General features: G+C 74.3%; 45 protein-coding genes and 3 tRNA genes. 26 read left to right on the forward strand and 22 right to left on the reverse strand.

The annotated features are described in order from the left end of the window. The first annotated feature begins 120 nt into the window (after window positions 1–120). Both JT721_RS11640 and JT721_RS11645 read left to right on the forward strand, forming a co-directional pair. A complete protein-coding gene (locus JT721_RS11640; RefSeq protein ID WP_205473311.1) occupies window positions 121–4,029 on the forward strand; it encodes a DNA-directed RNA polymerase subunit beta' in 3,909 nt (1,302 codons plus the stop codon). Window positions 4,030–4,153: 124 nt separating this feature from the next. Next, window positions 4,154–4,498, forward strand: a complete 345-nt coding sequence (locus JT721_RS11645) for a hypothetical protein (RefSeq protein WP_205473312.1) — start codon at window positions 4,154–4,156, stop codon at window positions 4,496–4,498. Window positions 4,499–4,552: 54 nt separating this feature from the next. Here the strand turns inward: JT721_RS11645 and JT721_RS11650 are convergent, their stop codons facing one another. The 5 genes from JT721_RS11650 to JT721_RS11670 all read right to left on the reverse strand — a co-directional run bounded on the left by JT721_RS11650 (window position 4,553) and on the right by JT721_RS11670 (window position 15,633). Continuing rightward, on the reverse strand, window positions 4,553–7,948 hold the full coding sequence (locus JT721_RS11650) for an Ig-like domain-containing protein (protein WP_205473313.1): 3,396 nt from the start codon (window positions 7,946–7,948) through the stop codon (window positions 4,553–4,555). Between the two features lie 26 nt (window positions 7,949–7,974). Continuing rightward, window positions 7,975–11,778 carry an Ig-like domain-containing protein gene (locus tag JT721_RS11655; RefSeq protein WP_205473314.1) on the reverse strand — a complete coding sequence of 1,268 codons (3,804 nt, stop codon included), beginning with the start codon at window positions 11,776–11,778 and terminating at the stop codon, window positions 7,975–7,977. Between the two features lie 339 nt (window positions 11,779–12,117). Further along, entirely contained in the window at window positions 12,118–12,816 is a 699-nt protein-coding gene (locus tag JT721_RS11660; RefSeq protein WP_205473315.1) for a hypothetical protein, read from the reverse strand. Between the two features lie 118 nt (window positions 12,817–12,934). Beyond that, on the reverse strand, window positions 12,935–13,603 hold the full coding sequence (locus tag JT721_RS21745; RefSeq protein ID WP_307828008.1) for a response regulator transcription factor: 669 nt from the start codon (window positions 13,601–13,603) through the stop codon (window positions 12,935–12,937). Further along, window positions 13,600–15,633, reverse strand: a complete 2,034-nt coding sequence (locus JT721_RS11670; protein WP_205473316.1) for an ATP-binding protein — start codon at window positions 15,631–15,633, stop codon at window positions 13,600–13,602. The genes JT721_RS21745 and JT721_RS11670 overlap by 4 nt, the downstream gene beginning before the upstream one ends. 150 nt (window positions 15,634–15,783) lie before the next feature. On the opposite strand from JT721_RS11670, the gene JT721_RS11675 reads away from it, so the two are divergent. From JT721_RS11675 to JT721_RS11705, 7 genes are all read left to right on the forward strand, one after another. Then, the gene (locus JT721_RS11675; protein ID WP_205473317.1) at window positions 15,784–17,025 is read left to right on the forward strand and encodes a geranylgeranyl reductase family protein; all 1,242 of its coding nucleotides are present in this window, start codon (window positions 15,784–15,786) and stop codon (window positions 17,023–17,025) included. A gap of 1,662 nt (window positions 17,026–18,687) precedes the next feature. Beyond that, on the forward strand, window positions 18,688–19,908 hold the full coding sequence (locus JT721_RS11680) for an HNH endonuclease signature motif containing protein (protein WP_205473318.1): 1,221 nt from the start codon (window positions 18,688–18,690) through the stop codon (window positions 19,906–19,908). A 133-nt stretch (window positions 19,909–20,041) separates the two neighbouring features. After that, a complete protein-coding gene (locus tag JT721_RS21750; RefSeq protein ID WP_205473319.1) occupies window positions 20,042–20,947 on the forward strand; it encodes an NUDIX hydrolase in 906 nt (301 codons plus the stop codon). Between the two features lie 160 nt (window positions 20,948–21,107). Beyond that, the gene (locus tag JT721_RS11690; protein ID WP_205473320.1) at window positions 21,108–22,370 is read left to right on the forward strand and encodes a hydroxyacid-oxoacid transhydrogenase; all 1,263 of its coding nucleotides are present in this window, start codon (window positions 21,108–21,110) and stop codon (window positions 22,368–22,370) included. A 1-nt stretch (window position 22,371) separates the two neighbouring features. After that, window positions 22,372–25,191, forward strand: a complete 2,820-nt coding sequence (locus JT721_RS11695) for an FAD-binding and (Fe-S)-binding domain-containing protein (RefSeq protein WP_205473321.1) — start codon at window positions 22,372–22,374, stop codon at window positions 25,189–25,191. A gap of 79 nt (window positions 25,192–25,270) precedes the next feature. Further along, window positions 25,271–26,479, forward strand: a complete 1,209-nt coding sequence (locus JT721_RS11700; protein WP_307828009.1) for an SAM-dependent methyltransferase — start codon at window positions 25,271–25,273, stop codon at window positions 26,477–26,479. After that, window positions 26,479–27,450, forward strand: coding sequence for a hypothetical protein (locus tag JT721_RS11705; RefSeq protein ID WP_205473322.1), 972 nt, complete (start codon window positions 26,479–26,481; stop codon window positions 27,448–27,450). The genes JT721_RS11700 and JT721_RS11705 overlap by 1 nt, the downstream gene beginning before the upstream one ends. A gap of 126 nt (window positions 27,451–27,576) precedes the next feature. Here the strand turns inward: JT721_RS11705 and JT721_RS11710 are convergent, their stop codons facing one another. Continuing rightward, on the reverse strand, window positions 27,577–29,397 hold the full coding sequence (locus JT721_RS11710) for a cell wall metabolism sensor histidine kinase WalK (protein ID WP_205473323.1): 1,821 nt from the start codon (window positions 29,395–29,397) through the stop codon (window positions 27,577–27,579). Window positions 29,398–29,496: 99 nt separating this feature from the next. On the opposite strand from JT721_RS11710, the gene purF reads away from it, so the two are divergent. The 3 genes from purF to JT721_RS11725 all read left to right on the forward strand — a co-directional run bounded on the left by purF (window position 29,497) and on the right by JT721_RS11725 (window position 32,492). Then, window positions 29,497–31,050, forward strand: a complete 1,554-nt coding sequence (purF, locus tag JT721_RS11715; RefSeq protein ID WP_307828010.1) for an amidophosphoribosyltransferase — start codon at window positions 29,497–29,499, stop codon at window positions 31,048–31,050. A 26-nt stretch (window positions 31,051–31,076) separates the two neighbouring features. After that, window positions 31,077–32,156, forward strand: coding sequence for a phosphoribosylformylglycinamidine cyclo-ligase (gene purM, locus JT721_RS11720; protein WP_205473325.1), 1,080 nt, complete (start codon window positions 31,077–31,079; stop codon window positions 32,154–32,156). 162 nt (window positions 32,157–32,318) lie between these two features. Next, a complete protein-coding gene (locus JT721_RS11725; RefSeq protein WP_205473326.1) occupies window positions 32,319–32,492 on the forward strand; it encodes a DUF3073 domain-containing protein in 174 nt (57 codons plus the stop codon). Window positions 32,493–32,526: 34 nt separating this feature from the next. Here the strand turns inward: JT721_RS11725 and JT721_RS11730 are convergent, their stop codons facing one another. Further along, window positions 32,527–33,501, reverse strand: a complete 975-nt coding sequence (locus JT721_RS11730; protein ID WP_205473327.1) for a serine/threonine-protein kinase — start codon at window positions 33,499–33,501, stop codon at window positions 32,527–32,529. An 18-nt stretch (window positions 33,502–33,519) separates the two neighbouring features. Here JT721_RS11730 and JT721_RS11735 point away from each other — a divergent pair, with 18 nt between their 5' ends. Further along, window positions 33,520–34,071, forward strand: a complete 552-nt coding sequence (locus tag JT721_RS11735) for an RNA polymerase sigma factor (RefSeq protein WP_307828011.1) — start codon at window positions 33,520–33,522, stop codon at window positions 34,069–34,071. A 1-nt stretch (window position 34,072) separates the two neighbouring features. On the opposite strand, the gene JT721_RS20905 is transcribed toward JT721_RS11735, so the two are convergent. Beyond that, window positions 34,073–34,807, reverse strand: coding sequence for a hypothetical protein (locus tag JT721_RS20905; protein WP_240340610.1), 735 nt, complete (start codon window positions 34,805–34,807; stop codon window positions 34,073–34,075). Between JT721_RS20905 and JT721_RS20910 the strand changes: the two genes are divergently transcribed. Further along, on the forward strand, window positions 34,796–35,020 hold the full coding sequence (locus tag JT721_RS20910) for a hypothetical protein (protein ID WP_240340611.1): 225 nt from the start codon (window positions 34,796–34,798) through the stop codon (window positions 35,018–35,020). The genes JT721_RS20905 and JT721_RS20910 overlap by 12 nt on opposite strands. A gap of 501 nt (window positions 35,021–35,521) precedes the next feature. On the opposite strand, the gene JT721_RS11745 is transcribed toward JT721_RS20910, so the two are convergent. Then, complete coding sequence (locus tag JT721_RS11745) at window positions 35,522–37,942, reverse strand: SCO7613 C-terminal domain-containing membrane protein (RefSeq protein ID WP_205473329.1); 2,421 nt, start codon at window positions 37,940–37,942, stop codon at window positions 35,522–35,524. 149 nt (window positions 37,943–38,091) lie between these two features. Between JT721_RS11745 and JT721_RS11750 the strand changes: the two genes are divergently transcribed. After that, window positions 38,092–39,663, forward strand: coding sequence for an LVIVD repeat-containing protein (locus JT721_RS11750; protein ID WP_205473330.1), 1,572 nt, complete (start codon window positions 38,092–38,094; stop codon window positions 39,661–39,663). A 105-nt stretch (window positions 39,664–39,768) separates the two neighbouring features. Then, window positions 39,769–40,161 (forward strand): hypothetical protein, encoded by a 393-nt coding sequence (locus JT721_RS11755; protein WP_205473331.1) that lies wholly within the window; start codon window positions 39,769–39,771, stop codon window positions 40,159–40,161. Window positions 40,162–40,173: 12 nt separating this feature from the next. Here the strand turns inward: JT721_RS11755 and JT721_RS11760 are convergent, their stop codons facing one another. The 3 genes from JT721_RS11760 to JT721_RS11765 form a co-directional block, all read right to left on the reverse strand. Next, window positions 40,174–40,395 carry a hypothetical protein gene (locus JT721_RS11760; RefSeq protein WP_205473332.1) on the reverse strand — a complete coding sequence of 74 codons (222 nt, stop codon included), beginning with the start codon at window positions 40,393–40,395 and terminating at the stop codon, window positions 40,174–40,176. A gap of 92 nt (window positions 40,396–40,487) precedes the next feature. Further along, complete coding sequence (locus tag JT721_RS21410) at window positions 40,488–40,619, reverse strand: hypothetical protein (RefSeq protein WP_275898825.1); 132 nt, start codon at window positions 40,617–40,619, stop codon at window positions 40,488–40,490. Between the two features lie 89 nt (window positions 40,620–40,708). Continuing rightward, entirely contained in the window at window positions 40,709–40,891 is a 183-nt protein-coding gene (locus JT721_RS11765) for a hypothetical protein (RefSeq protein WP_205473333.1), read from the reverse strand. A 59-nt stretch (window positions 40,892–40,950) separates the two neighbouring features. Here JT721_RS11765 and JT721_RS11770 point away from each other — a divergent pair, with 59 nt between their 5' ends. Next, complete coding sequence (locus JT721_RS11770; RefSeq protein ID WP_307828012.1) at window positions 40,951–42,816, forward strand: Na+/H+ antiporter; 1,866 nt, start codon at window positions 40,951–40,953, stop codon at window positions 42,814–42,816. A 26-nt stretch (window positions 42,817–42,842) separates the two neighbouring features. On the opposite strand, the gene JT721_RS20915 is transcribed toward JT721_RS11770, so the two are convergent. Together JT721_RS20915 and JT721_RS11780 are read right to left on the reverse strand one after the other, a co-directional pair. Next, complete coding sequence (locus JT721_RS20915; RefSeq protein ID WP_205473335.1) at window positions 42,843–43,760, reverse strand: glycoside hydrolase family 16 protein; 918 nt, start codon at window positions 43,758–43,760, stop codon at window positions 42,843–42,845. Between the two features lie 205 nt (window positions 43,761–43,965). Next, on the reverse strand, window positions 43,966–45,615 hold the full coding sequence (locus JT721_RS11780; protein WP_205473336.1) for a bifunctional 3'-5' exonuclease/DNA polymerase: 1,650 nt from the start codon (window positions 45,613–45,615) through the stop codon (window positions 43,966–43,968). A gap of 148 nt (window positions 45,616–45,763) precedes the next feature. Between JT721_RS11780 and JT721_RS11785 the strand changes: the two genes are divergently transcribed. From JT721_RS11785 to JT721_RS11805, 5 genes are all read left to right on the forward strand, one after another. Then, entirely contained in the window at window positions 45,764–46,672 is a 909-nt protein-coding gene (locus JT721_RS11785) for a CPBP family intramembrane glutamic endopeptidase (RefSeq protein WP_205473337.1), read from the forward strand. A 4-nt stretch (window positions 46,673–46,676) separates the two neighbouring features. Beyond that, window positions 46,677–47,909: a sensor histidine kinase gene (locus tag JT721_RS21755; protein WP_205473338.1), complete on the forward strand. Its 1,233-nt coding sequence runs from the start codon at window positions 46,677–46,679 to the stop codon at window positions 47,907–47,909. Beyond that, window positions 47,906–48,571 carry a response regulator transcription factor gene (locus JT721_RS11795; protein WP_205473339.1) on the forward strand — a complete coding sequence of 222 codons (666 nt, stop codon included), beginning with the start codon at window positions 47,906–47,908 and terminating at the stop codon, window positions 48,569–48,571. The genes JT721_RS21755 and JT721_RS11795 overlap by 4 nt, the downstream gene beginning before the upstream one ends. Before the next feature lie 85 nt (window positions 48,572–48,656). After that, on the forward strand, window positions 48,657–49,415 hold the full coding sequence (locus JT721_RS11800) for an ABC transporter ATP-binding protein (RefSeq protein ID WP_205473340.1): 759 nt from the start codon (window positions 48,657–48,659) through the stop codon (window positions 49,413–49,415). Continuing rightward, window positions 49,412–51,304: an FtsX-like permease family protein gene (locus JT721_RS11805; RefSeq protein ID WP_205473341.1), complete on the forward strand. Its 1,893-nt coding sequence runs from the start codon at window positions 49,412–49,414 to the stop codon at window positions 51,302–51,304. Before JT721_RS11800 ends, JT721_RS11805 begins: the two co-directional genes overlap by 4 nt. A 5-nt stretch (window positions 51,305–51,309) precedes the next feature. On the opposite strand, the gene JT721_RS11810 is transcribed toward JT721_RS11805, so the two are convergent. Both JT721_RS11810 and JT721_RS11815 read right to left on the reverse strand, forming a co-directional pair. Further along, entirely contained in the window at window positions 51,310–51,939 is a 630-nt protein-coding gene (locus JT721_RS11810; RefSeq protein ID WP_205473342.1) for an NADPH-dependent F420 reductase, read from the reverse strand. 51 nt (window positions 51,940–51,990) lie between these two features. Beyond that, window positions 51,991–52,662 (reverse strand): class I SAM-dependent methyltransferase, encoded by a 672-nt coding sequence (locus JT721_RS11815; protein WP_205473343.1) that lies wholly within the window; start codon window positions 52,660–52,662, stop codon window positions 51,991–51,993. Between the two features lie 89 nt (window positions 52,663–52,751). Here JT721_RS11815 and JT721_RS11820 point away from each other — a divergent pair, with 89 nt between their 5' ends. Next, complete coding sequence (locus tag JT721_RS11820; protein WP_205473344.1) at window positions 52,752–53,378, forward strand: helix-turn-helix domain-containing protein; 627 nt, start codon at window positions 52,752–52,754, stop codon at window positions 53,376–53,378. Window positions 53,379–53,383: 5 nt separating this feature from the next. Here JT721_RS11820 and JT721_RS11825 read toward each other — a convergent pair whose 3' ends face one another. From JT721_RS11825 to JT721_RS11835, 3 genes are all read right to left on the reverse strand, one after another. After that, a complete protein-coding gene (locus JT721_RS11825) occupies window positions 53,384–54,022 on the reverse strand; it encodes an MSMEG_6728 family protein (protein WP_307828013.1) in 639 nt (212 codons plus the stop codon). Next, window positions 54,019–54,807, reverse strand: coding sequence for an Fpg/Nei family DNA glycosylase (locus tag JT721_RS11830; protein ID WP_205473345.1), 789 nt, complete (start codon window positions 54,805–54,807; stop codon window positions 54,019–54,021). Before JT721_RS11830 ends, JT721_RS11825 begins: the two co-directional genes overlap by 4 nt. Window positions 54,808–54,936: 129 nt before the next feature. Further along, a tRNA-Phe gene (locus JT721_RS11835) sits at window positions 54,937–55,010 on the reverse strand. 116 nt (window positions 55,011–55,126) lie between these two features. On the opposite strand from JT721_RS11835, the gene JT721_RS11840 reads away from it, so the two are divergent. From JT721_RS11840 to JT721_RS11850, 3 genes are all read left to right on the forward strand, one after another. Next, window positions 55,127–55,199, forward strand: a tRNA-Glu gene (locus tag JT721_RS11840). 105 nt (window positions 55,200–55,304) lie between these two features. Continuing rightward, window positions 55,305–55,378: transfer RNA gene (locus JT721_RS11845), tRNA-Asp, on the forward strand. 87 nt (window positions 55,379–55,465) lie between these two features. Then, the gene (locus JT721_RS11850; protein WP_205473346.1) at window positions 55,466–55,822 is read left to right on the forward strand and encodes a metallopeptidase family protein; all 357 of its coding nucleotides are present in this window, start codon (window positions 55,466–55,468) and stop codon (window positions 55,820–55,822) included. A gap of 1 nt (window position 55,823) precedes the next feature. Here the strand turns inward: JT721_RS11850 and JT721_RS11855 are convergent, their stop codons facing one another. From JT721_RS11855 to JT721_RS11865, 3 genes are read right to left on the reverse strand one after another with little or no spacing between them, the layout of a single operon-like run. Continuing rightward, on the reverse strand, window positions 55,824–56,153 hold the full coding sequence (locus JT721_RS11855) for a CrcB family protein (RefSeq protein WP_205473347.1): 330 nt from the start codon (window positions 56,151–56,153) through the stop codon (window positions 55,824–55,826). Continuing rightward, complete coding sequence (locus tag JT721_RS11860; RefSeq protein WP_205473348.1) at window positions 56,150–56,536, reverse strand: CrcB family protein; 387 nt, start codon at window positions 56,534–56,536, stop codon at window positions 56,150–56,152. Before JT721_RS11860 ends, JT721_RS11855 begins: the two co-directional genes overlap by 4 nt. Further along, on the reverse strand, window positions 56,533–57,480 hold the full coding sequence (locus tag JT721_RS11865; RefSeq protein WP_205473349.1) for an ATP-binding protein: 948 nt from the start codon (window positions 57,478–57,480) through the stop codon (window positions 56,533–56,535). The genes JT721_RS11860 and JT721_RS11865 overlap by 4 nt, the downstream gene beginning before the upstream one ends. Between the last annotated feature and the right edge of the window lie 191 nt (window positions 57,481–57,671).

Genomic DNA, 57,671 nt, shown 5'->3' on the forward strand with positions numbered 1-57,671 from the left:
TGGCCCGCGGCGCGCCCTGCTGGGTCGCGGGGGTGGGGGGGGGGGGCCGGGGGCTGCCGCGCGGGCCCGCCTCCGACCCCCACCACCTTCTCCACCAACACTTTCGAGGGAAGCAGCCAAGTGCTCGACGTCAACTTCTTCGACCAGCTTCAGATCGGCCTGGCCACCGCGGACGACATCCGCACGTGGAGCCACGGTGAGGTCAAGAAGCCGGAGACCATCAACTACCGCACGCTCAAGCCCGAGCGTGACGGCCTCTTCTGCGAGAAGATCTTCGGTCCCACCCGGGACTGGGAGTGCTACTGCGGCAAGTACAAGCGCGTGCGCTTCAAGGGGATCATCTGCGAGCGCTGCGGCGTCGAGGTCACCCGCTCCAAGGTCCGCCGCGAGCGGATGGGCCACATCGAGCTCGCCGCACCGGTGACCCACATCTGGTACTTCAAGGGTGTGCCCAGCCGGCTCGGCTACCTGCTCGACCTGGCGCCGAAGGACCTCGAGAAGGTCATCTACTTCGCCGCCTACATGATCACCGCCGTCGACGAGGACGCCCGTCACCGCGACCTGACCTCGCTCGAGAACAAGGTGCAGCTCGAGCGCGACCGCCTCGAGCGGCGCCTCGAGGAGACCCTCGCCGAGCGCTCGCGCAAGGAGGAGGAGGACCTCGCCGCCCTGGAGGCGGAGGGGGCCAAGGCCGACGCCAAGCGCAAGGTGCGCGACGGCGCCGCCCGCGAGCAGGCCGCCATCCGCCGCAAGGTGGAGGGCGAGATCGCCCGCCTCGACGAGGTGTGGAACACCTTCAAGAGCCTCAAGGTCCAGGACCTGATGGGCGACGAGCTGCTCTACCGGCAGATGAAGGAGTGGTTCGGCAAGTACTTCGAGGGCCACATGGGCGCCACGGCGATCCAGAAGCGCCTCGAGTCCTTCGACATCGCCGCCGAGGTCGAGTCGCTGCGCGAGACCATCGCGACCGGCAAGGGCCAGAAGAAGGTCCGCGCCCTCAAGCGCCTCAAGGTGGTCGACGCGTTCCGCAAGACCGACAACAAGCCGCAGGGCATGGTCCTCGACGCCGTGCCGGTCATCCCGCCGGACCTGCGCCCCATGGTCCAGCTCGACGGTGGCCGGTTCGCGACGTCCGACCTCAACGACCTCTACCGCCGCGTGATCAACCGCAACAACCGCCTCAAGCGGCTGCTCGACCTCGGCGCGCCCGAGATCATCGTGAACAACGAGAAGCGGATGCTCCAGGAGGCCGTCGACTCGCTGTTCGACAACGGCCGCCGCGGTCGTCCCGTCACCGGGCCGGGCAACCGGCCGCTGAAGTCGCTGTCCGACATGCTCAAGGGCAAGCAGGGCCGGTTCCGCCAGAACCTGCTCGGCAAGCGCGTCGACTACTCGGGCCGCTCGGTCATCGTCTCGGGCCCGCAGCTCAAGCTGCACCAGTGTGGTCTGCCCAAGCAGATGGCGCTCGAGCTGTTCAAGCCGTTCGTGATGAAGCGCCTCGTCGACCTGTCGCACGCGCAGAACATCAAGTCCGCCAAGCGGATGGTCGAGCGCGCGACGTCCGGCCTGAGCCGCTACGCGATGGTCTGGGACGTGCTCGAGGAGGTCATCATGGAGCACCCGGTGCTGCTCAACCGCGCACCGACCCTCCACCGCCTCGGCATCCAGGCCTTCGAGCCGCAGCTGATCGAGGGCAAGGCCATCCAGATCCACCCGCTCGTGTGCGGCGCGTTCAACGCCGACTTCGACGGTGACCAGATGGCGGTGCACCTGCCGCTGTCGGCCGAGGCCCAGGCCGAGGCGCGGATCCTGATGCTCTCGACCAACAACATCCTCAAGCCGTCGGACGGCCGTCCGGTGACCATGCCCTCGCAGGACATGATCATCGGCCTGTTCTGGCTGACGACCGACCGCGAGGGCGAGCCCGGCGAGGGGCGCTACTTCGCCTCCCAGGCCGAGGCGATCATGGCCTTCGACCGCCGGGAGATCACGCTGCAGAGCAAGGTCCGCATCCGGCACGCCGACACGGTGCCGCCGCTGGACTTCGACGCTCCCGAGGACTGGGAGCAGGGCCAGACCCTGACCCTGGAGACCACCCTGGGTCGCTCGCTGTTCAACGACACCCTGCCCGCCGACTACCCCTTCGTGAACTACGAGGTGGGCAAGAAGGCGCTCGGCGCGATCGTCAACGACCTGGCCGAGCGCTACACCAAGGTCGAGGTCGCCGCGTCGCTGGACGCCCTCAAGGACGCCGGCTTCCACTGGGCGACCCGCTCGGGCGTCACGGTGTCGATCGACGACGTCGTCACCCCGCAGGACAAGATCGGCATCCTCGCGGAGTTCGAGGCCAAGGCCGCGAAGATCCAGGGCCAGTTCGAGCGCGGTCTGGTGACCGACGACGAGCGGCGCCAGGAGCTCATCGAGATCTGGACCGAGGCGTCGAACGTCGTCGGCCGGGCGATGGAGGAGAACCTCGAGCAGAACAACCGGAGCAACCCCATCTACATGATGGTCAACTCCGGTGCCTCGGGTAACTTCAACCAGATCCGCCAGGTCGCTGCGATGCGAGGCCTCGTGGCCAACCCGAAGGGCGAGATCATCCCGCGCCCGATCAAGTCCAACTTCCGTGAGGGCCTCACGGTGCTGGAGTACTTCATCGCCACCCACGGTGCCCGCAAGGGTCTGGCCGACACCGCGCTGCGGACGGCCGACTCGGGCTACCTGACCCGTCGTCTGGTCGACGTGTCGCAGGACGTCATCATCCGTGAGGACGACTGCGGCACCGAGCGCGGCCTGACCAAGCGGATCGGCGAGCGCAACGGCGAGGGCACGGTCGTCAAGGCCGAGAACGTCGAGACCGCGGCGTACGCCCGCACGGCGGCCGTCGAGATCACCCACCCCGAGTCCGGCGAGGTGCTGGCCGGTGCGGGTGACGACCTCGGCGACGTCAAGATCGGCGAGCTCATCGCGGCCGGCATCGAGGAGGTCAAGGTCCGCTCGGTGCTGACCTGCGACGCCCGCACCGGCACCTGCGCGAAGTGCTACGGCCGCTCGCTGGCCACCGGCAAGCTCGTCGACATCGGTGAGGCGGTCGGCATCATCGCCGCCCAGTCGATCGGTGAGCCCGGCACCCAGCTGACCATGCGCACCTTCCACACCGGTGGTGTGGCCTCGGCCGACGACATCACGCAGGGTCTGCCCCGCGTGGTCGAGCTCTTCGAGGCCCGCACGCCCAAGGGCGTCACCCCGATCTCGGAGGCCGCCGGCCGGATCGAGATCGAGGAGACCGACAAGGCCCGCAAGGTCCTGGTCACGCCCGACGATGGCTCCGAGGTGCAGGAGTACCCCGTCAGCCGCCGCTCGCGCCTCAACGTCGCCGACGGCGACCACATCGAGGTGGGTCACCGGCTCACGGTCGGCACCCCCGACCCGAAGGAGGTCCTGCGCATCCAGGGCGTCCGGACCGCGCAGGAGCACCTCGTCGACGAGGTGCAGGCGGTCTACCGCTCGCAGGGCGTGGCGATCCACGACAAGCACATCGAGATCATCGTGCGGCAGATGCTGCGCCGGGTCACGGTGCTCGAGTCCGGTGAGACCAACCTGCTGCCGTCCGACCTCGTCGACCGCCCGGTCTTCGAGGCGGAGAACCGGCGGGTGCTCTCCGAGGGCGGCAAGCCGGCCGCCGGTCGGCCCGAGCTGATGGGCATCACCAAGGCCTCGCTGGCGACCGAGTCGTGGCTCTCGGCGGCCTCCTTCCAGGAGACCACCCGCGTCCTCACCGACGCGGCGATCCACGCCCGCTCCGACTCGCTGCGCGGCCTGAAGGAGAACGTGATCATCGGCAAGCTGATCCCGGCGGGCACCGGCCTGGAGCGCTACCGCAACATCCGGGTGGAGCCCACCGAGGAGGCCCGCGCCGCGGCGTACTCCGTCACCGGCTACGACTCCTACGACTACGAGTTCGGCAACGCCGGCAGTGGTCAGGCCGTGGCCCTGGACGACTTCGACTTCGGGTCGTACCAGAACTGAGCCCGACCCCGGGCAGCTGAACGAGGCCCGCACCCCCGACGGGGGTGCGGGCCTCGTGCCGTGTGTGGGACTCGTCACGGCACGCGCGGGTACGGGTGGGGGAGGCAACGACGAAGGGACGGTCATGGGCTTCGAGTCGCACCACGACGACCACGAGCGGGCGGGCACCGAGCACGACCCGCCCGCACCCGAGGACGAGGAGCGCGAGGAGCCCGGGGAGCGGGAGATCGACCGAGCCGGTGCCGCGGGCGCCGTCTCCGAGCAGTTCGCCGTCAAGCCGACCCGGGAGGAGGCCGAGGCGGTCGAGCGCGACCGGGCCGAGCGCCTCGATCCCGACAACCGCCCCGACAACGTCGAGGTCGACAACACCGGCCGCACCTTCGACGCCGAGCGCGGGATGTTCACCGACTCCGAGGGCTACGACGACGCCGACGCCAAGTTCCCCCCGCCCGGGGAGCAGGGGGCCTGACCCCGCCGAGTCGTCGTTACTCGTGCCGAATAACGACGACTCGACGCGGACGGGTCAGAACTCGTCGGGGTCCTTGCGGCTGCGGAAGTACTCCGCGTGGTCCTCGCTCGGGGCGTAGTCGGCGTCCCCGAGGAAGACCAGGTCGTAGCCGTCGGAGGTGATCATCGCCGGCGTCGACCGGGCCGCGAAGCACTCGGTGCGGCCGTCCGCCCCGGTGACGCCCTCGCAGACCGGCACCACGTTGCGGAAGATCGGCTGCACCACCGTGAACGACACGGTCCGCCCGGCGAGGGGGGTGCCGTCGGCGTCGGTGAGCAGCGCGCCCACGTGGCGGCCGTCGTCGCCGAGCTCCTCCCAGAGCTCGTCGCCCTTGAGCCGGGTGGCGGCCCGCTCGACCCGCTGGACGTACGGCGCCGACGTGCTGGCCAGGTGGGTCGCGTCACCGGAGTACGTCGCCACCACCGGGTGGTCGCCGCCGCCGAGTCCCGCCACCTCTAGCGTGGCGACCCGTCGGCCGTCGACCTCCGCGACGGGCGCCGAGCCGAGCACCGTGTCGCCGTCGACGAACGTCACCGTGCCGGTGGGCACGCCCGGTGCCGGGGCGGTGGTCGTGACCACGGCCCGCAAGGTCACGGTTTCGCCGTACGTCGCGGGGTCGGGCGAGCCCTCGACGCCGGTGATGGTCGGGGTCGCGGCGACGACCTGGCCCACCGTGGCGACCGAGCCGGTGAAGTTGAAGTTGCCGACGTACTCCGCCCGGACGGCGTGGTCACCGGGCGCCAGGGAGGCCGAGACGAAGCTCGCCACCGACTCGCCGGGCCCGGCCGGCTGGAGGCTGCTGGCCCCCAGCAGGACCTGGCCCTCCCAGAACCGCACCACCCCGGTGGGGCGACCGGTGGCGGGCGCCACGGCCGCGACGGTGGCGGTGAAGGTCACCGGCTGGCCCGGGCCGGCGACCGGCAGGTCGGTCGTCAGCGTGGTGGTGGTCGCGCCCTGGGCGACCGCCTGGCCGGCGCCCTGGTCGAGCAGGCCGCTGCTGGCTAGGAACCCGCCGTCGCCGAGGTAGCGGGCCTCGACCCGGTAGGTGCCCGGCGAGAGGGCCGCGAAGGCCGTGCTGGTCGCGACGCCGTCGACGAGCTGAGCCGGTGCGCCGAGGTCGGCGCCGTTGACCGTGAACCGGACGCTGCCGGTGGGCTCACCCGCGCCGGGCGCCACCGGGGTGACCTGGGCGCTGAAGGTGACGGCCTGGCCGGTGCGGGCCGGGTTGGCCGAGGAGGTCACCAGCGTGGACGTCTGGGCTCGCTGCACCCGCTGGGTGACCGAGTCGGTGCTGGGTGAGAAGTCGCCGTCGCCGCTGTAGGTCGCCACCACGGCGTGCTGCCCGACGCCCAGCGCCGACGTGGTCAGCATGGCCTGGCCGCCGGTGCCGGAGCCGACCGCGACCTCGCCGAGCACGGTGGGGCCGTCGGTGAAGGTGACGGTGCCCGAGGGCGCGCCGGCGCCGGGCGCGCTGACCGCCACCGTCGCGGTGAACGTGACCTCCTGGCCCGTCACCGAGACCGGTGCCGAGCTCTCGAGCGACGTGGTGGTCGCGGCCCGGTTGACGACGTGGGTGGCCTCGGGGGAGGTGCTGGTGAAGAAGCTCGGGTCGGCGCTGAGGAACGTCGCGCGCACCGTGTGGCTGCCGCGGGTCAGGGCCGCGGTCTCGAGCTCGGCCGCGCCGTCGACCACGTCGACGAAGCCGAGCGTGGTGCCGTCGACGACGAACCGCACCACGCCGGACGGCGAGCCCGACGCCGGGGCCACCGGGTCGACCTCGGCGCGCAGCGTCACGGACTGGCCGACCACCGACGGGTTCGGGGACGACGACACGGTGGTCGCGGTCTGGGCGGCCTCGACGGCCTGGCCGAGCGTGGCGCCGGCACCCGCGAAGGCGGCGTCGCCGCTGTAGTCGGCGGTCACGGTGTGCGCACCGGCCGCGAGCCGGGCGACCGGCGAGGTGGCCGCGCCGCCCGAGACCGGCACCGGGTCGCCGAGCGCGATGCCGTCGACCGAGAACTGCACGGTGCCGGTGGGGCTGCCGGCGCCCGGTCCCACGGGGGCGACCTGCGCGGTGAAGGTCAGCGGCTCGAAGGCGACCGCGTCGGCGTTGGAGGTGCCCAGCGTGACCGAGGTGTCCGCACGGTTGACGCCGTGGCTGACCGGGTTGGACTGGCTGGTCGCGAAGTCGGCGTTGCCGTTGTAGGTCGCCGTCACGACGTGGTTGCCGGGTGCGAGGTTCGCGATCGTGGCCGTGGCGACGCCGTCGACCAGGGTGACCGCGGTGCCGTGCACCTGGCCGTCGACGGTGAACTGGACGCCCCCGACCGGCTGACCGACCCCGGGTGCCACGACGTCGACGGTGGCGGTGAAGGTGACCGCCTGGCCGCTGACCGTGGGGGAGCCGGTCGAGGTGAGCACGGTCGTGGTGGCGGCCTTCTCGACCACCTGGGTGCGGGCCGACGACGCACTGGCGGTGAAGCCCGGGTCGCCCAGGTAGCGGGCCACGACCTGGTGTGAGCCGGTGGGCAGCAGGCCCGCGGCCGAGGTCGCGGCACCGCTGGAGTCGAGGACCACGGGCGCTCCGAACGGCGCTCCGCCGACCTCGAACTGCACCTCACCGGTCGGGACCCCCGTGCCGTTGCCGGCCGCGACCGTCGCGTGGAAGGTCACCGCCTGGCCGTGCACCACCGGGCTGGTGGGCGCCAGGGTGGTCGACGAGGCGTTCTTGGTGACCGTGAACGGCGCGCTCGCCGAGCTCGCCGTGTAGCGGGCGGTGCCGGCGTAGCTCGCCGTCACCGTGGCCGACCGTGGCGGACCCGCCACCGGCAGGCTGGCCGTGGCGACGCCCTGGGCGTTGGTCGTGGCGCTCACGGTGGCGCCGCCCGAGAGCGTGAACGACACCGAGCGCCCGGGCAGCACCGAGCTGCCCAGGTTCGGGTCGGTGAGGGTCGCCGAGACCGTCGCCGTGGTGTTCTGCGGCGCACTGGTCGCGCCGCCGTAGGCCAGCTCGGTGACGTTCTGGATCGTCACCGCGCGGTTGAACGTCGACGTGCTGCTCGAGCAGATGAACGTGCCCGAGCGGCGGCGCTCGTTGGTGCGCACCGTGTAGGCGCCGTTGTCGTAGTTCTGCGTCACCAGGCTGACGCTCTTGGCCCCGGTGCCGTCCTGGTTGCTCTCGAAGACCACCTGGTTGGCGGAGTTGATCAGCTGGAACTGCACCCGGGGGCTGCTGCCGCTGACGCAGAGGCTGCCGTCGGAGACGCCCGAGGAGCTCAGGGTCACGGTGCCTCGCAGGGTCGCACCGGCCGCCGGGGCGGTGATGTCGGCGGCGGCCGGGCCGGCCGCGGCGAGGATCGACCCGAGGGCGAGGGAGGCGGCGGCCGCGGTGGCCGTCAGGATCGTGCGCATGGTGTTCCTTCCTTCTGTCCGTCGGGTCACTTGAGGATCGGTCCGTGGCCGGTGCTGGGCAGGCGGTCGGCACTCCCGGCGTACGACGCGCGGTAGCCGCCCGCGAGCACCAGCTGGAGGAGCTGGGCCGAGGCGTTGCAGGTGGCGACGCCGGCGCCGTTGGTGGTGGCGGTGCAGACCGTCGCGGTGCCGATGGTGAAGACCACGGTCGCGCCGGCGACGGGCTCGCCGCCGCCGGTGAGGGTCGCCCGCAGCTGGCCGAGCGGCAGCCCGAGCGGCACCACCTTGACCACGGCGCCGTCGGCGCTGACGACGGTCGGCTGCCTGGCCACGGTCACCGACCGCGCCGGTGAGGTGCTGGGCGCGAACGCCGGGCCACCCTCGTAGACCGCCGTGAGCTGGTGCGCACCGGCCCCGAGCGCGTCGGTGGTGAGGGTCGCGGTGGCCGTGCCGTCGGCACCGGGCACTACCGGGACGGTCGCGATCGTGGTGGTGCCGTCGACGAACCGCACCGTGCCGGTGGGGGCGCCGAGGCCGGCCGAGGCCGCGGTGACCGTGGCGGTGAGGGTGAGGTCGTCGCCGAAGGTCGTGGCGGAGGCCGAGCCGGCGAGTGCCGTGGTGGTGGCGATCCGGGCCACCGACTGGGTGAGCGACCGCTGGGCGGGCGCGAACCGGACGTCGCCGGAGTAGAGGGCGGTGACCTCGTGGTCGCCCGGTGCCAGGTCGGGCAGCGCCGGGCTGGTGGCGGTGCCGTCGACCAGCGCGACGGCGTCGCCGAGCGGGGCGCCGTCGACGCGGAACTGCACGAAGCCGGACGGCGTGCCGGTGCCGGGGCGCTGCGACGCGACGGTGGCGGTGAGCGCCACCGGCTCGCCGTGCTCGCTCTGGGCGTCCGACGAGGCCAGCCCGAGGTCGACCTCGGCGGCCGCGACGGTCTGGGTCAGGATCGCGCCGCTGCCGGCGTAGCCGACGCCCGGCGCGAACGCCGCGATCACGGTGTGGTCGCCCGGGTCGGGCGAGCCGAGGGTGACGCTCCGCGCGCGGCCCTCGGAGTCGACCGCCACCGGCTCGCCGACGTCGGCGCCGTCGACCGAGAACTGCACCGTGCCGCTGGGGGCGCTGCCGTCGGCCGCGGTCACGACGGCGGTGTAGCGCACCAGCTCGCCGTAGGTCGACGGGTTGACCGAGGAGGTGACCTCGGTGGTGGTGGCCACGATCGCCGCCCCGGCGATCACGGTGTGGCTGAGCGCCTCGGAGTGGCTGGCGACGTAGCCGGAGTCGCCGGCGTAGGACGCCCGGACCTGGTGGCTGCCCGGCGCGAGGTCGGAGAGTGCCAGCGTGGCCTGGGCGCCACCCGGGCCGGCCTGCAGCGGCGCGGCGCCGATCGGCTCCCCGTCGGCGGTGAAGGTGACGGTGCCGGTGGGGGCGCCCGAGCCGGGGGCCACGGCCGAGACGGTCGCGGTGAAGGCGACCTCCTGGTCCTCCTGCGAGGGTGACGGGGTGGCGGTGACGACCGTGGTCGTGGCGGCGGTGGTGACGTCCTGGGTGACCGAGTCCTGGCCGCCCTGGTGGGACGCGCTGCCGGCGTAGACGGCGGTCAGCGTGTGCTGGCCCGCCGTGAGCGAGGTGAGCGGCGCGAACATCGCGGCGCCGCCGTCGAGCTCCACCGGGTCGCCGGTGGGCGTGCCGTCGACCAGCAGCTGCAGGCTGCCGGTGGGGGTTCCGCCGCCGGGGGCGATGGGGGTGACCGAGGCGCTGAGGTTGACCGCCTCGCCGGAGACCGTGGTGTCGTCGGCGACAGTGACCGCGACCGCGACCGCGGCCCGGGTCACCGAGACCGTGCGGGGCGGGGCGGCGCTCGCGGCGTGGACGTCGTCGCCGGAGTACGTCGCGACCACGCCCTGGCTGCCGACCGCGAGGTCGTCGACCACGAGGGCGGCGGTGCCGTCGGGCTCGACGGCGGCAGTGCCGAGCGTGGTGCCGCCGGCGGAGAAGGTCACCGTGCCGGTGGGGACGCCGCCTGCTGCCGCGACGACGGTGGCGCCGAGGGTGACGTCCTGGCCGAACACCGCCGTGGCCGGCGAGGCGGTCGACGTCGTGGTGGTCGCCAGCAGCGGGTTGCGCACCCGGAAGGTGACGGCCGGGGAGGTCGAGGTGGCGTGGTCGGCGTTGCCGAGGTAGACCGCGCGGACCGTGTGGTCGCCGAGGCCGAGGGTGGACAGCGGGGCGCTGGTGGCCTGGCCACCCGTGGAGAGGGCGACCGGACCGCCCAGGTCGGCGCCGTCGACGACGAACTGCACGCTGCCGTCGAAGGTGCCGCCGGCGGAGTCGGGGGTGACCGTCGCGCCGAACGTGACCGGCTCGCCGATCGTGACCGGGTCGGGGCTGGCCGCGACCGTGGCGGTGGTGCCGATCTTGCCCACGGTGAACGGCACGACCGCGGAGGCGGGGTCGAGGGAGCCGCTGCCGGCGTACGACGCCGTCACGGTGGTCTCGCGCACCGGCCCGTTGACCGGGAGGCTCGCGGTGGCGACCCCGGCGGCGTCGGTGGTGCCCTGGACGGTGGCCCCGCCCGCGAGGGTGAAGGTGACCAGCCGGCCGGCGGTGCCGGCACCGGTGAGGTCGCCCAGGGTGGCGCTCACGGTCGCGGTGGCGCCGCGCGGGGCGGCGGAGTCGCCGGTGTAGGCGAGCGTGGAGCAGTTGCGCGGGGTGACGACGAGCGTCGCGACGTTGCGCGCGGCGCCGGCGGAGACCAGGACTCCCCAGCTCGCGCGGGCGCCGTTGCGCCCCAGTCCGTCGGCCTGGGCGGGGGCCGGGAGCGTGACGCTGTAGGCGCCGCCCGCGCCGGTGGTGGTGCCTGCCGAGACGCCCTGGCCGGGGTTGAGCTGCGACTGGTCGAGGCGTACTTGCACCGGTACGCCGGGCAGGCCGCTGCTGAGCGTGCCGGCGACCGTGACGCCGCCGCCCGCGCAGGACAGCGACGGGGTCACCGTCTGCGAGACCGTGAGCGCTGGGGCGGGCGCCGAGGCGGTGCTGAGGTTGCGGGTCAGGGTGAGGCGAGCGCCGTCGAGGGGCAGCTCGAGCACCTGGCGGGCGACGTTGCGGTGGTTGGGCGACCACCACTCGGTGTTGCGGGTCTGGCCGTCGGCGCTGACCGTGGTGACCTTGTCGGCGGCGACGTTTCCGATCGGCACGGCGACGTTCTCGGCGGTCACGGTCGAGGGCCCCTCGACCGGCAGCGTGCCGGCGAAGGTGTCGTTGCCGGTGCCGCCGATGCTGCCGGCGTCGTAGCTGAAGCCGCCGTCGTAGGTGACGTCGACGTCGTTGTTCCACGAGTCGCCGGGGTTGAGCGGGAAGTCGTAGGTCTTCCAAGCGCCCTCGGGCGTCAGCGACAGCGCGATGCTGGCGGAGATGTTGGCCGAGAGCAGGGAGATCGAGGCCCGCGCGGTGAGGTTCTGCTGCTGGGTCTCCTGCAGCAGAGCGAGGTCGGAGCGGCGCACGAAGCGGGTGCCGCTCACCGTGCCGGCGAAGTTGGAGAGACTGGCGGTGCCGACGCCGTCGACCGCCACGCTGCCGCTGCCGCTGGTGATGGTGCCACTGAGGTTCAGCCGGTAGGCGTCCTGGCCCTGGAAGGTCTCGGTGCCGGCGACGGTGTAGCTGACGGTCTCGTTGATCGTCACGTCGGTGCCGTCGGCCTGGTAGCGGAAGCTGGTGGCGTAGGTCCACGACCAGCCGGTGCTCCACGGCACCACGTCGTGGCCGGGCGCCTGGGCCGCGCTGGCGGGGCTGCCGCCGGCGGCCGCGAGCACGCCGAGGCACAGCGCCAGCACGCTGACGACGTGCGTCAGCAGGCGGGCCGCCCGTCGTGGTGGTGGGGTCCGGTGCGGACCTCCGGGAGTGGGACGTGCACGGTCGACCGACGCACCGATGCGCATGCGCTGTTGCCTTTCGAATGACCCCCATGGCGCGGATCGACCTGGTCCGAGAGTCCGCGTCAGGGTGATCCAAGCAGCGCCTAAGTAAAGGTCTCAATGCTTGTGCAGACCACCGTTACCGCCACGTAACACCGCGGCGCGACCGTCGTTGTCAAGGGTTGCGCGGTGGTCGGCGACGAGCGCGCCGCCCGGCCGGCCCCGCGTACGGCCGGTCGACGCGCTCGTCGCGGTGGGTCAGCCGACCTGGGTGATGCGCGACCGGCCCACGGCCAGCCAGATGCCGGCGATGATCAGCCCGACGAGCACGATCGCGGGCAGGCCCGGCACGCCGGTGACCGCGACGGCGCCGATCAGCAGCGTGGCGTAGACGCCGGCGACGACGCCCAGGGGCTTGGAGACCAGGCCCTCCTTGAGCGCCATCCAGGCCAGCCCGTAGCAGGCGCCGAGGAGCGGGATGAACGAGATGTAGGGGCTGAAGTCGTTCATGACGTAGTAGTTGTAGAGGCCCTCGGTGTCGTAGGTGTTCTCCTCGGGGCCGCCCGGCAGGTAGTTGCCCAGCGCACCGCGCCAGCCGAAGGCCAGGGTCACCAGCGCTGCGGTGGCCACCGCGCTGAACGTCACCAGCGTGGAGCCCGTCGAGTCCGGGAACCGCTTGGTGACCCGCTGGTGCCAGGTGGCGGCCAGCACCAGCAGGAGCAGCGCGACGACGTAGCCGAGCACGCCCGCGATCCGGAAGAGGTCGTTGTCGACCGAGATGGCGTCCTCGGCCGTCACGGGGTACTTGAAGCCGGAGCCGTTGTCGTCCGGGCGCGCCTCGCAGAACAGCGCGACCAGGCCGAGCAGGCCGACCAGGCTGGCCAGCAGCGGCCAGGCGGTGAACCGCCGGGTGGAGGGCGGCGTGGTCGTGGACGGGGTGACGTCGGTCGTGGACATGGTCTTCTTCTCTTTCGTCCGTGACGGCGACCGCACCGTGCGGCGCCGCGACGAATCTGCTGTGCACGGGGACCCGACGATCAGGTGCACAGGTCCTGACTTGCCCGGGCGGGCGGCGTCAGGACTCGCCGGAGTCGCCGAGGCCGGCCTCGCGCGCGCGGACGATCAGCTGGGCGCGGTCGGGCACGTCGAGCTTGACCAGCACGCCGTAGACGTAGTTGCGCACGGTCTTGGAGCTGAGCACCAGCCGGCGGGCGATCGTCGCGTTGTCGTAGCCGCGGGCCACCAGGTCGACCACCTCCCGCTCGCGGTCGGTGAGCTCCGGGAAGACCACGCCGCCGCGGGTGCGGGTGCCGGAGATGTACGTCGCCGCGCGCGAGGCGACCTGGGGGCCGAGCAGCATCTCGCCGTTGGCCACCGCGCGCACCGCGCGCTCGACGTCGTCGGGGGCGGCGCCCTTGAGCAGGTAGCCGCGGGCCCCGGCCCGGATCGAGGCGAACAGGCTGTCGTCGTCGCCGAACATGGTCACGACCAGGATCCCGATGTCGGGGTCGGTGCGCAGGATCTCGCGGGTCGCCTCGACGCCGGAGTCGCTGCCGAGGTCGAGGTCCATGATCACCACGTCGGGGCGGTGCTCGCGCGCGACGGCGAGCGCCTCCTCGAGGTTGCTGGCCTGCCCGACCACGTCGATGCCGTCCATCGAGCGCAGCAGCGCCACCATCCCGATCCGGAAGACGGGGTGGTCGTCGACCACCGCCACCCGCACCGCGGCCTGGCTCCTGTTCACGGCAGCACCACCGTCACCCTCGCTCCCGTTCCGTCACTCCCGGCGCTGGCCATCTCGAAGGTGCCGCCCAGCTCGGCGGCGCGCTCGCGCATCGACGCCAGGCCGATGCCGGTCACCGCCCCGCTCGGCACCCCGGCGCCGTCGTCGGTCACGCTGAGCCGGACGGCGCCACCGAGCCGGTCGAGCACCACGGAGCAGTGCCGCGCGCCGGAGTGGCGGTAGGCGTTGAGGACGGCCTCCGCAGCCACGTGGTAGAGCGCCACCTGGCGCCGGCTGTCGAGCTCGTCGGGTCGCTCGGCCGAGACCGTGACCGCGAAGCGGGACTGGGTGAACCGCTGGGCGAGTGCGTCGAGCGCCTCGCCCAGCCGGCCGTGCTCGAGCGCCGGCGGCAGCAGCACCCGGGCCATCTGGCGCACGTCCTCGGCCCGGTGCGAGAGCTCCTCCTGGAGCTGGCCGAGCAGCACGGCGTCGTCGGGCTCGAGCGTGGAGGTCTTGTCGATGGCGGCCAGCGCGAGCGAGATGCCGGCCAGGCTCGGACCGAGCCCGTCGTGGAGCTCGCGCCGCAGCAGCCGGCGCTCCTCCTGACGCACGTCGACCAGGCGGGTGCGGGCCCCCTCGAGCTCGGAGTTGACCAGGGCGAGGTCGAGCGCCACCGCGACCAGGCCGGCGATCTGCCACACCAGCTGGACGGTGCGACCGTCGAGGCGCTCGCCCGACGGCGCCCCGAGCCGGAGCACCCCCACCTCGCGACCGCGGCTGTGCAGCGGCACCGACACCATCCGGTCGTGCGGCTGGCCGCTGGCGACCCGCAGCCCGGGTCCCCGCGACTCCACCACGACCGCGTCCAGCCGCAGGCTCCGGCGCAGCCCGTCGGCCAGGCCCTCGAGGATGGTGAGGTCGTCGCTGCCGGTGCTCATGTCGGTGCCGAGCCGGTCGAGCAGCTCGCCGGCGTCGGTGGTCGACCCGAAGACCAGCCGCTCCACCCGGCGCTGCAGCCAGGTCCGCACCGGCATCACCACCAGCGCGAGCAGCGCCACCGACAGCAGGCCCGCGGAGTCGCGACCGACGGGCAGCACCCGGCCACCGGCCCACACCAGCACGACGTACGCGCCCAGCACCGCAGTGGTGAGCAGGGCGCCGACGGTGGCCCGGCTGACGGCCAGGTCGAGGTTCCAGGAGTCGTGGCGCACCACCAGCACGAAGATCGCCGCGGGCAGCATCACCATCGCCGCGAACAGGCCGGCGGCGCTCAGCCCGAGCAACGGCTGCCCCAGGGAGAGGCCGACCTCGAAGACGAGGTAGGCGAACGACGTCAGCGCCACCGCGACCAGCACCCACAGCAGCGACCGCCGCTCGCCGGGCTCGGCGCGGCGGGCCCGCCACCCGAGGTGGGCGACGCCGACCAGGCCGAGGAGGAAGTAGACGGGGATGACCGCGGCGTCGTAGGCGGCCGCGGCGTCGGAGACCGCACCGCCGCCGGTGACCGGGTTGGTCGGGCCGCCCTCGATCTGGGAGAGGTAGCGCACCACACCGGCCGACAGCGCGACGAGGAGACCGACGACCGCCGCCACCAGCCGCGGCCCGCTCGGCCCCCGCTGCCCGATCAGCCAGGGCACCACGAGCAGGCAGACCAGGGCTCCGGTGACCCAGCCCGCGACGATCACCTGCACGACCGCGGCGTAGCCGGGCAGGTCGCGGTCGAGGCCGAGCACGGCGTACTGGATGCCGAAGCCGGTGAGGGCGAAGCCGAGCGCGACGAGCTGGAGCGCCCAGCCGATGACGTGCCCGCTGCGGATCATCACCAGCGCCCCGAACGGGCCGTAGAGGAGCGCCAGCACGACGTCGGTGACGAAGAACTCGGGGTGCACGGCGAAGTCGGGGGAGTCGGCGCCGAGGTTGGCCACCGCGATCACGACCGAGACCAGGGAGAGCAGGCAGATCAGGCCGCCGAGGCCGATCGCGACCGGACGGTGGATGCCGGGGGCGCCGGGGACGACGCGCACGCCGACCACCACCCCTGCCCCTGCCATGCCGTCCGCCGTTCCGACCGTGGGCCGCTGCGCGGCCATCGAGCCATCATCGTGCCTCACCCGGCCCGGGGTTCAGGGTCGGATGGCCCGAGAGACCGGGACGCGGGCGGCGATGTAGGCGCGCTCGGGTGGCCTTGCGACAATGGCGGGGTGAGCGTGCCCACCTCCACCGACGTGCTGGTCGTCGGCGCCGGCCCGGCCGGCTCCGCGGCCGCGGCCTGGGCCGCGCGCGGCGGGGCCGACGTGGTGCTCGCTGACGCCGCGGTCTTCCCCCGCGACAAGACCTGCGGCGACGGGCTCACCCCGCGCGCGATCGGCGAGCTGTCGCGGCTCGGGCTCGAGGACTGGCTGCGCGCCCGGGCCGTCAACCGGGGCCTGCGCGCCCACGGCTTCGGCCAGACCCTGCTGCTCCCGTGGCCCGGCGGCACGCTGCCCGACTGGGGCTCCGCGGTCGCCCGCACCGAGCTCGACGACCACCTGCGCACCACCGCGGTCAAGAGCGGCGCGTCGGGGGTCGACGGCGCCCGGGCGGTCGACGTACGTCGGGAGGGCGACCGGGTCGCCGCGGTGGTGTTCAAGGGCGCCGAGGGCACCTTCGAGATCGCCTGCCGCCGGCTGGTCGTCGCCGACGGCGTCCGCTCGCCGCTCGGCAAGGTGCTCGGCCGAGAGTGGCACCGCGACACCGTCTACGGCGTGGCCGGGCGCTCCTACGTCTCCTCCGCGATGGCCGACGACCCGTGGATCAGCTCCCACCTCGAGCTGCGGGGCGAGGACGGCGCCATCCTGTCCGGCTACGGCTGGATCTTCCCGCTGGGCAAGGACTCCGGCGAGGTCAACCTCGGCGTCGGCACCCTCGCCACCGCCAAGCGCCCGGCCAACATCGCGATCAAGCCGTTGATGCACTTCTACGCCGAGGCCCGCCGCGAGGAGTTCGCCCTCACCGGCGACCTGCGGATGCCGACCTCGGCGCTGCTGCCGATGGGCGGCGCCGTGAGCAACGTCGCCGGACCCAACTGGGCGCTGATCGGCGACGCCGCCGGCTGCGTGAACCCCCTCAACGGCGAGGGCATCGACTACGGCCTCGAGACCGGCCGGCTGGTCGCCGAGATGATCGCCGACGGCGACGACCTCGCCACCGCCTGGCCCGCCCTGCTCCGCGACCACTACGGCGAGGCCTTCTCGATCGCCCGCCGCCTCGCCGGCCTGGTCACCGTCCCCCGCCTCCTCCCCGCCCTCGGCCCCGCCGGCATGCGCTCGGACTGGCTGATGACCCTCGCGCTGCGCTGGATGGGCAACCTGGTCACCGACGACGACCGTGACCGCGCCGCCCGGGTCTGGCGCTGGGCCGGCCGCCGCTCGCTCGCCCGCGACGCCCGGCCGCCGTTCTCCTGAGGGGTCTCGCTGCCCCTGGTTGAGGTCCGAGGAGCGTCAGCGACGAGCCTCGAGACCCGGTGAGCCGAACGCCCTCCCTCGCTCGGGAACCGGGTCACTCCGGTGGTGACTCGGGGACGCCCGCGCGCCTCGCTCGTCGGCGCGGTTGGCGCTGGTTGAGGTGCGAGGAGCGCTAGCGACGAGCCTCGAAACCCGGTGAGTGCGAACGCCCTCCCCTCGCTCGGGCGTTGGGCCACTCCCGTGGTGACTCGGGGCGCCCGCGCGGCTAGCAGGCCGACGCTCGCCGTCAAGAATTCCCTGCGGCGCCTTCGGCGTCCTTGACCGCGAGCCTCGGTCTGCCTGCTGTACGGCGCACTGCCGGCACTTGCAAGCTGGCGCCGCCAGCAGTGCGCGGGCGCTCGTACCCACCGCTGGTTGAGGAGGGACGAAGTCCCGTCTCGAAACCCGGTGAGACGAACGCCCTCCCGCAACCACCCGGCGGGCAACCCAGGTTTCGCCGAGCCGTCGTTAATTAACGCCGGGTCGGCGCAACCCCGATGCGCATCTGGCGGTTGCGGGAGGGCATTCGGTGCGGGGGTTTCGAGACAGTCGCTAGCGCGACTTCCTCAACCACCGGGCGCTGGTTGAGGTGCGAGGAGCGCTAGCGACGAGCCTCGAAACCCGGTGAGCCGAACGCCCTTCCTTGCTCGGGATTCGGCTCACTCCCGTGGTGACTCGGGGCGCCCGCGCGCCTAGCAGGCCGACGCTCGCCGTCAAGGATTCCCTGCGGCGCCTTCGGCGTCCTTGACCGCGAGCCTCGGTCGACCAGGTACGACGGCGCACTGCCGGCACTCGCAAGCTCGCGCCGCCAGCACTGCGCGGGCTTCGTGGACCGCTGGTTGAGGAAGGACGAAGTCCTGTCTCGAAGCCCGGTGAGCCGGCAGCCCTCCGGCAACCCTCCGGCGGGCAACCCAGGTTTCGCCGAGCCGGCGGTAGTTGACGACGGCTCGGCGATACCCGAGTCCGCATCCGTGGGGGCGGCAGGGTGTTCGGCCTGCGGGGGTTTCGAGACAGTCGCTAGCGCGACTTCCTCAACCACCGGCAGCAGCGCCCGGCGCTGGTTGAGGTGTGAGGAGCGCTAGCGACGAGCCTCGAAACCCGGCGAGCCAAACGCCCTCCCTGGCTCGGGACTCGGGTCACTCCCGTGGTGACTCGGGGCGCCCGCGCGGCTAGCAGGCCGACGCTCGCTGTCAAGGATTCCCTGCGGCGCCTTCGGCGTCCTTGACTGCGAGCCTCGGTCGGCCTGCTGGTACGGCGCACTGCCGGCACTCGCAAGCTCGCGCCGCCAGCCTGCGCGGGCGCTCGCTCGTACCCACCGCTGGTTGAGGAAGGCGTGCAACGCCTGTCTCGAAACCCGGTGAGCCGAACGTCCTCCCGCAACCACCCGCGGGCAACCCAGGTTTCGCCGAGCCGTCGTCAATTGACGACGGGTCGGCGATACCCGAGTCCGCATCCGTGGGGGACGGAGGGCGGTCGGCCGGCGGGGGTTTCGAGACAGTCGCTAGCGCGACTTCCTCGACCACCGGCGAGCAAGGTAACGATCGGGTCACAACCCCGAATCCCGTTGTGGGCAACGCGGAAACCAGGCCGGGGACTGTCGGTGGTCGGTGCTTGGGTAGAGGCATGACAGCGAAGGTCACACCCCACGGACGGCACCGCATCTCGCGTGCCGTCGCGGAGGTGCGCGCCACGCTGGGCGCGGTCGGGGAGCTGCCGCTGTGGAGCATGCAGGCACCTGAGGCCGCCGAGACCCTCACCGAGATCGCCAAGCTCGAGTCCCAGGTGGCGGCGCTGAAGCTGAGGGTCGCCAGGCACGCCCAGACCCAGAAGGTCGAAGCCGCCTCCGGCGCCACCAGCACCGCGGCGTGGCTCGCGGTCGCCACCCGCGCGACCCGCCGCGAGACCGCCAGGACGATGCGGCTGGCAGAACAGCTCGACACCATGCCTACCGTCGCGCAAGCGCTTGGACGCGGTGAGCTGCTGCTGGAGCAGGCCGAGGTCATCGCCCGCGCGATCGACAAGCTCCCCGACGACACCGACCCGCAGATCCGCGAGCAGGCACAGGTCAAGCTCGTCGAGCTGGCCCAGCAGCACGACGCCAAGGACCTGATCGTCCTCGGCAACCGGATCCTTGACATCGTCTGCCCCGAGGTCGGCGAAGCGGCCGAAGCAGCCGCGCTGGCCAGGGAGGAGCGCGAGGCCGAGAAGGCCTGCAAGCTCACCATGCTCGACGACGGCGAGGGCCGAACCCACGGCCGGTTCGTGATCCCGACGATGCACGCCGAAGCTTTGAAGAAGGCGCTGTTCGCCCACGCGGCGCTGACCCACGAGAAGGTGACCTCGCAGTCGCTGGGGCAGGCGTTCTGCGACTACATCCTCCGCTACCCCGCAGACGCCCTGCCGCAGCGCGGGGGCGTGAACGCCACCGTCGTCGTGACCATCCCGCTGGCGGTGCTGGAAGGCCGGCTCGCCGCCTGCGAGCTCGACACCGGCACCCGGATCAGCCCCGGCGCCGCCCGCAGGCTTGCCTGCGAAGCCGGACTCATCCCCGCCGTCCTCGATGCGCGGTCCCAGGTCCTCGACCTCGGCCGCACCCGACGACTGTTCACCACCCCGCAGCGCATCGCGCTCGGCCTGCAGCAGAAGACCTGCCGCAGCGAGGGTTGCGACCGGCCAGCGTCGACCTGCGAGGCCCACCACAAGACCCGCTGGACCGACGGCGGCAGGACCGACCTCCGCGACGGCGTCCTCCTCTGCCCCTCACACCACCAACGCGCCCACGACCCGACGTACCGGACGACCTACCTGCCCACCGGCACGGTCCGGTTCCACAGACGCACGTGAGGGACCGACCGCTGCTTGAGGAAGGACGAAGTCCTTCACTCGTGACCCCGGTGAGACGAAAGCCCTCCGCAACCACCGCGGAGACAACAAGCGCCGGGTCGGCGATGGAGGAGCAGACGCATAGGGTCGGGGAGTGGCTCAGGGAAGCGGGAGGAGCGGCCGTGGGGGCCGCCGGACGCAGCGGGTGGCGGCGTACGCCGTCATCGTCCGCGGCGACCGCATCCTGCTGAGCCGGCTGGCCGAGCGGCTGACCCCTGACGAGCTGTGGACGCTGCCGGGCGGCGGCATCGAGCACGGCGAGGATCCCCGTGACGCGGTGGTGCGCGAGGTGCACGAGGAGACCGGGCTCGACGTCGAGGTGGGCGACGAGGTGCGGGTCTTCTCGAGCCACCAGCCGTCGGCCTGGCGGGGTGGGCGGAGGGTCGACGCGTGGTCGGTGCGGATCGTGTACGACGGGTGGGTCGCGCCGGACGCGCCGGCGCCGGAGGTGCAGGAGGTCGACGGGTCGACCATGGAGGCGGCGTGGAAGCCGCTCGCCGACGTCCTCGACGGGACCGTGCCGACGGTGGCGCTCGTGGGCGAGGCGCTGGCGGTGCACCGTCCGGCCCGGCTGCAGCGGGTCTCCGCCCACGCGCTGGTGGTCGACGGCGACCGGGTGCTGCTGGTGCGCCATTCGGTGCGGGGCCCCCACCCCGGCACCTGGAGCCTGCCCGGAGGCGGCATCGAGCACGGCGAGTCGCCGCGCGCTGCCGCGGCCCGCGAGGTGGCGGAGGAGACCGGGCTGGTCGCCGAGGTCGGCGAGGTGCTCGACGTCGCCGACGCCCACTTCGAGGGCACCGCGCCGTCGGGTCGCCACGAGGACTTCCACGCCGTCCAGCTCGTCTTCGCCGCGGCCGTCCCGCCCGGCAGCGAGCCCCGGGTCGCCGAGATCGACGGCACGACCGACGCGGTGGCCTGGGTGCCGCTGGCCGAGGTGGGCTCCGAGCGCTACCCGGTGCGCGAGCTGGTCACCGTCGCCCTGGCCCGACGCATGCGCTGAGACCGCCGCGCGCGGCGTACTTCTCGGCCAGAACTACGACTGGTCGGCCAGAACTCCGGCCGAGAAGTCAGGGTTTCCCCGGTTCACCGGGGAAACCACCCCCCGCCCTGTGCGCCGCGCCCACTGACGACCCCAGCACCCCCGCACTAGGGTCGGCGGGGTGAGCGAGACCGTCTTCACCTACGCCGCGCCCGCCCTCAAGTTCGGCCGGGGGGCCGCCGACGAGGTGGGCCACGACCTGCAGGGCTGGGGGGTGAGGCGGGTGCTGGTGGTGACCGACCCAGGGGTCGCGGCGACCGGCAGCCCGCAGCGGGTCGCCGACCAGCTCACGGCCCGCGGCCTCGAGGTGACGACGTACGACGGCGTGCGGGTCGAGCCCACCGACGCCTCGATGGCCGAGGCGATCGAGTTCGCGCGGGCGGCGGGGCCGTTCGACGCGGTCGTCGCGATCGGGGGCGGGTCGAGCATCGACACCGCCAAGGCCGTCGACCTCCTGCTCACCAACCCCGGCGAGCTCATGGACTACGTCAACGCACCCGTCGGCCGGGCGCTCGACCCGGTCGAACCGCTGCTGCCGCTGGTCGCGATCCCCACCACCACCGGCACCGGCAGCGAGAGCACCACCATCTGCGTGCTCGACGTGCTCTCCCTGCACGTCAAGACCGGCATCTCCCACCCCGCGCTCCGGCCCCGGCTGGCGGTGGTCGACCCGTCGCTGACCGCCACCCAGCCGCCGATGGTCACCGCCGCGGCCGGGATGGACATCCTCTGCCACGCACTGGAGAGCTACACCGCCAAGTGGTACGGCGACTTCGACGCCAAGCGGCCCGAGCAGCGGGTGCCGTACTGCGGCGCCAACCCGATCTCCGACCTCTGGTCGGAGCGGGCGATGGGACTGCTCGCCGGCTCGTTCCGGCGCGCGGTCCGCGACGGCTCCGACGAGGTGGCCCGCGACGAGATGGCGCTCGCGGCGACGTTCGCCGGCCTCGGCTTCGGCAACGCCGGGGTGCACATCCCCCACGCCAACGCCTACCCGATCGCCGGTCGGGTGCGCGACTTCCGGCCCGAGGGCTACCCCGACGGCGAGCCGATCGTCCCCCACGGCATGGCGGTGTCGCTGACCGCCCCGGAGGCGTTCCGGTTCACCTTCGAGGCCGACCCCGCCCGCCACGTGCGCGCCGCCCGGCTGCTCGACCCCGACGCGACCGGCGACGGGCCCGACCTGCTGCCCGGGGTGCTCACCGCGCTCATGCAGGACGTCGGCATCCCCAACGGCCTGGCCGCGGTCGGCTTCGGTGACGCCGACGTCGACGCCCTGGTCGCGGGCGCGGTGCAGCAGCAGCGCCTGCTGGCGACCGCGCCGAGGAGTCCCACGGACGAGGACCTCGCGTCGGTGTTCCGGGGGTCGATGGAACACTGGTGACGTGACGTCACCGGCTGCCGCGACCGCTCCCGAGGTCGTCGCGGAGCTGCGGCGCCGGGGCTTGGCGGACGTCGACGACTCGGCCCTCGCCCGGGCGCTCTACAGCTCCGATGCCTCCCTCTACCGGGTGGTGCCGCAGGTCGTGGTGCGTCCCCGGGCCACCGACGAGATCCTCGCGGTCCTCGACGCCGCCCGCGCCACCGGCGTGCCCGTCACCATGCGGGGCGCCGGTACCTCCATCGCCGGCAACGCCGTCGGGCCGGGCATCGTCGTCGACACCGTGCGCCACCTGCGCGACGTGCTCGAGGTCGACCCCGACGCGCGCACCGCCCGGGTGCAGCCCGGCGTCGTGCACGCCGACCTCCAGCGCGCCGCCGCGCCCCACGGGCTGCGGTTCGGGCCGGACCCCTCGACCCACCCGCGCTGCACGATTGGCGGGATGATCGGCAACAACGCCTGCGGGTCGCGAGCACTGGGCTACGGCCGCACGGTCGACAACGTCGAGTCGATGCGCGTCGTCTTCGGCACCGGCGAGGTCGCCGAGCTCGGGCCGGGTGCCGCAGGCGGCGCAGCCGCGACCGCCCTCACCGGCCTCGTCGACGACCACCTCGGCCACGTGCGCACCCACTTCGGCCGGTTCACCCGCCAGGTCAGCGGCTACTCCCTCGAGCACCTGCTGCCCGAGCACGGCCGCCGCGTCGACCGGTTCCTGGTCGGCTCCGAGGGCACCCTCGGGCTGGTGCTCGACGCGACCGTCCGGCTGGTCGTCGACGAGGACGACCGACTGCTGCTGGTGCTCGGCTACCCCTCGATGCCCGAGGCGGCCGACGCCGTGCCGGCGCTGCTCGCCGCGGCCCCCGGTCGGCTGATCGCGTGCGAGGGGCTGGACGCGCGCATCGTCGACCTGGTCCGCGCCAAGGGCGGCGCCGTGCCCGAGCTGCCGCCGGGCGCCGGCTGGCTCTTCGTCGAGGTGGCCGGCGCCGACGCCGCCTCGCTCGCCACCACCCTCACCGCCGCCGCAGGCGCCCTCGGCCACCGCGTCGTCGCCGCCCCCGCCGAGGCGGCTGCGCTCTGGCGGATCCGCGAGGACGGCGCCGGGCTCGCCGCGCGCAGCCTCACCCGGCCGGCGTTCTCGGGCTGGGAGGACGCCGCCGTGCCGCCCGAGCACCTCGGTGCCTGGCTGCGCGACTTCGACGAGCTGCTCAAGGCCCACGACCTCGACGGGGTGCCCTACGGACACTTCGGTGACGGCTGCGTGCACGTGCGCATCGACTTCCCGTTCGCCCCCGGCGACGACCGCGGGCCGCAGGTCTTCCGCGACTTCCTCACCGCCGGCGCGATGGGGCTGCAGAAGTACGGCGGCTCGCTGTCGGGCGAGCACGGCGACGGCCGGGCCCGCTCCGAGCTGCTCCCGCTGATGTACGACGAGGAGTCGATCCGGCTCTTCGCCGCGGCCAAGGCGGTGTGCGACCCCGACGGGCTGCTCAACCCCGGCAACATCGTCGACCCCGACCCACTCGACGCCGCGCTGCGGCCGGTGCGGCCGCGCCGACCGGTGCGCGCGGCCCTCGAGCTCGTGCACGACGGCGGCACCTTCGGCAACGCCGTCCACCGCTGCACCGGCGTCGGCAAGTGCGTGGCGCCCCGCACCGGCGGCGTGATGTGCCCGTCCTACCTGGCGACCCACGAGGAGAAGGACTCGACCCGCGGCCGGGCCCGGGTGCTCCAGGAGGCGCTCGACGGCTCGCTCGTGCAGGGGCTGGGCGACCCGGCCGTCGCCGAGGCGCTCGACCTCTGCCTGGCCTGCAAGGGCTGCGCGTCCGACTGCCCGACCGGGGTCGACATGGCGACGTACAAGGCCGAGGCGCTCCACCAGCGCTACGACGGTCCCGACACCACCGAGCGGCGCCCGCTCAGCCACCGCCTGCTCGGCCAGCTGCCGAAGTGGGCCCGCCTGACCGCGCCCGTCGCGCCGTTCGCCAACGCCACCCTGCGGGTCAAGCCGCTGGCGTCGGCCGCCCGCGCGCTCGCCGGCATCGACCAGCGCCGCTCGCTGCCCCGCTTCGCCACCCGCACCCTGCGCCGCTCGGCGACGACCGCCCGGCTGCGCGACGACGTCACCCCCGACGTCTGGATCTGGGCCGACTCGTTCACCGACCACTTCCTGCCCCAGAGCGGGCACGCCGCCGTCCGGTTCCTCGAGGCGCAGGGCCTCACCGTGCGGGTGATCAAGGAGCGCGCCTGCTGCGGCCTGACCTGGGTCACCACCGGCCAGCTCGACCGCGCCCGCCGGATCGTCGGCAGCACGGTCGAGACCCTCGCCGCGTACGTCGACAGCGGCGTGCCGGTCGTCGGCCTCGAGCCGTCGTGCCTGGCCACCCTGCGCAGCGACGCGGTCGAGCTCACCAGCGACGAGCGCGCGGTGCGGGTCGCCGAGGGGGTGCTGAGCTTCGCCGAGCTCGTCACCCGCCTCGACCTGCCGCTGCCGGACCTCACCGGCGTCGAGGTCGTCGCCCAGCCGCACTGCCACCAGCACGCCATCATCGGCTGGGCCGCCGACCAGGCGCTGCTCACCCGGGCCGGCGCCACCGTGACCAAGGTCGCGGGCTGCTGCGGCCTGGCCGGCAACTTCGGCATGGAGAAGGGCCACTACGAGGTCTCGGTCGCCGTGGCCGAGACCCACCTGCTGCCCGCCCTGCGCGCCCAGCCGGACGCCGTCGTGCTGGCCGACGGCATGTCGTGCCGGGTGCAGCTCGACGACCTCGCGGGGACGCCCACGATGCACCTGGCCGAGCTGCTCGCTTCTAGACTCGAGCGGTGAACCCGCGCCACCGCCGACTCGTGATCAGCCTCGCCCTGCTGGCGCTGCTCGTGGTGGTGGTCGTCGCGGCGGTGGTCCCGTGAGCGAGCCGCTGCTGCGCGGGCTGGCGATGATGCGGGCCCACCTGCTCGACCCCGACCAGCTCGTGCGCGCCGTCGGCTCGGGCCGGCGCAAGGGCATGCAGCCCCGCTGGCGGCGGGTCGAGCTGCGCTACGTCGACCTCAAGGCCGGCCGCCACCTCCAGGTCACCGCCTACGACGAGACCCAGGCCCACACCGCCAACCACCTCGTCGGCGAGCCCGCCCGCGAGGCCGTCGACGCGCTGCTCGACGAGCCGTTCGGCAACTGGCACGTCGACACCACGACGCAGGCCCACCAGCTGCGGGTCACCAAGAAGCACGAGGCGGTCGTCCACTCCGCCGACCGCGCCGAGCCGCTCGCCGCCGACCGCGGCCACGACCGCGACAAGGAGCGGCTGCTCGCCGAGGACGACCCGGTCTTCCGCGCCCTCGGCCTCACCGACGCCCGGGGCCGGCTCAAGCCGAGCCGCCAGTCGAAGTACCGCCAGGTCGAGGAGTTCCTGCGCCAGCTCGACGCGGCGATCACCGACGCGCTCGACCGCGGCGCGCTGCGCCGGCCCACCGACGACGAGCCGCTCCGGATCGCCGACCTCGGCTGCGGCAACGCCTACCTCACCTTCGCCGCCCAGCGCTTCCTCACCGGGGTGCGCGGGCTGCCGGTCGTCGTCACCGGCGTCGACGTCAAGGAGCAGTCGCGCGAGCACAACAGCGCCGTCGCGGCCGAGCTCGGCGTCGCCGCCGAGTTCGCGGTCGGATCGATCCTCGGGGCCGAGCTCGACCCGGCCCCCGAGGTGGTGCTGGCGCTGCACGCGTGCGACACCGCCACCGACGAGGCGCTCGCCCGCGCCATCGGCTGGGACGCCCCGCTGGTGCTCGCCGCGCCGTGCTGCCACCACGACGTGGCGGCCCAGCTGCGACGCGCGGCCACGCCGGCGCCGTACGCCATGCTCACCCGCCACGGCATCCTCCGCGAGCGGCTGGCCGACACCCTCACCGACGCCCTGCGCGCCTCGCTGCTGCGCCAGCAGGGCTACCGCGTCGACGTCGTGCAGTTCGTGGAGAGCCAGCACACGCCGCGCAACACCCTGCTGCGCGCGGTGCGCACCGGTCGGCCGGTCGCCGGCGGCGGCGTCCGCAAGGAGTACGACGACCTGGTCACCACCTGGGGGATCGAGCCCCGGCTCGCCGCGCTGCTCGCGGAGGTGTGATGGCCGAGCGCTTCCTGGCCGGGGCGATGGTGGTGCCGTTCGTGCTCGCCGCCGTCGCCGCGCCCACCGAGGAGCGCGCGGTCGTCACGACGTTCACCGACCCCGCCATCGACGAGTCGAGCGGGCTGGTGGTCGAGGACGGGCTGTTCGTCACCACCAACGACTCCGGCGACGAGGGTCGGGTCTTCGCCGTCGACCCGCGCACCGGAGACACCGTCGGTGTGACCCGCTGGGCCGACGACCCCACCGACGTGGAGGCCCTGGCGCCCGCGGGTCCGGGAGAGGTCTGGGTCGCCGACGTCGGCGACAACCTCGAGCGCCGCGACGCCGTGCAGCTGGCCCGGGTGCCGGTCGGCGAGGGCGACCGCGAGGTCGACCCCACCGTCTACGACCTCGTCTACCCCGACGGCCCCCACAACGCCGAGACCCTGCTCGCCCACCCCGCCACCGGCGAGCTGCTCGTCGTCACCAAGGAGCTGTTCGGTGGCCGGGTCTTCGCCGTACCTCGGCGCCTCGACCCCGACGCCCCCAACCGGCTGGTCGAGCTGGGCGACGCGCTCGCCTGGGCCACCGACGGCGCGTTCCTGCCCGACGGGCGCCACCTGGTGCTGCGCGACTACGTCCGCGCCCGGGTCTACACCTTCCCCGGCCTGGAGGAGGTCGCCACCGTGCCGCTGCCGCCGCAGCAGCAGGGGGAGGGGCTGGCGGTCGACGACACGGGCCGGATCTTCCTCTCCTCCGAGGGCCACGAGGCGCCGGTGCTGCGCTTCCGCCTGCCGGACGACGTCCGCGCGCTGCTCGACCCGCCCCCGGCCTCCCCGGCCGCGGAGCCCGAGCCCGACCCCCTACCCGACCCCGCGCCGGTGGTCGAGGAGGAGACGCTGCGTCCCGGCTGGCCGTGGGTGGTCGCCGGACTGGTCGGCCTCGGCGCGCTGGGTGCCGTGCTGCTCGGCCGCCGTCGCCGCCGCTGATCGCCGACCCGGCGCTCGTTCACGCCGGGGATCGCCGACCCGGCGTCAATTGACGCCGGGTCGACACAGCCGGGCGTCGACAAGCGCCGGGTCGACGCAGAAGCCGCCGGCCCGGGTTCGCCGGGGTCAACCGGAGGCGGGCAGCCGCACCCGGAAGGTGCTGCCGGCGCCGAGCTCCGACTCGACCTCGATCCGGCCGCCGTGGCGCGCGACGATCCGGTCGACGATCGTCAGGCCGAGACCGGTGCCGGGCTGGGCCAGCGCCTGGGGGTTGGTGGAGCGGAAGAACTCGTCGAAGAGGCGGGTCTGGTCGGTGGGCGAGATGCCGATGCCCTCGTCGATGCAGCTCAGCACGATCTCGTCGGCCTCGCGATGCAGCGTGACCCGGATGGTCCGGCCCTCGGGGGTGTACTTCACCGCGTTGCTCACCAGGTTGTTGACCACCCGGTCGAGCTCGCCGGAGTCGCCGATCGCGACCACCGGGTCGGGCGGCGCCTCGACGACGACCGTGAGGTCGCGGCGCTGGGCGGCGACGGCGGTGAGCTCGCGGACGTCGTCGACGATGGGCCGGAGGTCGACCGGGGAGGGGATGAGCGGGTTGCCGGGGTCGCCGACCTTGGCCAGCAGGAGGAGGTCCTCGACCACGCGCACCAGACGGCGGGCGCCGCGGTCGATGGCGTCGAGCCCCTGCCGGGCGTCGGGGTCGATCTCCTCGAGGGTCTGCTCGAGGAGCTCGAGGTTGCCCTGGATGGCGGTGATCGGGGTCTTGAGCTCGTGCGAGACCGTCGCGATCAGCTGGCTCTTGTAGGAGTCGAGGGCCTGGAGCTCGCGCACCAGCTGCTGCTCCCGCTCGTAGGCGCGGGCGTTGACGATCGCGCGGCCGAGGTCGTGCCCCACGTCGAGGGCGACGTCGGTGGAGGCGCGGGTCCAGGCGGGGTCGTGGAGGCCGCGGGTCAGCACGAAGTTGCCCAGGCACTCCTGCCCCGAACCGATCGGCACGAACAGGATCGACCCGATCCCGATGCCCTCGAGGAACGACAGGATCAGGTTGGTCTCGGCCTCGGTGATCTCGGTGCCGACCCGGTGGCGGCGCGAGACGAGGTCGACCCGCTGGGCCCGCCACGCGGCACCGGCGGCCCGCTCGGCGATCGACACCAGCGCGGGCGGCACGGCGACGTCGAACCCGCCGTTGGAGTGGATGGCGCCCTGGTTGCCGGCGCCGTCCTCGCCGAAGGTCTGGATCCACATCCCCCGGGCGCGGAAGCCCCTGACCAGGGCCGGCTGGCACTCGTCGAGCAGCGTCGACAGCGTCAGCTCGGCCGAGGCGTCGCGGACGGCGTTGCGCGCCGCCCGGGCGGTCTCGAGCTGCTCGGTGAGCACCTCGCGCTCGAGCGAGACCAGGATCGCGCGACCGGTCTGCGCGGCGTACTTGTTCAGCAGCCGCCGCTGCGACTGCGAGGGGCGCAGGCCGTCGGTCGGCAGGTCGATGGCCACCAGGCCGCGCAGCGCGCCGTCCTGGTCGTGCAGCGGGGCGACCAGCATGTCGAGCGGGTGCCAGGCGTCCGGGGCGTCGATCGGCTCGACGTCGGGCACCCAGCCCCAGGTGGTCATGTCGTTGCCGAGCCGGTCGTGGGGGATGAACTTGAACATCCCCCAGTCGTCGGCGCGGGCCAGCTCGACGAGCAGGATCTCGATCTTCGAGCGGCTGCCCAGCAGCTGCTCGCGGGCCGATTCGCTGCCGGCCACCGCGACCACCTCGAACTCGTCGCCGCGCGCGATGCTGATCGCGGCGACGCCGAAGCCGACGAGCTCGGTGATGCCCTCGGCGATGAGGTGCAGCACCTCCCGGGTCTCGTCGTCGACCCACGACACGCTCGAGGTGGCGACGCCCGGGAGCGCGGCGTCCCGGGGGACGTCGACGGTGGGGCCGGGGTCGTGCTCGGGCATGCGGAACCTCGGGAGATGGTGTCTCGGGCATCCTACGTGCGGGGGAGACGGGGTCGCCGTCGTTTCATGACGCCCGTCCCGGCCCCGTACGATGGCCTCGTGCCCTACGTGAGCAGCAGTGGCAGGTCCCGGCGGCGCGGCGACGGCCGGCTCACCCACGACCTCGATCCGCAGGAGAAGGGGCCCCAGGACGCGTGCGGCGTCTTCGGCGTCTGGGCCCCGGGTGAGGACGTCGCCAAGCTGACCTACTTCGGCCTCTACGCCCTCCAGCACCGTGGCCAGGAGTCCGCCGGCATCGCGGTGAGCAACGGCCGCCAGATCCTGGTCTACAAGGACATGGGCCTGGTCTCGCAGGTCTTCGACGAGACCACCCTCGAGTCGCTCAAGGGCCACCTCGCGATCGGCCACTCCCGCTACTCGACCACCGGCGCCTCGACGTGGCAGAACGCGCAGCCGACGTTCCGCCCCACCGCAGACGGCTCGATCGCGCTCGGCCACAACGGCAACCTGATCAACACCCACGAGCTCGCCGAGATGGTCGACGCCCTGCCCGGGCCCGACGACGAGCTCGAGCTCCACACCCGGCCGCAGGAGCCGTCGACCAACGACACCAGCCTGGTCACGGCGCTGTTCGCCCACCACCCGGACACCTCGCTGGAGCAGCGGGCGCTGGAGGTGCTGCCGCTGCTGCGCGGCGCCTTCTCGTTCGTCTGGATGAACGAGGACACCCTCTACGCCGCCCGCGACCCCCAGGGCATCCGCCCCCTGGTGCTCGGACGGCTCGACCGCGGCTGGGTCGTCGCCTCCGAGGACGCCGCGCTGGCGACCATCGGTGCGAGCGTGGTCCGCGAGGTCGAGCCCGGCGAGATGATCGCCATCGACGAGCAGGGGCTGCGCTCCCACAAGTTCGCCGAGCCCGCGCGCAAGGGCTGCGTCTTCGAGTACGTCTACCTCGCCCGACCCGACGCCACCATCAGCGGCCGCAGCGTCCACCAGGCCCGGGTCGAGATGGGTCGCGAGCTGGCCCGCCAGTTCCCGGTCGAGGCCGACCTGGTGATGCCGGTGCCGGAGTCGGGCACCCCCGCCGCCGCCGGCTACGCCGAGGAGAGCGGGATCCCGTTCGGCCAGGGCTTCGTCAAGAACGCCTACGTCGGCCGCACGTTCATCCAGCCGAGCCAGACCCTGCGCCAGCTCGGCATCCGGCTCAAGCTCAATGCCCTCGAGCACATGGTGCGCGGCAAGCGGCTGGTCGTCGTCGACGACTCGATCGTGCGCGGCAACACCCAGCGCGCCCAGGTGCGGATGCTCCGCGAGGCCGGGGCGCTCGAGGTGCACGTGCGGATCTCGAGCCCGCCGGTCAAGTGGCCGTGCTTCTACGGCATCGACTTCGCGACCCGCGCCGAGCTCATCGCCAACGGCCTCGACGGCGACGAGATCGCGGCGAGCGTCGGCGCCGACAGCCTGGGCTACATCTCGCTCGAGGGCATGATCGCCGCCACCGGCCAGCCGGCGTCCTCGCTCTGCCAGGCCTGCTTCACCGGCGAGTACCCCGTCGCGCTCCCCGACGAGTCCCTGCTCGGCAAGCACCTGCTCGAGGCCACGCTGTCCTCGCCCACGCTGGGCAAGGCGCTCCCGGTCCTCAACAACCCGTGAGCACCCACCACCCCGAGAGGCCGGACGTGACCGCAGCACCCGAGCCCGGCAACGCCTACGCCCGCGCCGGCGTCGACATCGAGGCCGCCGACAAGGCCATCGAGCTGATGAAGGTGTGGGTCGACAAGGCCCGACGCCCGGAGATGATCGGCGGCCTGGGCGGCTTCGCGGGGCTCTTCGACGCCTCCGCGCTCACCCGCTACCAGCGGCCGCTGCTCGCCACGTCCACCGACGGCGTCGGCACCAAGGTCGCGATCGCCCAGGCGATGGACGTCCACGACACCATCGGCTTCGACCTGGTCGGCATGGTCGTCGACGACCTCGTGGTCTGCGGCGCCGAGCCGCTGTTCATGACCGACTACATCGCCACCGGCCGCGTCGTCCCCGAGCGGATCGCCGCGATCGTCAAGGGCATCGCCGAGGCCTGCGTGGCCGCCGGCTGCGCGCTGGTGGGTGGCGAGACCGCCGAGCACCCCGGCCTCCTCGACCCCGACGAGTACGACGTCGCGGGCGCCGCGACCGGCGTCGTCGAGGCCGACCGGCTGCTGGGGCCGGGCCGGGTCCGGCCGGGCGACGTCGTGCTGGCGATGGCCTCGAGCGGGCTGCACTCCAACGGCTACTCGCTGGTGCGCCACGTACTCCTCGAGCAGGCCGGCTGGGCGCTCGACCGCGACGTCCCCGAGCTCGGCCGCACCCTCGGCGAGGAGCTGCTCGAGCCCACCCGGATCTACACCCGGGCCTGCCTGGCGCTGGCCGAGCGCACCGAGGTGCACGCGCTGTGCCACGTCACCGGTGGCGGCCTGGCCGGCAACCTCGAGCGGGTGCTGCCCGTCGAGCTGACCGCCACCCTCGACCGCTCGTCGTGGACCCCCGCACCGGTCTTCGACCTGGTCCGCCGGGTCGGCGAGGTCTCCCAGCCCGACCTCGAGATGACCCTCAACTGCGGCGTGGGCATGGTGGCACTGCTGCCGCCCGGCGAGGTCGACGCCGCCGTCGCGCTGCTGGCCGAGCACGACGTCGCCGCGTGGCCCGCGGGACAGGTCGCCGTGGCCGGCAGCGACACCGCCGGCCGGGCGGTGCTGACCGGCCAGCACCCCGGTTGGTGACCGGTCGCCCGCACTTTCCTGCGACTTCGGTCACCGCGGGGCCCAATTCGGCCCGCCGGTGTGCGGGAACACCCGGTCATTGGGTAGCGTTGCTCCCACGACATACCTTTCTAGTCCGGGAGCCACGGTGCCCCGGCCAAGCGAGCGAGGGGGCTGGACCCTATGGGCCGCGGCCGAGCTAAGGCGAAGCAGACGAAGGTCGCACGCGACCTGAAGTACCGGACTCACGAGACGGACCTCTCGGCGCTGGCGCGCGAGCTGCACGGCGGGGAGAAGGACGACGTCGAGTCGGACGCCCCCGACGAGTGGGCCGACTACGAGCCCCGACGCGACTGACGGACGCGACTGACCCTCGCGGATCCCGCTGCCGCTAGCGCAGCAGGGCGGTGACGGCCCAGGCCGCGCCGAACGACCCCGCGAGGACCAGCGCGAACAGCAGTGCGGTCGCCACCGGTCGTCCGGTGGACGCCGGCGAGGGGCCGACGGTCGGTTCGGCCGCGGGCGCCAGCCGGGTCGGGTGGTGCACCGAGACCGGCAGGTCGCCCGGAAGCGCCCGGCGCAGGTCGTCGACGAACCGGCGCACGTCGCCGGGTCGGCGCTCGGGGTCGGGGTCGAGGGCGCCGAGCAGCACGTCGTCGACCGCGGCCGGCACCGCGACGTACGCCGAGGGCGGCACCGGCCGCTCGGCCGCGGCCAGCGAGCTGATCGGTCCGCTGCGGGCCAGCCGCCCGGTGAGCATCTGGTACGCCACCGCGGCCAGCGCGTGCACGTCGGCGCGGACGTCGACCCCGCCGCCGGTCGCCTGCTCGGGCGCCATGTAGGCGGGGGTGCCCACCACCTGGGTCAGCCCGCTGGCGTGCAGCATCGCCTTGGCGACACCCAGGTCGGCCACCAGCAGCCGCTCGCCGGCCGTGCCGGCGCTGCGCAGCAGCAGGTTCTGCGGCTTCACGTCGCGGTGCACGACGCCGTGCTCGTGCAGCACCGCCAGGCCCGCGCCCGCCTGGGCGACGAGGTCGGCGACCGCGCTGAACGGCATCGGGGCGTCGTCGAGCCGGTCGGCCAGGGTGCCGCGGTCGGCCCAGGTCATCACGAAGTACGGCGTCGCGTCGACCTCGCCGATGTCGTAGACCCGCACGATGTGGTCGGAGTCGGCGCGGCGCAGGATCCGCGCCTCCTCGAGGAAGCGCTCGCGCACGTCGAGCCGCTGGGCCCAGTTCTCGGCCAGCGCCTTCACGGCGACGTGGGAGTCCAGCTGGTCGTCGTGGTAGAGCCAGACGGTCGAGAAGCCACCCGCACCGAGCCGGTCGACCCGGCGCAGCCGGCCGAGGCGTTCGGGCAGGGGCACGGCGGTATCGTGCCACGAGTGACCGAGGACCCCGCCGACGTCGAGGAGCTCGCGAGCCGAGCCGCCGCCGGCGACCGGCAGGCGCTCGAGGACCTGCTCGCCGCCGTCCAGCCGCGGGTGCGGCGGATCTGCGGCCGGATGCTGCTCTTCCCCCAGGACGCCGAGGAGGCTGCCCAGGACGCGCTGCTGCTGGTGGCGACCAAGATCGGGCAGTTCGACGGGCGCAGCCGGTTCACCACGTGGCTGCACGCGGTGGCCTCCAACAGCGCCCGGATGACCTACCGCACCCTGAAGCGCCGGGCCGGCGAGCGGCTGACCGACGAGCTCCCGGTCAGCGCCGACCCGCGCACCACCAGCGTCATCGCCGGTAGCCGCCTGGACCTGCTCGAGGCGCTGGAGGTGGTGGGCGCCGACCGGCCCGAGCTGGTCGAGCCGCTGGTGCTGCGCGACGTGCAGCAGCTCGACTACAACGAGATCGCCCGGCTGCTCGACATCCCGCTCGGCACCGTGAAGTCGCGCATCCACCAGGCCCGGCACGCCGTCCGGCCGCTGCTGGCCGTCACCGACTGAGTCACCGGCCGACGCTGCGCAGCACCACCACGTCGCCGTGGCTGCCGTAGCCCACCAGCCGGCCGCCGACCGGTCGCCCGTTGAACGCGACCATCAGCCACCCCTCGCCGTGCCGGAGCAGCGTCGGCCACGGCAGGTTGGTCGGGTACGGCGCGTCGAGCGCGCCCACCTCGCGCATCGTGAGGTCGAACGCCGGGTAGCGCTCGCGCTGCCCCCGGCGGCCGTCGCGACCGTCGCTGGCCAGCACCCGCCAGCCCTCGTCGAGGCGCACCAGCGTGGTGCCCTCGGTGGCCCGGCGGTCGCCCGCCGCCCCGAGGAGGCGGAGGTCGTCGAGGGTGGGGCCGCCGGCCAGCGCGGGGTGGAACTGGAAGAACCGCCGCGCCGAGACGAAGCCCACCAGCCAGCCGTCGTCGGTGCGCACCAGGTGGGGGTCCCACGTGCCGACCGAGGCCAGCCCGTCGGTGGGCAGGGCCAGCGGCTCGGTGTCGAGCACGTGGGTGCCGGTGAGCAGGTCGGCCGCGGTGCGGGCCAGGGTGACGCCGACGCGGGGGTGGCGCTCCTTGTCGAAGTCGCCCCAGGTGCTGGTGGCGACCAGCCACCGGTCGTCGTCGCGCACCAGGTGGCTGGCGTGGTCGCCGTAGACGCCGGACCGGTCGGGGCGCCGGAAGAACAGGTCGCTGCGGTGCTCCAGCGCCAGGGTGTCGGGGTCGAGGGTCCAGCCGAGGTGTGCGCACACGGGAAGAAGCCGGGCCCGGCGCTCGTGGCGCTGAGCAGCAGCCGGCCGGCGTCGTCGGTGACCGGGGTGCCGTCGGGCCTGCTGACGGCCCTGAGGTCGCGCAGCCCGAGCTGCCCGAAGGCGCCGGTGGTCACCGCCCCGCCGTCGCCCGAGCCGCGCACCGTCGCGAGCCACGCCTCGTCGTGGGTGTCGAGCCGCTCGACCAGGTCGTAGCGGCCGCGCACGACCCACTCGTCGTCCTCGCGGGTGAGCGCGACCAGGTGGGTGCCGGTCAGCGCCAGCGCCAGGCGGGTCGGCTGGGTGCGGGGCCGCGCCGAGCGACGGCTGGCGTGGCGGGTGGTGCGGCCGCCGGCGTCGACCTCGAGCGCGACGCCGCGCTCGTCGAGCCGCGCCGACAGCACGGCGCCGTCGGCGGTGAGGGTCGCCGACGCCTGCTCCCGCTCCAGGGCGACCTCGACCGCGTGCGAGGGCACCGCGGCCGGCGGACCGGGTCGCACCAGCGTCACCGGGCGGGTGCGGGCGACGATCTCGAGCCGGGGCAGCAGCGGACCGATCGACACCGGGACAGTCTGCCGTTTCTCCACTTTGGGTGATGTGTCGGTCCGCGCCGGCCCGGTTGGGTGGTGCCGCGGCACCGCCGCTTCCGTGTACGCCGACGGCCGCACCTCCACGCAGGGAGTGCGGCCGTCGGGGTGGAGCGTCGGGGGGGGACCGTCAGCGCAGCCGGCCGAGGTAGGCCGCCGCCTGCTGCAGGTCGTGCATCCGCTTCTCCCAGGTCACGCCGACCACGGTCAGCACGGTGCCGGCGAGGCCGATCAGCAGCCACTGCGGCGTCTGCGCGGCGTACGGCGCCAGCTCGCGCAGCACGAGCACGCCGCCGACGACGGCACCCGCCACCACGGGGGCGTTCCAGCGCAGCCGGGTGCCGAACAGCACCAGCGCGAGGCAGCCGACGCCGAGCAGGGCCGCGCGCAGCGACACCGGGTCGACCAGCGCCCACAGCAGCGACGGCACCGTGGCCAGCCCCAACCCGGCGCCCAGGGTCGCCCCGGTGGCGGCGTGCGGGTCGCGCAGCAGCCGGTGCACACCGACCGCGAGCAGCGCCACGGCGGAGGGCAGCGTGTAGGGCTCGGGCGCGGTCACCCCGACGTCGGCGAGGCGCACCCAGGTGGCCGCCGCGAGCAGCAGCCCGCCTGGCCAGGCCAGCAGCCGCCGGTCGAGGTGCACCACGGCGCTGGCGGTGACCAGCACGCCCGCGAGGGTCAGGTGGAGGGCGGCGGCCGTGGGCTGGTCAACCGCCCCGCCGACCGCGACGACGGCGGCGGTCGCCCCGCCCAGGGCCGCGGCCACCTCGGTCTCGAGCTGCGGCCGCGCCAGGGCGAGCAGCCCGAGGGACAACAGCACCGGCGCGCCCCACCAGGCCCGGTCGACGCCGACGACGTCGGCGCCGAGGAGCAGGAACGCCGTCACCGCCAGCGGCAGCACCAGCCCGCCGACCTCGTCGGCGCCCCGGTGGGCGCCGAGCCGGAGGACCACGGCCGACACAGCGACCAGCACGCCGGCCACGCCGAGGGTCAGCACCTCGCTCGGCAGCGCCACCAGGCCGGCGACCACCACGAGGCCCAGGCCGCTGCAGGTGCGGGCCAGGTCGCGCGGCTCGGTGCGGCGGACGGCCTCGAGCGCCAGCGCGGCACCGGTGCCCGCCACCAGGGCCACCACCACGGCCAGCGGCACCGGGTGCAGGGCCACGGTCGCGACGAGGGCCAGGCCGGCGACGGCGGCGTAGGTCGGGAGGTGCGACAGCGCGGCGGGCAGGGCCACCCACGCCGCGACGAGGAGGCCGACGACGAGCGCCGGCAGCAGCAGCGGCTCGAGCACGCCGGGCACCGGGTCGATGCGCACGCCGGCCCCGCTGCCGAAGATGGGTCCGACGTCGCCGAGCGAGGCCCCGGCGTCGGCCAGCAGGCCGGCGATGCATCCGGTCACGGGCACCGCCGCGAGGCCCAGCGGCACGAGCGGCACGGCCCGCCAGCGACCCGGCGCGACGGCGAGCACCGCCGTCCAGGCCACGAGGGTCGCGAGCGCCGCCAGGGCGAACCGGTTGGCGGACTCGTCCCAGCCGGGCAGCGTGACCGCGACGGTGACGAGCGTGGCGCTCACCGCGCCGCAGGCCTGCCCGAGCAGGTCGTCGCGCACGACCACGAGCGGCAGCAGGGCGAGCCCGGCCGCGGCCAGCAGCGGCAGCACCTCCAGGTCGGCCCAGAGCAGGTGCAGCGTCGGGTCGGTCAGGCGCTGCGCGGCCTCGGCGAGCAACCCCAGCCACCAGCAGCCGGCGAGCCCCGCGGCGCCCCACGCCAGCACCGGCAGCCGGCCGCGGCGCCCGGCCTCGGCGACCGCCGCCGTGCCGACGACGGCAAGGACCAGGACCGTCGCCGTGCGACCGCTCAGGGCGAGCGCGCCGCCGCCCACGAGCACCGCACCCAGCAGGATCGCCAGCTGCGGCACGACCAGCTCGCGGCGCAGCGCGACCAGCGCGGCGGCCACCGCGGCCAGCACCAGGCCGAGCAGCACCGCCAGGCCGTTGCCGTCGACGCCCAGCCAACCGGCGTCGGCGGCGCCGAACACGTCGAGCACCAGCAGGCCGAGGCCCACGGCCGAGAGCGACTCGCCCGCCACCCTCAGGCCGCGGCCCGCGAGCCCGACCGAGAGGCCGAGCGCCACGACGGTCAGCACCACCAGCACCGCGGTGCGCCCGCCGATGCCGAGCCACGACCAGGCGACGGCGAGGAAGATCACCGCGGCGACCAGCAGGCAGGTCGCGCCCAGGCCGAGCAGCACCTTCGGCACCGAGGCGCCGGAGATCCCGGTCCGGCGTGGGGGGAACGGCGCGGGGGCGGGGTAGGGGCCCGGGGCCGGCGTGGGCGTCGGCGCCGGGATGCCCGCCGGGACCGGTGCCGGAGCGGTCGCGGTGGCCCGGACGCCCTCGAGCAGCACGTCGGCGCGCTGCAGCGTCCGGAACAGCTCGGTGACCAGCGGCCCCCGCAGCGGCAGGTCGCAGGCCGGGCAGGCGGCGGGTCGGGCGGGGAGGGTGGCCCGGCAGTCGGGGCACCGGGACGGGTCGGCGTAGCGCGGCATGGCTCCATCCAAGAGCGCCCGGGCTCATCCGGGCAGAGCATCCATGCTCAGGCCAATTTTCTGCTGGGCTCTTGTGCCGGGGGTGCCGGTCGGGGTACGACTCTCTGACCACCTCTTGTGCACTGCCTGTTCTCGGAAGGACTCGTGCCATGTCTCGGACCCCGGTGGCGACACGCATCCGCGTGCGCACCCTGATCACCGTCATCGTCTCCCTGGTCGGCCTCGCGCTCGCGCTGGTGCCGGCCGTCTCCTCGGCCCACGAGGACGACGCCCAACGCCGGGCGCCCAACGTCGCGGGCGGTGAGCAGGTCGACAACGAGCTCGGCTGCCCGCCCGCGCTCGTCCGCAAGCTCCGCAACGCCTCGGACCGCTTCGGCCTGGGCTGCGACCTCCCCGGCGGCAGCCTCGCGGCGCTCGACGACAGCGACGCCGTGCTGCCGCCCGGCGCGATCGCCAGCAGCCGCAACATCGGGCTGGTCGCCAACGTCCCCAAGACGGGTGCGTTCGCCCCGACCGACTCCTACAACAGCGACCTGGCCTTCAAGGGTCGCTACGCGTTCGCCGGCAACTACAACGGGTTCACCGTCTACGACATCAAGAAGCCGACCCGGCCCAAGGCCGTCAAGCAGGTCGTGTGCCCCGGCTCGCAGAACGACATCTCGGTCTGGAAGAACCTGCTGGTCCTTAGCGTCGACTCCAGCCGCAGCGACGACTCCTGCAACAGCACCTCGCTGCCGGCCAGCAACAAGGACGCGTGGGAGGGCATCCGGGTCTTCGACATCTCCGACCCGAGCGAGCCCAAGTACGTGAAGGCCGTCGAGACCGCGTGCGGCTCGCACACCCACACGCTGGCGCCCAGCCAGGACGGCAAGGTGCTCTACGTCTACGTGTCGTCGTACTCGCCGCAGCCGACCTACCCCGACTGCCAGCCGCCGCACGACAAGATCAGCATCGTCAAGATCCCGCGCAGCGCGCCGGACGCGGCGTTCGTCAAGAACGCGCCGATCCTCTTCCCCGACGGCGGCAACCCGTCGGGCAACACCTCCTCGACGACCAGCGGCTGCCACGACATCACCGCCTTCCCCGCCAAGGACATCGCGGCGGGCGCCTGCATGGGCGACGGCATCCTGATGGACATCTCCGACCGCGAGCAGCCGGTCGTCACCGACCAGGTGCGCGACCTCGAGAACTTCGCGTTCTGGCACTCCGCGACGTTCAGCAACAACGGTCGCAAGGTGGTCTTCACCGACGAGCTCGGTGGCGGCGGCGGCCCCACCTGCAACCCCACGGTCGGGCCGAAGCGGGGCGCCGACGGCATCTACGACATCGTCCGCGGCGAGCTGCAGTTCCGCAGCTACTACAAGATCAAGCGGACCCAGGCCAACACCGAGAACTGCGTGGCCCACAACGGCTCGCTGATCCCGGTGAAGGGCAAGGACATCATGGTCCAGGCCTGGTACCAGGGCGGGATCTCGGTCTTCGACTTCACCAACTCCGCCAAGCCCCAGGAGATCGCCTGGTTCGACCGCGGGCCCCTCTCCACCGAGGAGCTGATCCTCGGCGGGTCGTGGTCGGCGTACTGGTACAACGGCTACATCTACTCCAACGACATCCAGAAGGGCCTCGACGTGCTGGCGCTCAACGACAAGCGCGTCAAGAAGGCCAAGAAGGTGCGGATGGACGTGTTCAACCCGCAGTCCCAGCCCTCCTACAACGGCTGAGCAGCACGTGACGAGGGGCCGGGCCGCGAGGTCCGGCCCCTCGCCGCGTCCGGGGCCGGAGACGGCGTCTGGTCAGGCGCGGGGTGCGGTGACAGGGTGGCCCGCATGAGGCGCGAACCTCACGAGAACGTCGCGACCGTCCTGGTCGAGCCGCGGATGCTGCGCGACCTCGAGCTCGACCTGATGACCCACGACCTGTGGGTGTGGCCGGTCGCGACCGCACCGGTGCACGTGGACGGCCCGCGGGCGGCGTTCCAGCTGCGCCGCCGGATGGTCGAGGCGCGCCGCGGCGCGTGGGACGTCGCGGCCGAGTGGGTGCCGGTGTGGGTGACGTTCGGGGCGAGCTGGCGCACCGGCGACGAGCCGCTGCCGTGGGCGGCGCACGCCGCCCTGTGGGACTGCCTCGCGGCGCACGGCGACCACGTGCGCTACCGCAAGTGGCTGGGCGGCGTGCCCCGGCTGCAGGTGCGCGAGGAACGGCGCTCGGCGGACTCGTAGGTCCGGGTCGCCTCAGCGACCGAGGTGGCTCAGGAGGTCGGCCGGGTCCTCCGGGGAACGGGTGACGCCCTCGTGGTCGACGGTTCCGGCGGGCTGGCGCTGCGGGTCGTCGTTGAACGACGACAGGTCGGGACCGAGCAGGCTCAGCACGGCGAACAGGCCGATGACTTGGAGGACGATCAGGAGGCCGAGCTGGGCCGACCTCAAGGACCGCGGGCTGGGAGTGTCGGACAAGGAGGGAGCATGGGTCCAGCGTGCGGTGCCGGCGCGGCCGGCGGAAGACCGCGTTAGACCACTGCGCGGCGGATGCCCTGGTGGCGGGCCGGTCACACCGCCAGGATCCGCAGCGCCTGCTTCCACCGCTCGACGACGAGCGGCGTCCTGGCGCGGGGCTCGACCAGGCCGGCCATCGTGGTGCCGGTCAGCAGGTCGATCGTGAACTGGGCGAGCGTCGGCACCCGGGGGTCGCCGTCGCCGACCAGCGCGGTGACCGAGCGCCGGCCGCCGGTGTGGACCGACCGCTGACGTCCCTCCGCCCGGCGAGGGGTCAGGCGTCGTCGACGCCGGCCTCCTCCTCGGCGTAGCCGTCGGTGCGGGACGGCTCGCCCGCACTGGGGGTCGACGACGGCGAGACCGGCCCCTGGTGCTCCTCGGCGGTGTCGGGGACGCCCGACTGCTCCTCGGCCGCGCCGCGTCCGTCCTCGTCCTGCTGAGCCGGCTGCTCGGTCATGGTGGTCCTCCTGTCGGATGGTGTGCCCGGGGGGTACCCGGGGCTGGAAGGATGAACCGGTGGAGATCGCGCTGTTCCTCGTGGTGCTGGCCGCCGGCGTGCTGGCGGTGACCGCGGTCTCCGACCGCCTCGACCTGCCCACGCCGCTGGTGCTGATCGCGGTGGGCATGGTGGTCGGCTACCTGCCGGGGATGCCCGAGGTGCACCTGGAGCCGGAGGTGGTGCTGCTCGGGCTGCTGCCCCCGCTGCTCTACGCCACCGCCATCCACACCTCGCTGGTCGACTTCAACGCCAACCGGCGCCCGATCCTGCTGCTCTCGGTCGGGCTGGTGGTGTTCACGACCCTCGGCGTCGGCGCCCTGGTGCACTGGCTGCTGCCCGGCACGCCGTGGTGGGCGGCGCTGGCGATCGGGGCGGTCGTCGCGCCGCCCGATGCGGTCGCGGCGACGGCGATCGGCCGGCGGATCGGGCTGCCGCGTCGGATCACCACGATCCTCGAGGGCGAGTCGCTGCTCAACGACGCCACCGCCCTGGTCGCGCTGCGCACCGCGCTCGCCGCCGGCGCCGTCGGCGTGCACGCCGCCGACGTCGGGCTGGACTTCCTGGTCGCCGCGGGCGGTGGCACCGTGATCGGCCTGGCGCTGTTCAAGCTGGTCGCCTGGATCCGCCAGCACGTCGAGGACCCGGTGCTCGACACTGCCATCTCGCTGGTCGTGCCGTTCGCGGCGTTCGTGGTCGCCGAGGAGGTGCACGCCTCCGGGGTGATCGCCGTCGTCGTCGCCGGGCTGCTGCTCGGCCACAAGGCGCCGGTGCTGATGTCGGCGCAGTCGAGGATCTCCGAGCGCCTCAACTACCGCACCATCGCCTACGTCCTCGAGAACGCCGTCTTCCTGCTCATCGGTCTCCAGGCCCGGTGGCTGTTCGAGGACGTCGGCGCCAGCACCCTCTCCACCGGCCGGATCGTCGCCGTCTGCGCGGCCACGCTGGCCACCTGCGTGGTGCTGCGCCTGGTCTGGGTGTTCGTGACCCGCTACCTGCTGATCCGGCCGGTGCCCGATCCCCAGACCGGTCGGCAGCCGACCTGGCGCGACACCTTCCTGCTGGGCTGGGCCGGGATGCGCGGCGTGGTGACGCTCGCGGCGGCGTTCGTGATCGACGCCGACGCCCCGCACCGCGAGATCCTCCTGCTGGTGGCGTTCACGGTCGTGGCCGGCACCCTGTTCCTCCAGGGGCTCACCCTCTCGCTGGTGGCCCGCTGGCTGCGGCTGCCCTCGCCCGACCCGATGGACGACGCGCTGGCGCGCGCCACCCTGCTCCAGCAGGCGACCAAGGCCGGCTACCACGAGCTGAAGAAGCAGGAGTACGACGACGCGCACGGTGTGGTCGAGCTGATCCAGCAGCGCGTCGACCAGCGCAACTTCGCGGCCTGGGAGCGGCTCGGCACCACCGCCGAGCAGGAGACGCCGAGCGAGCTCTACGCCCGGATCCGGCTGGCGATGATCGACGCCGAGCGCCGGCGGGTGCTGGAGATCCGGTCGCAGGGCACGGTGCCGGCGCAGGTCGTGTCGGAGGTGCTGGCGATGCTCGACGTGGAGGAGTCGATGATCGACCGGGCCGCCGCCGAGCGTGAGCAGATCCGCGTCGGCAGCGCCGCTCGCACGTCGTTCGGCGCGGCCTGCGACCACCTGGCGGCCACCGAGGTGGTGGCGACCGACGAGGACGTCGCCTGCCAGACCTGCCTCGACGAGGGCCTCCAGTGGGTGGCGCTGCGCCGCTGCCTCTCCTGCGGCCGGGTGGGGTGCTGCGACAGCTCACCCGGGCAGCACGCCACCGCGCACTTCCGCGAGTCGCTGCACCCCGTGATGCAGTCGGCGGAGCCGGGCGAGACCTGGCGCTGGTGCTACGTGCACCACCTGACCGCCTGACCGCGCGACCGGCCTGCCCGGAGGGCTCAGTGCCAGGCGCGAACGTACTCGACCTCCATGGTCGCGACGCCCGGCAGGTACGGTCCCGGCGCGTTGACGCCGCTGCCGAGCCCCTGGGTCAGCACGGTGACGAACGGCCGGTCGAACGGCGCCGGCGCGGTCAGCGGCGCGGCCGGCGTCCAGCTGGTGCTCCAGCAGGGTTTGCCGTCGTAGGTCATCGTCATCCGGGTGGGTGTCCACTCCAGCTGGTAGGTGTGGAAGGTCAGCAGGCTGTCGATGAAGCAGCCCGGCCCGGACTGCTGCACCGGCGTCGCCGGGCGGTAGAGCAGCGACGGGATCACCCGGCGCGGCATGAAGCTGTAGTGCTCGACGAGGTCGATCTCGCCGGAGGCGCCGGGGCCGTACCAGAACTTCTCCGGGTAGAACCACAGCGCGCTGTGCAGTCCCGGCTGCTGGATGGCGGGGAACCGGGCCCGGATCTCGTAGAGGCCGTAGGACTGGCTGAACTGGCCGCGGGTGTGCACCATGCCGGCGGTCCACCGGGTCGCGAAGTTGCCGCTCACCGGGTCGGTGCAGGTGCGGGCGGTGGGCAGCCGGCGCGCGGTGAGGCGCAGCTTGCCGCCCGAGACCGCGACCGTGGTGCGGTCGTCGACGAAGCACTCGTCGGCCAGCCGGTAGCCGGTCTCGGCGGTGGTGGTGACCGCCCACTTGTCGCGGTCGAGCGAGCTGCCGCTGAAGTCGTCGCTGAACGAGCAGCGCCACGCGACGCCGTTGGCCTTGGTGCGGCGGGTGCCGCAGGCGTCGGCTGCCTGGGGTGCGGCCGCCGCGACGCCGGGCGCGGCGTCGGCGGGCGCCGGGTCGCCGGCGGCGACGGGGAGGAGGAGCGGGGCGGGGAGCACGAGCGCGACCGCGACGCGGCGGAGGAGGGTGCGGGGGGAGTCCACGGTGCCGAGACCACCTGTAGGTCGGGAGATACGGAGGGGGGTATGCAGGACGGTAGCGGTGCCACCGGGCTGGCGCCTGGCGTTCCGCTGGACGGTGGGCGAAATCTCGTCGACCCGGCGCTTGTCGACGAGCCTGGGCCCGCCTCCGGTGGGCACCGAGGCGTACGGCCGCCCGGGGGGCGAGACGGTTGCCACCGCAACCTGCTCAACCAGCGGCCGGCTTCCCCGCGTCGGCGTAGGACCGCACCACGGAGATGTTGAGGGGGAAGTCGACGGGGAGGTCGCGGAAGAGGAGGCCGGCGGCGGTGGTGGCGGCGGCGGTGGCCTCGGCGGCGACGGCGTTGGCGAGGGCGGCGGGCGTGTGGACGACGACCTCGTCGTGGAGGAAGAAGACCAGGTGGGGCCGGTCGGTGAGGGGGCCGGTGCCGCCGAGGCGCCACAGGCGGTTGCGGAGGTCGGCCAGCCAGCACAGCGCCCACTCCGCGCCGGTGCCCTGGACGACGAAGTTGCGGGTGAACCGGCCGAACGCGCGCCGGTGGCGGGCCCGGCTGTCGGGGTCGGGCGGCGGGTCGTCGGGGTCGTGGTCCCAGGCGTCGCCGAGGCCGGGGGAGCCGCGGCCGAGCAGGGTGCGGACCACCTCGCCGCGCTCGCCGGCCCGGGCGGCCGCCTCGACCAGCCCGAACGCCGCGGGGTAGCGCCGGGTGAGTCCGGCCACCATCCGGCCGCTCTCGCCGCTGGTCGCGCCGTACATCGCGCCGAGCAGGCCGAGCTTGGCGTCGGTGCGGCTGGTCACGGCGCCGTCGTCGACCATGCCCTGGTAGAGGTCGGCGCCTCGGGCCGAGCGGGCGAGCGCCCGGTCGCCGCTCATCCCGGCGAGCACCCGCGGCTCCAGCTGGGCGACGTCGGCGACGACCAGCACCCACCCGTCGTCGGCGACCGACGCGGGGCGCACCTGCACCGGGATCGACAGGGCACCGCCGCCGTTGGACGACCAGCGGCCGGTGGCCGACCCCGCGGGCTGGTACGACGGCCGGAACCGGCCGCCGCTCACCCACTGGTCGAGCCACGCCCAACCGTTGGTCTGGAACAGGTGGGCCAGCTGCTTGTAGCGCAGCAGCGGCTCGACGCCGGGGTGGTCGAGGCGGCGCAGGGACGACGCCCGGGTGTCGGCGACGTCGAGCCCGCACCGGCGCAGCGCGGCCAGCAGCTCGGGGCGTGAGTCGGGGTTGAGGGCGGGTGCGTCGAACGCCGCCCGCACCTCGGCGACCAGCTCCTCCAGCACCCGCGGTCGGGCCCCGCGCGGGGGCCGGGGGCCGAGCAGGTCGGCGAGCAGCCGCTCGTGGACGTCGACCCGCCACGGGATCCCCGCCCAGGTCATCTCAGCGGCCACCAGCGCGCCGGACGACTCGGCCGCGAGCAGCAGCCCCAGCCTGGCGGCCTCCTCGGACGCCGACACCGCCGCGAGCTGGCGGGCGTCCTCGAGGTCGGCGCGCAGGTGCTCGGCCGACTCGTCGACCGCGAACAGGGTGGGGTGCGACGGCGTGGTCGGGCCCAGCCGGTCCCAGTGCTTGGACTGGTCGCCGTCGAGCAGCCGGCCGTCGACCGCCGGCGCGCGCCGCAGCAGGTGGTGGGCCAGCCGGAGATCGTGGCAGCGGGCGACCCGGACGCCGGCGGCGAGCAGCGGCGGGTACCACCGCGCGGTGTCGTCCCACACCCAGCGCGGCGGGTCGCGCTCCTCGGCCTCGCGAGCGGCGACCAGGCCCGGCAGCTCCGCCAGCGCCACCTCGGCGGCCCGGTCGCCGTCGACCACCAGCACCCGCTCGCCCGGCAGGCGCGACAGCGAGACCCGGGTCACGGGCCCACCCTCGCACCCGGCGCCGACGGTCCGCGGTGTCGCCTGCATCGAAGGGATGAACCCCGCGACCTCCATCCCGCGCGGCTCGTGGTCGCGGCGCCGGATTCCTAGCGTCGACGACGTGCCCACTCCAGGAAGGACAACCCCGATGACGACCACCCTCGACACCACCGGCCGAGCCTCCGCGGGCCAGCCGGCCGACCGACCCACCAGCCGCTGGCGCGACGTCGTGAGACGTCGACCGCTGCTGGTCTTCTTCGTGCTGGCCAACGTCGCCAGCTGGGTCGCCTGGACGCCGTACGTGCTGTCGCAGAACGGCCTCGGCGTGCTCGACCTCCGCTTCCCCGGCGGGCCGGGCGTCTCCCAGCTCACCGGCGTGCTGCCCGGCGCCTACCTCGGCCCGATCGGCGCCGCGCTGCTCGTCACCGCGGTGGCCGACGGCCGGGCGGGCCTGCGGGCCTGGGCGGCCCGGCTGTGGCGCTGGCGCGTGGGCTGGCGGTGGTACGCCGGCGTGCTGCTCGGCGTGCCCGCCGCGATGGTGCTCGCCACCATGGCCCTCGGCGCCGACGCGAGCACCCCGTCGCCGTTCGTGCTCGTGGCGCTGGTGCCGGGCCTGGTGGTGCAGATGATCACCACCGGGCTCGCCGAGGAGCCGGGCTGGCGCGACTTCGCGCTGCCGCGGCTGCAGCACCGGTTCGGTCCGCTGGGCGCGGCCGCGGTGCTCGGCCCCGCCTGGGGAGTCTGGCACCTGCCGCTGTTCCTCACCGAGTGGGGTGGGTGGCCGGACGTCGCCTGGTGGCGGCCGGTGGAGTTCGTCGCGTTCTGCGTGGTCTTCAACGTCGTGATGACGTGGGTGTTCAACCGCACCCACGAGAGCCTGCCGATGGCCATGCTGCTCCACGTCAGCGTCAACAACTTCGCCTCGATGGCCTGGAGCGACGTCTTCCCCGGCCGCGCCGACGAGCACCTCCAGCACGCGATCCTGCTCGCCTCGACGGTCGCCGCCGCGGTGCTGCTGCTCACGACCCGGGGCCGGCTCGGCTACGTGAGAGAGTGACGCCGTGCGGATCAGGGTGGCACTCGGTTGCGCGCTGGTCGCCGCCGCGCTGCTCGTCGCGGTCCCGCTGGCGGCGTCCGTGGACGCCGAGGCGGTGACCGCCGTGCCCGAGGTCGCCACCGGGTCCTGGTGGCTCGGTCTGGCCGTCGTGCTGCTCCAGGCCGCGGCCCTGCTGCGCCGCCCCGAGGCGCCGCGCGCCGTCCTCGTCGGGGTGGCGTCGGGCGCCCCGGTGGCCGCCGCCGTCGGCCTGCAGGAGGCGACCGGCGTGACGTCGGTAGCGGTGCTGGCCGCGGCGTTCCTGGCCGTGCTGTCCGAGCCGCCTCGCTCGGTCGTGCCGGCGCTGGCGGCCGCGGCCGGGCTGGTCGGTGCCGGCGAGCTGTGGCAGCAGCTCGACACGGGTGGCGACGCCGCCACCGCCGTCGGCGGTGCGGTGGTCCAGGGGCTGGGCACCGTCGGCGTCGCCGCGCTCGCCGGGGTGGTGGTGCGGTCGCGGCGCGACGCCCGCTCGGCCGCCGAGGACTCCGCCCGGGCGCTGCTGCGCGAGCAGGACGCGCTGGTCGAGGTCGCGGTGGCCCGGGAGCGCACCGCGATGGCCCGCGAGCTCCACGACATCGCCGCCCACCACCTCTCCGGCATCGCGGTGATGACCGGGGCGATCGGGCGGCAGATCGACACCGACCCCGAGGGCGCCAAGCGCGCGGTCGGCGAGGTCCGGCGACACAGCACCGAGATGCTGCGCGACCTGCGCAAGCTGGTGGGCCTGCTCCGCGAGGACGCCGCGGGGTCCGGCGACGGCTCCGTGCGCGAGGAGTCGCTCGCCGGCGTCGCGCGCCTGGTCGAGGCGGCTGCGCGGGTGGGGGGCGAGGTCACGCTGACCGTGCACGACCGCCCCGACGGTTCCGCGCCCGGTGCGGGCGTCGGCCCGCTGGCCCAGCTGTCGGCGTACCGCACCGTGCAGGAGGCGCTGGCCAACGCCGCCCGCCACGCCACCGGCGCACGCTGCGAGGTGGTGGTCGACGGCCGCGACCCGGCGGTGGTGCGGGTCAGCGTGCGCAACGACGCCCCGCCGACCCCGCGGCCGCCGGGCCGTCCGCCGTCCGGCGGATTCGGGGTGGTCGGCATGCGCGAGCGCGCCGAGCTCACCGGCGCCCGCCTGCACGTCGGCCCCGAGCCCGACGGCGGCTGGCTGGTGTCCCTGGAGCTGCCCACGACCGACGAGCCGGAGGAGGGCCGATGATCCGGGTGCTGGTGGCCGACGACCAACCGCTGGTGCGGGCCGGGCTGACCACCCTGCTCGACGTCGAGCCCGACATCGAGGTGGTCGCCGCGGTCGCCGACGGCGAGCAGGCCGTCGAGGCCGCCCGTCGGCTGCGGCCCGACGTGGCCTGCCTCGACATCCGGATGCCCGGCACCGACGGCATCGCCGCGACCCGCCTGCTCGCCGGCCCCGACGTGGCCGAGCCCGTGCCCGTGCTGATCCTCACCACCTTCGACGTCGACGAGTACCTCTTCGGGGCGCTCGAGGCCGGTGCCTCGGGGTTTCTCCTCAAGGACGCCGAGCCCGACGCCGTCGTCGCCGCCGTGCGGTCGGTCGCGGCCGGCAACGGCACCCTCGCCGACGGCCTCACCAAGCGGGTGCTCGGCGAGCTGGTCAGCCGGCGCCGGACCCAGCCGGTGACCGCGGCGCGGGCGCACGACCTGCTGACCCCGCGCGAGCTGGAGATCCTGCTCCTGCTGGCGCAGGGGATGTCGAACGACGAGATCGCACGCGAGCTCGTGGTCGAGGTGTCGACGGTGAAGTCGCACCTGGCCCGGATGATGCCCAAGCTGGGCGTGCGGTCGCGGCTGCACGCCGCCGTGTGGGCCTACCAGAACGGCGTCGTCGACACCGGTCGCTGAGCCCGCCTCCACCGAAGGATGCAAGCCCCGCAATGCGTTCCTGCGCGGCTCGTGGCGGCCCCTCGCGCTGCCTAGCGTCGACGACATGGACATCCACACCACCACCCTCCCGCGCACGACGACGCAGCCGGCCGTCCGGCTCGTCGACGTGCACAAGACCTACGCCGGCGCGACGCCGGTCGCGGCCCTCCGCGGCGTCACGCTCGACCTCGGCCGCGGCACCGTCACCGCGATCATGGGCCAGTCGGGCTCGGGCAAGTCGACGCTCCTCAACGTCGCCGCCGGCCTCGACCAGCCGACCCGCGGCCGGGTCGTCATCGGCGACCAGGACACCGCCGGGCTCTCGCCCGACCGGCTGACCCGGCTCCGGCGTGAGCAGGTCGGCTTCGTCTTCCAGTCCTACAACCTGATCGGCCACCTCGACGTGCGCGCCAACATCGAGCTCCCGCTGGTGCTCGGCGGGCGCAGCACCGACGAGGCCTGGCTGGCCGAGCTGGTCGGGTCGCTGGGCCTCACCGGCCTGACCGGCCGGCTGCCCGGCGAGCTCTCCGGCGGCCAGGCGCAGCGGGTCGCCATCGCCCGCGCCCTGGTCACCCGCCCCACGGTCGTCTTCGCCGACGAGCCCACCGGGGCGCTGGACTCGCGCACCGGGGCGCAGGTGCTCGAGCTGCTGCGCGACACCGCCCGGCGGCTCGACCAGACCGTCGTCCTGGTCACCCACGACAGCGTGGTGGCCGCGGCCGCCGAGCGGGTGGTGCTGCTCGCCGACGGCCTGGTCGTCGACGAGCTGCTCGCCCCCACCGTCGAGCAGGTCACCGCGCGCATGCTGGGCCTGGGCCGATGACCGGTCCGTGGGGCCTGGCCCTCTCCGGTGCCCGGGCCCACCGCGCCGGCCTGTCCGGCACCGCCCTGGTGCTGGCCGCGGCCGGGGCCGTGGTGTCGATGGTCGGCGTGCTGCTCGAGTCGGGTCTGCGCGCCGCACCGGGCGTCGACGGCGGCCTGCTGACCGCCCTCGCGTCGTCGTACGCCGGCACCGCGCTGGTCGTGGTGCTGCTCGTCACCGCGACCACCGTGACCCTCGCGCTGCGCGGTCGCCGCCGCGAGCTGGCGCTGCTGCGCACGGTCGGCGCGACCCGCGGGCAGGTGCGCCAGCAGGTCTCGCGCGAGGTGCTGCTCGTGGCCGGGGTCGCGGTGCCGCTCGGCGCGCTGCCAGGCGTCCTCCTGGCTCGGCGGCTGGTGCCGCTGCTGGTCGACGCCGGCGTGCTCGCCCCGGGCGGCGAGCTCGCGATCTCCCCGCTCCCCGCCCTCGGCGCGGTGGCCCTGCTGCTGCCGACCGCGCTGCTCGCCGGCCGGCTGGCCGCCCGCGAGACCCTGCGCTCCTCGCCCACCGAGGCCGTGCGCGACAGCGCCCACGAGGCGCCCGGTATCGGCGGGGTGCGCCGCTGGCTCGCCGTCGCCGGCGCCGTCGCCGGCCTCGCCGCCGCGTTCAGCCCGCTCGTCGTGCCGGGCACGATCGGCGCCGCGAGCGCCGCGACGTCGGCCTTCCTGCTGGTCGCGGCGGCGTGCCTGGCCGGCCCGCTGCTGGTCGCGGCGACCTTCGGCCGCGCCTCGCGGCTCCCGGGTGCGCGCACCGGCGCGCCGACCCGGCTGGCGCTGCACAACCTGCGCGGCTACTCGCGCCGGCTGACCACGGTCGTCGTGCCGCTGGCCCTCGCCCTCGCCACCGGCACCATCCAGACCAGCGTGGACCGGTCCGTCGCCGAGGCCGCCGGTCAGCAGCTGACCGCGGCCCTGGGCGCCGACCTGGTCGTCACCGGCGCCACCACGCCCGACCGGGTGCGCGAGGCCACCGCCCTGCCGGGTCTGGCGCGCGTCGTACCCCTCACCGACACGCCCGCCGAGGTGCGCACCGACTCCGACGACCTGCCCGACGGCCTGGTCTGGGAGCGCACGTCGCTGCGCGCCGTGCCGGCCGACGTGCCGCGCGACGTGCTCGACCCCGGCGTCACCGAGGGGTCGCTGGCGGCCCTGGCCGAGCCGGGCACCGTGGCCGTCAGCTCCGACGCGGCGTTCGAGCTGGGGCTCGACCTCGGCGACGCCGTGCCGGTGCGGGTCGAGGGCGCCGAGCACCGGCTCGACGTGGTCGCGGTCTACGACCGTGGGCTCGGCCTGGGCGACTACCTCACCGACACGTCCACCGTCGCCGCCCTCGGCGGCGCCCCCGCCGCGACCACGCTGCTCGTCGACGCCGACGACCCCGCCGCCACCGGGGCCCTGCGCGGGCTCGAGCTCGGCGTCGCCACGGCCGAGGGGTACGCCGCCTCGGTGGTCAGCGCCGACGCGGCCCTGCAGCGGCTCTCGACCGTGCTGCTCCTGGCCCTGCTCGTCTTCGTCGGGCTCGGCGCGGCGACCGCGCTGGTGCTCTCGACGGCCGGGCGGCGCGCCGAGCTGGCGCTGCTGCACCGCACCGGGGCCACCCGGCGCCAGCTGGTGCGGATGACCCTGGTGGAGTCGGTGCTCACCGGCCTGCTGGCCTGGGTGATCGGCACCGCGGCCGTGGTGCCGGCCGTCGTCGGGGTCAGCGCCGGGCTGCTCGGCTGGCACCTGCCGGTCGTCGACCTGCCCACCTACGCGCTGCTGAGCGGGGCCGTGCTGGTCACCTCGGTGGCCGCGACCGTCGGCGCCGCGACGTGGGCGGTGCGGCTCCCCCGCGGGCGGACCGCGGCGGCGTAGGCCGCTCAGCCGCGGGCGATCGCCTCGCGCAGCGCGTCGGCGTCGAGCTCGGCGCCGTAGGCGGGCCTGTCGCGGTCGAAGCGCCGGCCCTCGACGAGGGGGCCGGCGTCGACCACGTCGAAGCCGAACGCGTCGATGACCCCGGCGACGACGGCCTTGGCCTCGACGTCGTCGCCGGCGATGGGCAGGGCCCGGCGACCGGCGGTGCCGGGCGGGGTGCCGGCGGTGCCGATCTGGGCGGCGGCGATCGCGTTGAACGCCTTGACCACCCGCGAGGTCGGCAGGTGCGCGGCCAGCAGCTCGCTCGGGGCGGTGCGGCCCTCGTCGATCTCGGCGTAGTGGCCGTCGCGCTCCCAGTAGTAGTTGTTGGTGTCGATCACGACCTTGCCGGCGAGCGGCTCCACCGGCACCTGCTCGTAGGCCTTGAACGGGATGGTCACCACGACGACGTCGCCGGCGCGCCCGGCCTCGGCGGGCGTCGCCGCTCGGGCCCGGTCGCCGAGCTCGGCGACCAGGTCGGCGAGCGTCTCCGGCCCGCGCGAGTTGCTGAGCACGACGTCGTAGCCGTGGGCCACGGCCTGCCGCGCGATGGCCTGTCCGATGTGGCCGCTTCCGATGAGTCCGATGGTGGTCATGGGGGGTGAACGTCGAACCCGGGCCACCGCTTCCCCGGTCCGCCGGTGTGATCAGGAGCGGGTGCGGCGGGTGGCGCGCACGACGACGTCGTGGAGCGTGACCTCGCGGCCGTCGCCGGCGGGCAGGGTGCGGTCGGGTTCCAAGGCCGTCGTGACCTCCCAGTCGGCGGGGTCGAGGCGGGCCACGACGCTGGCGGCGGTGACCGAGGCCTCGGGCGGGGGGTTCGGGCCCTCGCTCGCGTGCCCGTGGCCGTGCCCGGTGCCGTGGCGGTGGCGGTGCGCCACGACGAGCAGGGTGCCGCCCGGGGCGACCCACTCGACCAGCCGGCCGTAGAGGTCGAGCTGCGGGATCGCGGCGTGGGCGTAGTGGGTGGTCACGAGGTCGAAGCGGGTCGACGGCGTCCAGGTGGCCAGGTCGGCGACCTCCCACGCCACGGTGCCGGGGGCGGTGCGGCCGGACGCGCGCTCGGCGGCCCGGGCCAGGGCCTCGCCGGAGATGTCGACGGCCGTGACCCGCCAGCCGGCCGCGGCGAGCCAGGTCGCCTCGGCTCCCGCGCCGCAGCCGGCGTCTAGCGCGGTGCCGGGTGACAGCTCGGCGACCTCGCGGACGAGGTGGGGGTTCGGTGGGTTGGTGGCCACCGAGCCGGGGCCGCCGGGGCGGTCGCGCCAGTGCTGCTGCCAGAACTCCCGGTCGAAGTCGGGCGGGCTGTCGGGGTCGGTCATGGGGTCCTCCTGGATGCGGTCACCTCGCCAGCGTGCGAGCATGGATGCCGAGAAGCAAAGAATGTTGCCGAACGGAAAAGAGACGCGCGATGGACGACACCACCGATCGCACCCTCGACGCGGTGGGCCCGCGGCTGAAGCTGCTGCGCCAGCGCCGCGACATCACGCTCGCCGACCTGTCCGACCTGACCGGCATCTCGGTCAGCACCCTGTCCCGGCTCGAGGCCGGCCTGCGTCGTCCGACCTTGGAGCAGCTGCTGCCGCTGGCCCGGGTGCACGGCGTCACGCTCGACGAGCTGGTCGACGCCCCACCCACCGGCGACCCGCGGATCAACCTCCGCCCGATCACCACCGGCGACGGCTCCACGGTGCTGCCGCTGAGCCGGCGGGCCGGCGGCATCCAGGCCTACAAGTTCGTCAAGCCGCGGGGCCGCGACGACGACCAGCCGGTGCTGCGCACCCACGAGGGCTACGACTGGGTCTACGTCCTCGACGGCACCCTGCGCCTGGTGCTGGGCGAGCACGACCTGACGCTCAAGCCGGGCGAGGCGGCCGAGTTCGACACCCGCACGCCGCACTGGTTCGGCGCGACCAGCGCGGGACCGGTGGAGTTCCTCAGCCTGATCGGCAAGCAGGGCGAGCGCGCGCACCTGCGGGCCGCGCCCTCGTCGGGCCGGTCGTCGGGCCGATCGTCGGGCCCGGCCGGGCCGGCCTGACCGGGTCAGCGCTCGTCGCCGGCCTCGCGGGCCAGGTTGCGGCGGCGGGTCACCCAGGCCTTGCGGGCCGCCCGGCTGCGCCGCCGCCGGAGCCGCTCGGCCTCGAGCCGCTGCCGCTCGATCACCCGCAGCCGGCGCTTCTCGGCGTTCTCCGCCCTGCGCCGCTCGGCCTCGACGGCCGCCTCGGAGCGCACCGGCCAGTGGTACGGCAGGTCGTCGGGGACGTCGGGGAAGAGCGGCCGGTAGAACTCGGGGTCCTTGCGCACCAAGGCGGAGCGGTGGCTGCGGTGCACCGCCTCGTCGCCCAGCCAGGGGGGCAGCAGGCCGGCCCCGGCCAGCTCATCCTGGCTGCGGAGGGTGGCGACGCCGGCCGCGCGGAGGTCGGTGGTGATGGTGAGCGCGCAGGTGTCGCCGAAGCCGAGCTCGGTCCAGACCGCGCAGCAGGTGACGCCGTAGCGGCCGAGCGCCTCCTCGTGCCCCTTCCACATCAGCACGGCTGGGTGGTTGGCCCAGCCGTAGCCCGGCCGGGTCAGCGCGCGCACCACCTGGATGGTCTCCACCCGCTGCTTGCCGAGGCGCTTGGGGTCGAGGGCGCGGGCGGAGCGCTCGAAGTCGGCGTACGGCAGGAAGGTCTGCACGCTCACGCCCCTCCGTCGTCGGGCTGCTCGACCGGGCAGTGGTACGCCGTCCGGCCGCCCACCTGGCTCACGACGACCGGGGCGCCACAGTCGCGGCAGTGCTCCTGCTTGTAGACCCGGCGCGCCTCCGCCTCGGGCACGCTGAGCCGGTCGGGGCCGTCGACGGTGACGATCCGGCCGTCCTCGACGGCGGTCGCCATCATCGTCCGGAGCACCTCCCAGAGCCGGTGCCGCTGCTCCTCGTCCAGGTTGCGGGCGGGGCGGGTGGGGTGGATCCCGACGGCGTGCAGCGCCTCGGCGCGGAACACGTTGCCGACGCCGGCGACGACCGCCTGGTCGAGCAGCACCGTGCCGATCGGGCGGCCGTCGGCCGCCCACGACGAGAGCACCCGGCCGACGTCGGCGTCGAGCCGCAGTGGGTCGGGCCCGAGCCGGTCGGTCAGGATCGCGACCCCGGCCTCGTCGAGCAGCTCGCAGGTGCTGGGCGCGACCAGGTCCCACGCCACCCGGTCGGAGGCGAGCCGGAGCCGGGTCTGCGGCATCGGGTCTCGCCCCGGGTCGTCGCCGCGCAGGAAGATCCCGCGCATGCCGAGGTGCACGTGCACGACGCCCGCCGGCAGCAGGTCGAGCAGGAGGTGCTTGCCCACCGCGTCGGCGCCGCGGAGCACCGCGCCGTCGACGGCGGCCGCGCCCTCGGCGAACCGGCCCTGCGGCGACCGGGCCGCCACCGGCCCGCCGCTGAGCTCGGCGAGGTCGCGGGCCAAGCGGTGCACGGTGTGTCCCTCGGGCATGCGGCGGCGTCCTCTCGGGTGACCGTCCTGGCGGTCCGGCCCGGTACCCGATCTCACCCGGGGAAGCACGAACGCCCCCGCCGGAGTCGGCGGGGGCGCTCTGCAGGTCCGGAGACCCGTGCTTGCTCGTGGGCAGGGGCGGGGTCGAACCGCCGACCTTCCACTTTTCAGGCGGACGCTCGTACCAACTGAGCTACCTGCCCGAGCGAGTCGAAACCTTACCCGAGCCGGTGCGGCCTGTCCGAATCGCGGTCGGGTCCGGGGACCGCCGGCTTTGTGGCGGCCCCGGCGCCGCCCATATGCTGTGCGGGCACGACGGGCCCCCATCGTCTAGCGGCCCAGGACCCCGCCCTTTCACGGCGGTAGCACGGGTTCGAATCCCGTTGGGGGTGCTACGCACACGACCGGCCCTGCTCCCGGGTCGCGGGGCTCCGCCCCGATTGGGACGGCGCCGGGTCCGTGGGTTAGAGTTCCACCGCTCCTCACCGAGCAGTCCTGGCCCCGTAGCGCAGTTGGTTAGCGCGCCGCCCTGTCACGGCGGAGGCCGCGGGTTCGAGTCCCGTCGGGGTCGCTACCGACCGGGGTCCACCTCCACTGCGAGGCTGGGCCCCGGTCGCGCATCTCCACCTCCGCTTCCCGGGGTTGCGACAATGACCGGGTGCCCATCGACATCGAGCCGGAGCGCTTCGACGAGCTGGTCGACCGCGCCCTCGACGGGATCCCCGACGAGCTGGCCGGCCTGGTGCGCAACGTCGTCGTGCTGGTGGAGGACGAGCCGCCCGAGCACGAGCCCGACGACCTCCTGGGCCTCTACGACGGCGTGGCGCTGACCGAGCGCGACAGCAGCCTGCTGCCCCAGCTGCCCGACCGGATCTTCATCTTCCGCGGGCCGCTGCTCGACATGTGCGAGTCGGAGGAGGAGCTGGTCGAGGAGGTCCGGATCACCGTCGTGCACGAGGTGGCCCACCACTTCGGGATCGACGACGCCCGGCTCCACGAGCTCGGCTACGCCTGACTCAGGCGACCACCACGAAGCCGAGCGCGCACGCGGCCAGGCCGCAGCCGATCGTGGCGGCGGCGTAGAGGCCGCCGCGGCGCGGGCCGGCCGCGTGGGTCTGTACCGCGAACGACGAGTACGTCGTGAACCCGCCGCACAGCCCGGTGCCGAGCAGGGCGAGCGCGTCGCCGTCGACCGACGCGCCGGCGAGCAACCCGAGCAGCAGCGAACCGGACGTGTTGACCGCGAAGGTGCCACACGCCCACTCCGGCCGGTCCCACCACGAGGCCAGCAGGAAGCGCAATGGCGCGCCCACGGCGGCCCCCAGCGCCACCAGCAGCGCGGTCACCGCGGGCCGCCGCGGGTCGCGAGCCGGCTGCCGAGCGCCACCGCGGCCAGCCCGGCCACCAGCGTGCCGACCAGGTACGCCGCCGCGAGACCCGGTCGTCCGGCGTCGACCAGCGCCCGGCCCTGCTCGGAGGTCGCCGACAGCGTGGTCCAGCCGCCGAGCAGCCCGGGGCCGAGCCCGGCGGCGAGCACCTCGGAGCGGCGTACGGCCGGGGCCGCCGGAAGCAGGGCGAGCAGCAGCGCACCGCTGACGTTCACCGCGAAGGTCGTCCACGGCCAGCCACCGCTGTCGGGCACGGCGTCGGTGGCGGCCCAGCGCAGCACCGCACCCGTCGCGCCCCCGACGGCGACCGCCGCGAGAGCACGCGGCGAGGGGGAGGTCACGAGACGACGCTACGGCTTCTCCCGTCGGCCGGGACGTGCCACGCCACCGGAGCCTCGCCGGCGGCCTGGCGCACGAACTCCCCGAAGAACCAGGCCTGGAACCGGCGCTGCTCCGGGCTGCGGGCCAGCGACAGCAGCCGCTCCTCGCGGCAGAACTCGTCGGCCAGGTCGAGCAGCTCGAGGAACCGGTTGAGGGTGCGCGCGTCGCCGCGCGGCACCGAGACCTCGACGTCGGTCGTCTCCCGACCTGCCTGCAGCGCAGCCTCGACCCGCTCGAGGCCGGCGATGTCACGCAGCTGGCGCTCGAGGGTGCCGAACAGGTCGGAGAGGTTCTTGGCCAGCGGGTACTCCGCCTCGTGGGCCAGCGCCAGCAGCCGGACCTCGCGCCGCAGCTCGCGGAAGTGCCGCTGGAAGCCGGCGTACGCCGCCAGCGGGATCCCGCGGATCTCCACGCGGACCGCGTCCGGGTCGGCGGCGTGGCGATGGGGTCGACGCTGGGGACGCCAGCCCGTGATCACGCCCTCCACGCCCTCGCCGGTGGCGACGTCGCGGGCCGGGGTGAACCAGACGACCTTGCCCTCCTCGTCGAGGTCGGCGCCCCACGCGGTGGAGGCCCGGGCCACGATCGTGAGCCCGCGGCCGAAGGTCAGCAGCAGGTCGTCGGGGTCGCTGCCGGCGGGCAGCGGTACGGGGAGGCGGGGCGGGTCGGAGGAGCCGTCGCGGACCTCGATCCGCGGGTGCTCGCGGGTGCCGCGCAGCCGGACGGTGATGGGGGCGTCGGCGTGGAGCAGCGCGTTGGTGACCAGCTCGGAGGTGCCGAGCTGGGCGCACTCGGCGAGGTCGGGCCGTCCGATGTCGGTGCACGCCTCGACCACCCAGCGGCGGGCGTCCTGCACGCCGCGGGCTCCGGTGCTCAGGGGCAGCGCCGGCCGGTCGAGGGACACGGGTGGGTCTCCAGGGTCGAGGTGGGCGGGACATGGGGCGCCACACGGCACCACGCAGACATTCTCGCGGCATCTACCCCGCGTGCGCGGGAGGCAAACCAGATGTCTTCGGCCGAGTTCGGGGCACGGATCCGTGGCCGCGAGCACGACGTACGACGGTTTCCGTGGTGTCTCGCCGACGGCTGGGCGGG

Origin of the sequence: Nocardioides sp. SYSU D00038 (assembly GCF_016924665.1) — a bacterium.
Taxonomy (GTDB): domain Bacteria; phylum Actinomycetota; class Actinomycetes; order Propionibacteriales; family Nocardioidaceae; genus Nocardioides.

Excerpts from the sequence above, each read along its gene's own strand:
- JT721_RS11645 (WP_205473312.1), top strand. The coding sequence starts at position 4,154 with ATGGGCTTCGAGTCGCACCACGACGACCACGAGCGGGCGGGCACCGAG.
- JT721_RS11650 (WP_205473313.1), bottom strand. The coding sequence starts at position 7,948 with ATGCGCACGATCCTGACGGCCACCGCGGCCGCCGCCTCCCTCGCCCTC.
- JT721_RS11660 (WP_205473315.1), bottom strand. The coding sequence starts at position 12,816 with ATGTCCACGACCGACGTCACCCCGTCCACGACCACGCCGCCCTCCACC.
- JT721_RS11670 (WP_205473316.1), bottom strand. The coding sequence starts at position 15,633 with ATGGCAGGGGCAGGGGTGGTGGTCGGCGTGCGCGTCGTCCCCGGCGCC.
- JT721_RS11680 (WP_205473318.1), top strand. The coding sequence starts at position 18,688 with ATGACAGCGAAGGTCACACCCCACGGACGGCACCGCATCTCGCGTGCC.
- JT721_RS11705 (WP_205473322.1), top strand. The coding sequence starts at position 26,479 with ATGGCCGAGCGCTTCCTGGCCGGGGCGATGGTGGTGCCGTTCGTGCTC.
- JT721_RS11710 (WP_205473323.1), bottom strand. The coding sequence starts at position 29,397 with ATGCCCGAGCACGACCCCGGCCCCACCGTCGACGTCCCCCGGGACGCC.
- JT721_RS11725 (WP_205473326.1), top strand. The coding sequence starts at position 32,319 with ATGGGCCGCGGCCGAGCTAAGGCGAAGCAGACGAAGGTCGCACGCGAC.
- JT721_RS11745 (WP_205473329.1), bottom strand. The coding sequence starts at position 37,942 with ATGCCGCGCTACGCCGACCCGTCCCGGTGCCCCGACTGCCGGGCCACC.
- JT721_RS11750 (WP_205473330.1), top strand. The coding sequence starts at position 38,092 with ATGTCTCGGACCCCGGTGGCGACACGCATCCGCGTGCGCACCCTGATC.
- JT721_RS11755 (WP_205473331.1), top strand. The coding sequence starts at position 39,769 with ATGAGGCGCGAACCTCACGAGAACGTCGCGACCGTCCTGGTCGAGCCG.
- JT721_RS11765 (WP_205473333.1), bottom strand. The coding sequence starts at position 40,891 with ATGACCGAGCAGCCGGCTCAGCAGGACGAGGACGGACGCGGCGCGGCC.
- JT721_RS11785 (WP_205473337.1), top strand. The coding sequence starts at position 45,764 with ATGACGACCACCCTCGACACCACCGGCCGAGCCTCCGCGGGCCAGCCG.
- JT721_RS11795 (WP_205473339.1), top strand. The coding sequence starts at position 47,906 with ATGATCCGGGTGCTGGTGGCCGACGACCAACCGCTGGTGCGGGCCGGG.
- JT721_RS11800 (WP_205473340.1), top strand. The coding sequence starts at position 48,657 with ATGGACATCCACACCACCACCCTCCCGCGCACGACGACGCAGCCGGCC.
- JT721_RS11805 (WP_205473341.1), top strand. The coding sequence starts at position 49,412 with ATGACCGGTCCGTGGGGCCTGGCCCTCTCCGGTGCCCGGGCCCACCGC.
- JT721_RS11810 (WP_205473342.1), bottom strand. The coding sequence starts at position 51,939 with ATGACCACCATCGGACTCATCGGAAGCGGCCACATCGGACAGGCCATC.
- JT721_RS11815 (WP_205473343.1), bottom strand. The coding sequence starts at position 52,662 with ATGACCGACCCCGACAGCCCGCCCGACTTCGACCGGGAGTTCTGGCAG.
- JT721_RS11820 (WP_205473344.1), top strand. The coding sequence starts at position 52,752 with ATGGACGACACCACCGATCGCACCCTCGACGCGGTGGGCCCGCGGCTG.
- JT721_RS11830 (WP_205473345.1), bottom strand. The coding sequence starts at position 54,807 with ATGCCCGAGGGACACACCGTGCACCGCTTGGCCCGCGACCTCGCCGAG.